The sequence below is a fragment of the Paenibacillus sp. Dod16 genome (assembly GCF_049893405.1).
Taxonomy (GTDB): Bacteria; Bacillota; Bacilli; order Paenibacillales; family Paenibacillaceae; genus Paenibacillus_AQ.
The window spans coordinates 1-57,671 of sequence record NZ_JBNDYG010000016.1 but is presented as its reverse complement, the minus strand read 5'-3'; the positions used below and the strand labels follow the sequence as shown (position 1 = coordinate 57,671).

Annotated in this window: 67 protein-coding genes (1 of these 67 running past the window's edge); 62 read left to right on the top strand and 5 right to left on the bottom strand. The window is 40.8% G+C overall.

Going from position 1 to position 57,671, the window contains the following annotated elements:
* The 16 genes from ACPV3A_RS14660 to ACPV3A_RS14585 all read left to right on the top strand — a co-directional run.
* Positions 1-144, top strand: partial view of a hypothetical protein gene (locus tag ACPV3A_RS14660; protein WP_426200077.1) — the end only. 153 nt of this gene lie to the left of the window's left edge; only the last 144 of its 297 coding nucleotides appear in the window; the start codon falls outside the window, past its left edge; its stop codon occupies positions 142-144.
* A gap of 981 nt (positions 145-1,125) precedes the next feature.
* A complete protein-coding gene (locus tag ACPV3A_RS14655) occupies positions 1,126-1,260 on the top strand; it encodes a hypothetical protein (RefSeq protein ID WP_426200076.1) in 135 nt (44 codons plus the stop codon).
* A complete protein-coding gene (locus tag ACPV3A_RS14650) occupies positions 1,257-1,655 on the top strand; it encodes a type II toxin-antitoxin system death-on-curing family toxin (protein WP_426200075.1) in 399 nt (132 codons plus the stop codon). Before ACPV3A_RS14655 ends, ACPV3A_RS14650 begins: the two co-directional genes overlap by 4 nt.
* Before the next feature lie 263 nt (positions 1,656-1,918).
* The gene (locus ACPV3A_RS14645; RefSeq protein ID WP_426200074.1) at positions 1,919-4,018 is read left to right on the top strand and encodes a DNA cytosine methyltransferase; all 2,100 of its coding nucleotides are present in this window, start codon (positions 1,919-1,921) and stop codon (positions 4,016-4,018) included.
* Positions 4,019-4,117: 99 nt separating this feature from the next.
* On the top strand, positions 4,118-4,876 hold the full coding sequence (locus tag ACPV3A_RS14640) for an N-6 DNA methylase (protein ID WP_426200073.1): 759 nt from the start codon (positions 4,118-4,120) through the stop codon (positions 4,874-4,876).
* A 195-nt stretch (positions 4,877-5,071) separates the two neighbouring features.
* A complete protein-coding gene (locus ACPV3A_RS14635) occupies positions 5,072-5,419 on the top strand; it encodes a hypothetical protein (RefSeq protein ID WP_426200072.1) in 348 nt (115 codons plus the stop codon).
* Between the two features lie 171 nt (positions 5,420-5,590).
* Entirely contained in the window at positions 5,591-5,845 is a 255-nt protein-coding gene (locus ACPV3A_RS14630; protein ID WP_426200071.1) for a hypothetical protein, read from the top strand.
* 345 nt (positions 5,846-6,190) lie between these two features.
* The gene (locus tag ACPV3A_RS14625; RefSeq protein ID WP_426200070.1) at positions 6,191-6,457 is read left to right on the top strand and encodes an LPD11 domain-containing protein; all 267 of its coding nucleotides are present in this window, start codon (positions 6,191-6,193) and stop codon (positions 6,455-6,457) included.
* 63 nt (positions 6,458-6,520) lie between these two features.
* Entirely contained in the window at positions 6,521-6,724 is a 204-nt protein-coding gene (locus tag ACPV3A_RS14620) for an XRE family transcriptional regulator (RefSeq protein ID WP_426200069.1), read from the top strand.
* A 443-nt stretch (positions 6,725-7,167) separates the two neighbouring features.
* Positions 7,168-7,539: a hypothetical protein gene (locus ACPV3A_RS14615; RefSeq protein WP_426200068.1), complete on the top strand. Its 372-nt coding sequence runs from the start codon at positions 7,168-7,170 to the stop codon at positions 7,537-7,539.
* 88 nt (positions 7,540-7,627) lie between these two features.
* Positions 7,628-8,107, top strand: coding sequence for a hypothetical protein (locus tag ACPV3A_RS14610; RefSeq protein ID WP_426200067.1), 480 nt, complete (start codon positions 7,628-7,630; stop codon positions 8,105-8,107).
* A complete protein-coding gene (locus ACPV3A_RS14605; RefSeq protein WP_426200066.1) occupies positions 8,104-8,661 on the top strand; it encodes a hypothetical protein in 558 nt (185 codons plus the stop codon). The genes ACPV3A_RS14610 and ACPV3A_RS14605 overlap by 4 nt, the downstream gene beginning before the upstream one ends.
* 86 nt (positions 8,662-8,747) lie before the next feature.
* Positions 8,748-8,993: a hypothetical protein gene (locus tag ACPV3A_RS14600; protein WP_426200065.1), complete on the top strand. Its 246-nt coding sequence runs from the start codon at positions 8,748-8,750 to the stop codon at positions 8,991-8,993.
* Between the two features lie 110 nt (positions 8,994-9,103).
* Entirely contained in the window at positions 9,104-9,715 is a 612-nt protein-coding gene (locus tag ACPV3A_RS14595) for a hypothetical protein (protein ID WP_426200064.1), read from the top strand.
* The gene (locus tag ACPV3A_RS14590; protein ID WP_426200063.1) at positions 9,712-9,975 is read left to right on the top strand and encodes a hypothetical protein; all 264 of its coding nucleotides are present in this window, start codon (positions 9,712-9,714) and stop codon (positions 9,973-9,975) included. The genes ACPV3A_RS14595 and ACPV3A_RS14590 overlap by 4 nt, the downstream gene beginning before the upstream one ends.
* A gap of 133 nt (positions 9,976-10,108) precedes the next feature.
* The gene (locus ACPV3A_RS14585) at positions 10,109-10,372 is read left to right on the top strand and encodes a hypothetical protein (RefSeq protein ID WP_426200062.1); all 264 of its coding nucleotides are present in this window, start codon (positions 10,109-10,111) and stop codon (positions 10,370-10,372) included.
* 1,105 nt (positions 10,373-11,477) lie between these two features.
* Here the strand turns inward: ACPV3A_RS14585 and ACPV3A_RS14580 are convergent.
* The 4 genes from ACPV3A_RS14580 to ACPV3A_RS14565 all read right to left on the bottom strand — a co-directional run bounded on the left by ACPV3A_RS14580 (position 11,478) and on the right by ACPV3A_RS14565 (position 16,383).
* The gene (locus ACPV3A_RS14580; protein ID WP_426200061.1) at positions 11,478-11,900 is read right to left on the bottom strand and encodes a hypothetical protein; all 423 of its coding nucleotides are present in this window, start codon (positions 11,898-11,900) and stop codon (positions 11,478-11,480) included.
* Entirely contained in the window at positions 11,887-12,657 is a 771-nt protein-coding gene (locus tag ACPV3A_RS14575; protein ID WP_426200060.1) for a ParA family protein, read from the bottom strand. Before ACPV3A_RS14575 ends, ACPV3A_RS14580 begins: the two co-directional genes overlap by 14 nt.
* A 443-nt stretch (positions 12,658-13,100) precedes the next feature.
* Positions 13,101-13,955, bottom strand: coding sequence for a helix-turn-helix domain-containing protein (locus ACPV3A_RS14570; protein ID WP_426200059.1), 855 nt, complete (start codon positions 13,953-13,955; stop codon positions 13,101-13,103).
* 994 nt (positions 13,956-14,949) lie between these two features.
* The gene (locus ACPV3A_RS14565) at positions 14,950-16,383 is read right to left on the bottom strand and encodes a hypothetical protein (RefSeq protein WP_426200058.1); all 1,434 of its coding nucleotides are present in this window, start codon (positions 16,381-16,383) and stop codon (positions 14,950-14,952) included.
* Positions 16,384-17,575: 1,192 nt separating this feature from the next.
* On the opposite strand from ACPV3A_RS14565, the gene ACPV3A_RS14560 reads away from it, so the two are divergent.
* From ACPV3A_RS14560 to ACPV3A_RS14410, 31 genes are all read left to right on the top strand, one after another.
* The gene (locus ACPV3A_RS14560) at positions 17,576-18,628 is read left to right on the top strand and encodes a hypothetical protein (RefSeq protein WP_426200057.1); all 1,053 of its coding nucleotides are present in this window, start codon (positions 17,576-17,578) and stop codon (positions 18,626-18,628) included.
* A 251-nt stretch (positions 18,629-18,879) separates the two neighbouring features.
* On the top strand, positions 18,880-19,503 hold the full coding sequence (locus ACPV3A_RS14555; protein WP_426200056.1) for a hypothetical protein: 624 nt from the start codon (positions 18,880-18,882) through the stop codon (positions 19,501-19,503).
* Positions 19,504-19,697: 194 nt separating this feature from the next.
* A complete protein-coding gene (locus ACPV3A_RS14550; protein ID WP_426200055.1) occupies positions 19,698-19,883 on the top strand; it encodes a hypothetical protein in 186 nt (61 codons plus the stop codon).
* 41 nt (positions 19,884-19,924) lie between these two features.
* Positions 19,925-20,170: a Spo0E family sporulation regulatory protein-aspartic acid phosphatase gene (locus ACPV3A_RS14545; RefSeq protein ID WP_426200054.1), complete on the top strand. Its 246-nt coding sequence runs from the start codon at positions 19,925-19,927 to the stop codon at positions 20,168-20,170.
* A gap of 76 nt (positions 20,171-20,246) precedes the next feature.
* Complete coding sequence (locus ACPV3A_RS14540; RefSeq protein WP_426200053.1) at positions 20,247-20,495, top strand: hypothetical protein; 249 nt, start codon at positions 20,247-20,249, stop codon at positions 20,493-20,495.
* Positions 20,496-20,498: 3 nt separating this feature from the next.
* Positions 20,499-20,810 (top strand): hypothetical protein, encoded by a 312-nt coding sequence (locus ACPV3A_RS14535; protein WP_426200052.1) that lies wholly within the window; start codon positions 20,499-20,501, stop codon positions 20,808-20,810.
* Between the two features lie 294 nt (positions 20,811-21,104).
* Positions 21,105-21,653: a hypothetical protein gene (locus ACPV3A_RS14530; protein ID WP_426200051.1), complete on the top strand. Its 549-nt coding sequence runs from the start codon at positions 21,105-21,107 to the stop codon at positions 21,651-21,653.
* A 220-nt stretch (positions 21,654-21,873) separates the two neighbouring features.
* A complete protein-coding gene (locus tag ACPV3A_RS14525) occupies positions 21,874-22,158 on the top strand; it encodes a hypothetical protein (RefSeq protein ID WP_426200050.1) in 285 nt (94 codons plus the stop codon).
* A gap of 81 nt (positions 22,159-22,239) precedes the next feature.
* A complete protein-coding gene (locus ACPV3A_RS14520) occupies positions 22,240-22,515 on the top strand; it encodes a hypothetical protein (RefSeq protein WP_426200049.1) in 276 nt (91 codons plus the stop codon).
* A gap of 88 nt (positions 22,516-22,603) precedes the next feature.
* Positions 22,604-22,768 (top strand): hypothetical protein, encoded by a 165-nt coding sequence (locus ACPV3A_RS14515; protein ID WP_426200048.1) that lies wholly within the window; start codon positions 22,604-22,606, stop codon positions 22,766-22,768.
* Between the two features lie 196 nt (positions 22,769-22,964).
* The gene (locus ACPV3A_RS14510) at positions 22,965-23,453 is read left to right on the top strand and encodes a hypothetical protein (protein ID WP_426200047.1); all 489 of its coding nucleotides are present in this window, start codon (positions 22,965-22,967) and stop codon (positions 23,451-23,453) included.
* Between the two features lie 201 nt (positions 23,454-23,654).
* Complete coding sequence (locus ACPV3A_RS14505) at positions 23,655-23,882, top strand: hypothetical protein (RefSeq protein WP_426200046.1); 228 nt, start codon at positions 23,655-23,657, stop codon at positions 23,880-23,882.
* A gap of 133 nt (positions 23,883-24,015) precedes the next feature.
* The gene (locus tag ACPV3A_RS14500; RefSeq protein ID WP_426200045.1) at positions 24,016-24,249 is read left to right on the top strand and encodes a hypothetical protein; all 234 of its coding nucleotides are present in this window, start codon (positions 24,016-24,018) and stop codon (positions 24,247-24,249) included.
* A gap of 669 nt (positions 24,250-24,918) precedes the next feature.
* On the top strand, positions 24,919-25,467 hold the full coding sequence (locus tag ACPV3A_RS14495; protein ID WP_426200044.1) for a hypothetical protein: 549 nt from the start codon (positions 24,919-24,921) through the stop codon (positions 25,465-25,467).
* Positions 25,468-25,758: 291 nt separating this feature from the next.
* Positions 25,759-26,106 carry a type II toxin-antitoxin system RelE/ParE family toxin gene (locus ACPV3A_RS14490; protein ID WP_426200043.1) on the top strand — a complete coding sequence of 116 codons (348 nt, stop codon included), beginning with the start codon at positions 25,759-25,761 and terminating at the stop codon, positions 26,104-26,106.
* A 68-nt stretch (positions 26,107-26,174) separates the two neighbouring features.
* The gene (locus tag ACPV3A_RS14485) at positions 26,175-26,495 is read left to right on the top strand and encodes a helix-turn-helix domain-containing protein (protein ID WP_426200042.1); all 321 of its coding nucleotides are present in this window, start codon (positions 26,175-26,177) and stop codon (positions 26,493-26,495) included.
* Between the two features lie 228 nt (positions 26,496-26,723).
* Positions 26,724-27,029 (top strand): hypothetical protein, encoded by a 306-nt coding sequence (locus ACPV3A_RS14480; protein ID WP_426200041.1) that lies wholly within the window; start codon positions 26,724-26,726, stop codon positions 27,027-27,029.
* A gap of 166 nt (positions 27,030-27,195) precedes the next feature.
* Complete coding sequence (locus ACPV3A_RS14475; protein ID WP_426200040.1) at positions 27,196-27,579, top strand: hypothetical protein; 384 nt, start codon at positions 27,196-27,198, stop codon at positions 27,577-27,579.
* 141 nt (positions 27,580-27,720) lie between these two features.
* A complete protein-coding gene (locus tag ACPV3A_RS14470) occupies positions 27,721-28,140 on the top strand; it encodes a DUF7659 family protein (protein ID WP_426200039.1) in 420 nt (139 codons plus the stop codon).
* A 3,496-nt stretch (positions 28,141-31,636) separates the two neighbouring features.
* On the top strand, positions 31,637-32,455 hold the full coding sequence (locus tag ACPV3A_RS14465) for a hypothetical protein (RefSeq protein WP_426200038.1): 819 nt from the start codon (positions 31,637-31,639) through the stop codon (positions 32,453-32,455).
* A 231-nt stretch (positions 32,456-32,686) separates the two neighbouring features.
* A complete protein-coding gene (locus ACPV3A_RS14460; RefSeq protein WP_426200037.1) occupies positions 32,687-33,298 on the top strand; it encodes a hypothetical protein in 612 nt (203 codons plus the stop codon).
* A gap of 62 nt (positions 33,299-33,360) precedes the next feature.
* Positions 33,361-34,344, top strand: a complete 984-nt coding sequence (locus ACPV3A_RS14455; protein WP_426200036.1) for a DNA adenine methylase — start codon at positions 33,361-33,363, stop codon at positions 34,342-34,344.
* Between the two features lie 801 nt (positions 34,345-35,145).
* Complete coding sequence (locus ACPV3A_RS14450) at positions 35,146-38,286, top strand: hypothetical protein (protein ID WP_426200035.1); 3,141 nt, start codon at positions 35,146-35,148, stop codon at positions 38,284-38,286.
* Between the two features lie 180 nt (positions 38,287-38,466).
* Positions 38,467-39,051: a hypothetical protein gene (locus ACPV3A_RS14445; protein ID WP_426200034.1), complete on the top strand. Its 585-nt coding sequence runs from the start codon at positions 38,467-38,469 to the stop codon at positions 39,049-39,051.
* A 203-nt stretch (positions 39,052-39,254) separates the two neighbouring features.
* Complete coding sequence (locus ACPV3A_RS14440; protein ID WP_426200033.1) at positions 39,255-39,512, top strand: hypothetical protein; 258 nt, start codon at positions 39,255-39,257, stop codon at positions 39,510-39,512.
* An 11-nt stretch (positions 39,513-39,523) separates the two neighbouring features.
* Positions 39,524-39,703, top strand: coding sequence for a hypothetical protein (locus ACPV3A_RS14435; RefSeq protein WP_426200032.1), 180 nt, complete (start codon positions 39,524-39,526; stop codon positions 39,701-39,703).
* A gap of 49 nt (positions 39,704-39,752) precedes the next feature.
* Positions 39,753-40,613, top strand: coding sequence for a DNA cytosine methyltransferase (locus tag ACPV3A_RS14430; protein WP_426200031.1), 861 nt, complete (start codon positions 39,753-39,755; stop codon positions 40,611-40,613).
* 189 nt (positions 40,614-40,802) lie between these two features.
* Positions 40,803-41,099 (top strand): hypothetical protein, encoded by a 297-nt coding sequence (locus ACPV3A_RS14425; protein WP_426200030.1) that lies wholly within the window; start codon positions 40,803-40,805, stop codon positions 41,097-41,099.
* Between the two features lie 67 nt (positions 41,100-41,166).
* The gene (locus tag ACPV3A_RS14420; RefSeq protein WP_426200029.1) at positions 41,167-41,853 is read left to right on the top strand and encodes a hypothetical protein; all 687 of its coding nucleotides are present in this window, start codon (positions 41,167-41,169) and stop codon (positions 41,851-41,853) included.
* 177 nt (positions 41,854-42,030) lie between these two features.
* On the top strand, positions 42,031-42,549 hold the full coding sequence (locus tag ACPV3A_RS14415; RefSeq protein ID WP_426200028.1) for a DUF3916 domain-containing protein: 519 nt from the start codon (positions 42,031-42,033) through the stop codon (positions 42,547-42,549).
* 407 nt (positions 42,550-42,956) lie between these two features.
* Complete coding sequence (locus tag ACPV3A_RS14410) at positions 42,957-43,244, top strand: hypothetical protein (RefSeq protein WP_426200027.1); 288 nt, start codon at positions 42,957-42,959, stop codon at positions 43,242-43,244.
* 127 nt (positions 43,245-43,371) lie between these two features.
* On the opposite strand, the gene ACPV3A_RS14405 is transcribed toward ACPV3A_RS14410, so the two are convergent.
* On the bottom strand, positions 43,372-44,196 hold the full coding sequence (locus ACPV3A_RS14405; protein ID WP_426200026.1) for a LysM peptidoglycan-binding domain-containing protein: 825 nt from the start codon (positions 44,194-44,196) through the stop codon (positions 43,372-43,374).
* 407 nt (positions 44,197-44,603) lie between these two features.
* Between ACPV3A_RS14405 and ACPV3A_RS14400 the strand changes: the two genes are divergently transcribed.
* The 15 genes from ACPV3A_RS14400 (at position 44,604) to ACPV3A_RS14330 (ending at position 57,408) form a co-directional block, all read left to right on the top strand.
* The gene (locus ACPV3A_RS14400; RefSeq protein ID WP_426200025.1) at positions 44,604-45,461 is read left to right on the top strand and encodes a hypothetical protein; all 858 of its coding nucleotides are present in this window, start codon (positions 44,604-44,606) and stop codon (positions 45,459-45,461) included.
* A 138-nt stretch (positions 45,462-45,599) separates the two neighbouring features.
* Positions 45,600-46,700, top strand: a complete 1,101-nt coding sequence (locus tag ACPV3A_RS14395; protein WP_426200024.1) for a hypothetical protein — start codon at positions 45,600-45,602, stop codon at positions 46,698-46,700.
* A 90-nt stretch (positions 46,701-46,790) separates the two neighbouring features.
* Complete coding sequence (locus tag ACPV3A_RS14390; protein ID WP_426200023.1) at positions 46,791-47,195, top strand: hypothetical protein; 405 nt, start codon at positions 46,791-46,793, stop codon at positions 47,193-47,195.
* Between the two features lie 123 nt (positions 47,196-47,318).
* Positions 47,319-47,702: a hypothetical protein gene (locus tag ACPV3A_RS14385; protein ID WP_426200022.1), complete on the top strand. Its 384-nt coding sequence runs from the start codon at positions 47,319-47,321 to the stop codon at positions 47,700-47,702.
* A 175-nt stretch (positions 47,703-47,877) separates the two neighbouring features.
* On the top strand, positions 47,878-48,432 hold the full coding sequence (locus ACPV3A_RS14380) for a hypothetical protein (RefSeq protein ID WP_426200021.1): 555 nt from the start codon (positions 47,878-47,880) through the stop codon (positions 48,430-48,432).
* A gap of 13 nt (positions 48,433-48,445) precedes the next feature.
* Positions 48,446-49,117 carry a CPBP family intramembrane glutamic endopeptidase gene (locus ACPV3A_RS14375; protein WP_426200020.1) on the top strand — a complete coding sequence of 224 codons (672 nt, stop codon included), beginning with the start codon at positions 48,446-48,448 and terminating at the stop codon, positions 49,115-49,117.
* Between the two features lie 206 nt (positions 49,118-49,323).
* Positions 49,324-49,992 (top strand): hypothetical protein, encoded by a 669-nt coding sequence (locus ACPV3A_RS14370; RefSeq protein ID WP_426200019.1) that lies wholly within the window; start codon positions 49,324-49,326, stop codon positions 49,990-49,992.
* A gap of 42 nt (positions 49,993-50,034) precedes the next feature.
* Positions 50,035-50,307 (top strand): hypothetical protein, encoded by a 273-nt coding sequence (locus ACPV3A_RS14365; RefSeq protein WP_426200018.1) that lies wholly within the window; start codon positions 50,035-50,037, stop codon positions 50,305-50,307.
* A gap of 32 nt (positions 50,308-50,339) precedes the next feature.
* The gene (locus ACPV3A_RS14360; RefSeq protein WP_426200017.1) at positions 50,340-50,474 is read left to right on the top strand and encodes a hypothetical protein; all 135 of its coding nucleotides are present in this window, start codon (positions 50,340-50,342) and stop codon (positions 50,472-50,474) included.
* 349 nt (positions 50,475-50,823) lie between these two features.
* On the top strand, positions 50,824-51,015 hold the full coding sequence (locus tag ACPV3A_RS14355; RefSeq protein ID WP_426200016.1) for a hypothetical protein: 192 nt from the start codon (positions 50,824-50,826) through the stop codon (positions 51,013-51,015).
* A gap of 32 nt (positions 51,016-51,047) precedes the next feature.
* Positions 51,048-52,163: a hypothetical protein gene (locus ACPV3A_RS14350; protein ID WP_426200015.1), complete on the top strand. Its 1,116-nt coding sequence runs from the start codon at positions 51,048-51,050 to the stop codon at positions 52,161-52,163.
* Between the two features lie 38 nt (positions 52,164-52,201).
* Positions 52,202-53,314 (top strand): phosphoadenosine phosphosulfate reductase family protein, encoded by a 1,113-nt coding sequence (locus ACPV3A_RS14345; protein WP_426200014.1) that lies wholly within the window; start codon positions 52,202-52,204, stop codon positions 53,312-53,314.
* Between the two features lie 234 nt (positions 53,315-53,548).
* Positions 53,549-53,848, top strand: a complete 300-nt coding sequence (locus tag ACPV3A_RS14340; RefSeq protein ID WP_426200013.1) for a hypothetical protein — start codon at positions 53,549-53,551, stop codon at positions 53,846-53,848.
* A 169-nt stretch (positions 53,849-54,017) separates the two neighbouring features.
* A complete protein-coding gene (locus ACPV3A_RS14335; RefSeq protein ID WP_426200012.1) occupies positions 54,018-54,671 on the top strand; it encodes a hypothetical protein in 654 nt (217 codons plus the stop codon).
* Positions 54,672-54,885: 214 nt separating this feature from the next.
* Positions 54,886-57,408 (top strand): ATP-dependent DNA helicase, encoded by a 2,523-nt coding sequence (locus tag ACPV3A_RS14330; RefSeq protein WP_426200011.1) that lies wholly within the window; start codon positions 54,886-54,888, stop codon positions 57,406-57,408.
* Positions 57,409-57,671: the final 263 nt, after the last annotated feature.

Genomic DNA, 57,671 nt, shown 5'->3' with positions numbered 1-57,671 from the left:
CAGTCATCGCTCAAAAATGTTCCGGACGATGAAATCATCGTCTCCATACCAGGTGAAGATAGAAATGCTTTTCTAGTGATGAATCACATCGATATCCACGAAGTAAACTCATTCACACTTACCCTGAATTCAAACCCGTCATAAAGCAAAACCACTGGTTTGATCAATCGGATAAAGCTTCGACCCTTCCGTTTTCGAGAACCGATCACGACTCTTCGTGATCGGTTCTTTTTTTGGTTTGCAAAGAGCAGTTTCAAAAAATAGGTCTTAGGGCATTAAAGTCTTAGTGAACTAAAGCTAATTATTATTCAAAACATTTTTGCGAAATTATATAAATGTCTTGGATACTTTCAAAAAACGTATTATAATGTGTTGTGTACACAATGAATTTAATTTCGAATTGTATTCAAGGTTTAATTTTGTTTATAATTTTCAGTGATTCTATCGAACCATTATCGTTGTAGGGCTAAAGTAGTTTATTCAAGGGAGATAGTGATAATGCGGAAAGTTTTTAAGGAGAATGTCAGTAGTTTTGTCACAAGCTTGTTGTTTAGAGGTACACCCTTCTGGGAAGATAATAAAGTCAGCGCTGATGATGAATCATTGTAACCTGAAGCCATTTCCATTTCTGTATGGATCTCTCTAGAACGTTCAAACATATACTGAATTAAGATAAATTACGAATCGCAGCTTATTCCCCTCCGAATGTATTTTGCAATCTTATCCCTAAATTTTAATAAATTAATGACACACAAAATGATTCATAGTTAAACTACCGTATACCATACGATCAATATTCATATTCTGTAATGCATAAATTACACATTTTTTTAGTATTTAATATTTCTTATGACGAAGTAATCGATATTTGTTGAATCATATCGCTAATCATACTGCACTTCATTTCTTCATTCAGTCAAAACAGATCCTTGAGAGATCATCTGAGTAAGCAGAAAAAACTCAAGCGAGTCGCTATACGCGACCAATAAATAACACGATAGGATTGATACCCTGTTGTGGTCTATCTTTATACGGGGTTTAACTTGATAAAAAGCGGGCACACTGATACGATTCTTTTATGAATCGGAGGTGTTTGTCACGGAGAAGGATAAGGAGGAACAGAACATGAACGCTGTACGAAAAGAAGAAATGAGCAGCGACAAAAGAAAGAAGTTCGATCGCAGCCAAATGATCCGTTCGATGACTAAGAAAGCCTGTCTGGAAAACGATGAGGCTCTTAGGAGGCTTTCCAAAAATTGATTGAACGACTGACTTACGAGGATATCATTGATATCCATGATACTGCTCTAGAACTTTATAACGGGCTTCCAGGAATGAATGAGCCGGGATTAATAGCCTTTGTTGCGGAAAAACCCTTTCAGGGTTTCGGTGACAAAGAATATTATCCCGGCTTTTTTTTGAAGGCAGCTGTGTATATGGAAGCATTCGCGACTCACCAATTATTTTGTGATGGTAACAAGCGTACCGGTTATTTGAGCGCTAAAATCTTCCTCGAAATCAACGGCTACCACCTCCAAGTCACAGACGACGATTTATACGAAACCACGATCGCCGTAGCAACGAAAAAAATTGGGCTCCACCAGTTAGCCGATTGGTTGAAACGTCATTCCGTAAAAGAACCCCTCTCCTATTAATCTTGAGTCATTATTCTCATAAACCGGCATGCAAACCTGCATCCCGGTTTATTTTTTTGCGTTTCCTGGAAAACCGTGATCAGAACACGTCGCCCAACGCGACCAATACATAACACGAAATGAATGCCTGATATAACCAACAACGTACGAACCATTATGCCGAACAAAAGCGTCGTTATGCGGCCGCTCGGTATATTGACCAAATAAAAAATTGATACGTAGCTGACGGAAATCACCCGGTGCTCGTGAAATGGAGGATACCTATGAAGGAAATTATCGTAGACAACTTTGCTGGCGGAGGTGGTGCCGGCACTGGTATTGAACTTGCCACTGGGGAAAGTCCAGAAGTAGCCATTAATCATGATCCGGATGCGATCTCGATGTACCGGGTAAATCACCCAAGAGCAAAAACTTACTGCGAATCGGTATGGGACGTCGACCCACGTGAGGCGGCGGCTGGCCGACCAGTAGGCTTAGTTTGGCTCTCACCGGATTGCAAACACTTTTCAAAAGCTAAAGGTGCAACACCTGTCAAAAAACATATCCGAGGGCTCGCCTGGGTCGCGGTTCGATGGGCAGCCACCGTCCGTCCCCGCGTAATCATGTTGGAGAATGTCGAAGAATTCAAAACCTGGGGGCCTGTAATTCCAGAGCGGGATGAAAAAACTGGCAGATTAATGAAGAAAGTTCCCAATTCGACAAATCCAAAGAAATACGAATTAGTCGTTTCGGAACCAGGTGAAATAGTTCCTCACGAACTAAGAGTCTACTACCCTGACCCTAAACGAAAAGGGTTCACTTTCAATTCCTTTGTAAACGCTTTAAAACGACAAGGGTACGATGTCGAGTGGCGTGAATTACGCGCATGCGACTACGGCGCTCCGACAAGCCGCAAGCGACTGTTTATGGTTGCTCGCCGCGACGGTCGTCCAATTGTATGGCCAAAACCAACCCATGGAGCGCCTGACAGCCCAGAGGTACAACGCGGAGAGCTCGCGCCGTGGCGTACCGCAGCAGAAATCATTGACTGGTCCATCCCCTGCAAATCTATTTTTGGCCGCAAAAAAGAGCTGGCTGAAAATACAAAGCGCCGGATTGCTCGCGGGATAGATCGCTACGTCAAGAACAACCCCCACCCTTTTGTTATGAAAGTTAATCATACAGGCGAACAATTCCGTGGACAGGAAATGAATCAGCCTATGCAGACGGTAACAGCAAAAAATGGATGGAGCGTCGTCACCCCGTACATCGCACGGATCGGACAGTCCGGGTTCGGAGGGGACCGGCTGCAATACGAGCTAGAAGACCCGCTCACGACAGTCACAACCAAGGCTGAACACCTTCTCGTTACTCCGGTATTGGGTGTATCCACCACGGGGCACCCCGCCAGATCGTCTAATAGCCATTTTCGGACCTCTACGAGAGGTGAGAATCATATGTTAGTCAGCCCGACGCTCATTCAGATGGGTTACACGGAACGGGACGGACAAGCCCCACGCGTGCTGGACCTAAATAAACCGGTCGGCACGATTACGGCAGCGGGCAACAAATTTGCCGTCGCCGAAGCTGTGCTCGCAATGCCACACATCACTAAGTTCCGTGGGGGCGCCGTTGGCCACGCGATCGACAAACCCCTTCACACCATTACCAGCGGGGCAGGAGCAGCTCGTCCAGCCGGCGCCGCTCATGCACTGGGGATGGTAACGGCTTTCCTCGCTAAGCATAGCGGCAGCAGACCAAATACTGATGGCGAAGATCTACGGTCGGCAGTACCCGCTACCGACAATGAAAAGGTCGTTACGGCACATATTGCTCGCCACTTCGGTGAATCTATCGGGAGCTCGGCAAACGCTCCGATTGGCACGATAACCGCCGGTGGTGGCGGTAAGAGCGCTTTGGTCACAAGTCATCTGATCAAGTTCAGAGGCACCTGTATGGACGGCCAGCCGGTTACAGAACCGATACCTACAATTACTGCAGGCGGGACCCACATCGGCGAAGTCCGCTCCTTCCTACAGCAATATTATGAAGATGACAAAAACAATCCGAAAGATACACTCGGAACGGTCACAATTGATGGTGTCGACTATCAAATCGTTGATATCGGAATGCGTATGCTTGAGCCACACGAACTGTTTGCAGCTCAGGGCTTCCCCGAGAATTATACGATCGATGTGGATTCCGAAGGTAGGAAGTATTCCAAGAGCGCACAAGTGGCCCGATGCGGCAATGCGGTACCACCACCTTTTTCCAAAGCACTCGTTCAATCAAATCTGCCTGAACTGTGCATCGGAGCCGGAAAGGTACTTACGCTGGAGCGGTACAAGCCGGTCGAAGAAGGTCAAATGGCATTCAGTATGTAAAAAAAAGCGAACGTGGTCGTAGTCCTACATTCCATAACGGATAAACATGGTCTTTCTACGTTCACTAACCTACTGATAAACATCAAGGAGGATGACATAGTGGGAAACAACATGACCGGTCTCACCCCGGCACAAAAACGCTTTATAGACCTATTTAATACGCTCACGCACCGACACAGAGCTTGGCAGGTATGGAGCGATTTTATCGAGTTAGCAGCGTGTTCGATCTCAAACGTCTTTGATCGCCGGCATAAAAATGCCCGCGAAGCGAGCTATTTAAGCATAATCGCTAAGTATAATGCGAGCGAGCAAGGAATCTTTCCAATGCTCTACGCCGAGATCGTAAATGCTTTTGAACAGAAACCTGAGCAAGATTTTCTCGGAGATCTGTTCATGAGGCTAGAGCTAAGCAATCATTGGCGCGGACAATTTTTCACCCCATATAACATATGTCTGCTGATGGCGCAAATGCAGTTTGCTAACGATTTCGCACAGATGATTACCGAAAAAGGCGTTGTAAATGTAAACGATCCCGCCTGCGGCGCCGGCGCAACACTCATCGCCTTCGCCAACGAAGCCCGCTCTCGCGGCATCAACTTCCAACAAAGCATTCTCTTTACCGCGCAAGACATCGACCGTACAGCGGCGCTTATGTGCTATGTACAGCTCTCCCTTCTCGGCTGTGGCGGATACGTAATCATAGGCGATTCGCTACGTAATCCTGCGACCGAATCGGATTTAGACGGCCCAGACGTCTGGTATACGCCGCTTTACTTTATGGCGAGTTGGCCAATCCGCAAAAAGCTGCAGAAGATCAGCATGATGGCCATGAAAACTCCTGAAACCACCCTTAATTAAAATAAGCGAGCCCTAAGACGGGCCCACCAGCTAACAACCTGAAGGGAAGTCATGCCATTTGGGTGCTTAGGGATCGTCATTTCGGCGGCAGTTTATAGGCAACTAATAACCCGCTCCATGATGGCAGATTGGTAAAGTGCCGAAACGGCGCAAGGCCTCGCGGGAAACCAACTAATACTAAAAGGAGAAATGAAAATGAGAACATCACATGATTGGAAAAACTGCGAAGAAAAGTACAAGAACTTGGTCTGGCAAGTGGCTGAAAGAGCCTTCGAGGCGCCAGACGGCCTGCAGCAAGCCATCATGGAAAAACAGTCCTATAAGGAACGTAACCATGACGAAAATTTGGCTATCGATTGGCACGTATGGACGAAAAAAGAGCTGCTTGATTTTGTAGGAGCCACAAATGAAGAATTTGAACATGATTGCATGATTGCTTACATCCGGCACTTGGAGCAAGTCGCAAAAAGTCAAAAATACCAGCTCGATAAGTTTGGCGAAAAACTTCAAAACGGATCACTTGTATGGGCCTTACCCGCCTGATGATAGTCTGCTGGTATCAGGTTGAAACGACGCAAGCCGTCGCGCGAAACCGACATAAACAAGTGTGCCCTATGCTGGGCCCCCCAGCCAACACCCTGAAGGGAGGTCATGCTTATGTAGGTGTTTGTCAATGTTTCAGGCAACTAATAAAACCATGAGGAGTGTATTTTTGTGAGCAATATTGACTGGAATCGATATAAGTTAACAGCAGCTGTAGATGCTATTCAAAACATGAAGATTGATGAAGACGGATTCATCGAGTGGGGAAGCATCGAGAGGATTGATGCAGTTGTTGAGATTTATGTGGAAGACACTGAAACAGGAGAAAAGATACATGTCAGCTGCGACAAACTTGTAGAAGAGGAAATCTCCAAAGCAGTTGCTGAGGCGATTGAGCAAAAGGAATCCAGTCTGCCCTCTTCCTAATGTCTTAGACACCGAACACTCGGCCCGCTACGGCGGGTCCTGGATTCGGTGCCTAATGCCCACAATAGCCCCTAGAGCGTAGCAAAACATCACAGCTTATAGTGAACATACTCTGGAGCAGCTGCTCCTTAAATCAAATCTAATAAAACAGGAGGAATTGATATGACTCACGCTGCACCGGTATCCGAAAAAATGTTCGAGGTGACCTACACATACACGTATCGTAATGGCAATCTCGAAGAATGTAAGGAAGAGTTGTTTTCCTAGCCAGAAAAAGAAAGTATAACCTGGCTCCGCTTAAATACGTTACATCTTTATGAAAATATATTAACGGAGGACTTCTCAGTGAAGGATATATTGAAATCAGATGCGAAATTTCGCTATATGATGCTAGGCAGATTCCAACGTGATTGTGAATACTATTTGAATTTCGGTAACAGAAATAGCAATGTACTTTGGTCACTAGATGAAGGAAAACATATTGAAAATATGAAGGCACTACACAATAGTTTCGAGGAAAATGATAAACCTGAATGGCTTACCTGGGAACAAATTTTAGAGTACGAAAAGCTAATGTTAATTGTAGAGCCAAGATCGACAGCGATTGAATGAATTTGCTGCTCGACAGCTTCCGGAGAGCAAGTCAATTTGGAAGAACAGGAGTTGGTCCCTTTCGTGAAAAAAAGTCAAATCACCCCTTTTGGCTGGGCAATCAAACGACGCCTGGCTGAGCTCGAAGTCGATCAAAAAACGTTCTGCGAACAAAATGACATACCGCAGGCTCGCTTGTCCGATATGATCCGAGGTAGACGAAAAGCAAAGCACTATCGAATGCAGGTCATTGAACTTTTAAACTTACACGAGTATGACGAATCTTAACCTCTCGGACGCTTTCCTTACGAATTGCGATTAAAGGGTTGCTGAATGGCTATTGGAAATCACACAAAAACGGACTGGCGGGATAAACCCGCCGGTATTTTTTTTATTTAGGTAAGACAATTTATCCATTTCTGAGCTCTAAAATTAATACAGATCATTTGAAGATCCATCTGTCTGCGTACGAAAACGAGAAGATCGTCGCTATTATAGACGTTGCCCCGAGCCGACAATCCCCCCTCCCCGCCGAACATGTTGTAATCGCTTCAATAAGGCATGGTACTGGAGCTCAAAGACGAGCTAACCGAACAGATACGTGAGCTGCGCAGTAGGTCAGAAAAAAGCGACTGAAGCGGTTCCCGCCGATTAACGAGTTGAAGAAAAACAATCATCGATGTAGGGGTCACAAACATTATTATCCAAATTTCTATGAGGAGGTCCTCATTATGGTTAAAACAGAACTTCAACGTGTACAAAGTGCTACAGAAAAACAAGTGGTAGACTTTGAATCTCGTTTAAAGAACATTGACAAATACGCTCTACCCACTGAAGTTGATCCAGAAAATGCGGCTGTTCCTTGTTTCTGCTGTGATAAAGAGGTCATTCACACAAACGGTGGTGGAAATGGATGGTGGGCTGAGGCACATACAGGAAAGGGTGTATTTAAAACAGTTATGCTTCATACAGAGTGTGAAGATCACCCCTTAATTTGGCGCGAAAGTAATGGAGGACATTCCTACACAATCGTGATCGGAGATCGAGGTCCTGACGGTCTTACACCTGAAACCACCAGGTACATTGAATCTAATGACGATTAAGCCCTGCTCAGGCTGCTCACTACGGTGTACGGCCTTATGAAGCGGCTTATGGCGAAACAATAGCATAGTGAAGAGAGGAGGTTTATACATGGGTTTTACAAAAGGTACATGGTCCGTATTCAAACCTTTAATTGAAGCACTCCATGAAAACAGCAAATTTCATTTGGTGGATCAAGGGGAATTTATCATCATATCCGAACTATGCGGGAATGAGGCATACGTTCACCGCATTTATGCGGAGACGGGAGACGTCGAGACGTTAAATAAACGTTGTGGCTGGAATTGGGAAGATAACCTATGGCTTGAAGCACCTATCAAGATTATACCTGTATGGTCACTACACACCAATGACAAAGGCTATTACTGCGTGTATGACGACTATAAGGTTGCCATAGAGCAAAGCCGGGGTACAGGCCATATGGTAGTACAGGGATTCTCTACAGACCACCCGCTTCCAAACGTAGGTAAATTCTATCTTCAAAAAGATGATCTAATCGAAGATATCCTCAACGAGGAAAGTATGACAAACGATCTTATCATAGATACAACAACGGAGGTAATTATATGACTATTTTGACTCATGGTAAAGAGAGACTTACGCAAGAACAACGTGACGCACTGGTACAAGAAAACATCGCTGAAATGGGTATGTTTATTGGTGCCCTTATTCGTGAAGGACAATTTCTAAAATCGGATCTGGATGTCCCCAGTCTCGAAGTAAGTAAACATATCATGTCATGGGCTAAGGAATTCGAAGACAAGTATCAAGGTCCTGACTTTGATTACGGTAAAGGCATCCCTGAACTCGGCGACCCAGCAGGCTATCTCGATGCTATAGATAACTTTACGGATCTAAAAATGCGTGAAGCTGGCTGGCTTACAGAGGAGTATATTAACGACGAAGAACGCTTCTGGCATGACATGGAGTATTACGTGGACATAGAGTTTAGAGTTACCCGGACAATTAAGGTCAAAGCATTCAGCAAAGCAGAAGCTAATGCACAAGCAGAAGCTTGGTGGGAACAAGTTTCACTAGCTGAAGCAGCTGAAAAGGCTGACGGTGTCGAAGATTTCTTCATTAAAGATTCTTTTAGAGTAGATGATGCGAGTCGTATGTACTGATAAATTCTTATCTTTAGTAGAGAAAATCCAATTAATCCCCCTGGGAGTGCTCTACAGCGCTTCTAAGGGACCTACAGGAGGAACCTATGATACAGTTGAATGCACAAGAAAAGAGTGCCCTATGGGTGCTGCAAACCGCAATAGAAGTTCTTAACCATGTGTTAATGTCAAATGATGAGTTATGCCAGGTTCTTGATGATCTTGGCTTTCTCCCTGAGAGAGACCTCACAGAAATGAGTGCTGAACTTGAGTTTTGTGTTAAACGTGGCCAAATTGGTACAAGAGAAGATCTGCTGAACCTGAGCAACTCCGAAGATCCTAACAAGACGTAGGAATTACAAATCCAATCGGTTTTGATCAAGACCTGCAGAAATCTGGTATTACGAGATTATCGAAAAGGAATATGCTTAACCCCCATACCCCATATAAGGAGAAAAAACGGATGGAAGCTTTGAACTTATATGAAATTTCATACCCTGATTATTTTGAGGATTACCCAGATTATTCGGTCCTAAAGACTGCCAAGTCCGCAGGCGCTGCCAAATATGATGCATTCCTATCATTCAGCGAATGTGATCCGGATATGAAATTTGGTGACTATGTGAAGATCGTGAAGGTTCGCAAACTCGGACAATCAACCCCGGGTAAAAACGAGAAGCCATTCCCAGGCCAGGACAGAATCGATATCGTAAATTCCCTTATTCGGGAGATCGGCAGTAGAGGACGACGGTTCCTATATTCCAGTAAGCACGACCGATATGCTGCGTTCCATTGGGCAGGGGGTAGGCTGTGGTTGACAGATGACTATACGGGGACGCACCTTCTAATGGACGTGTCTATGCCGGATAGACATTATCATTTCTCGCATGGAGGAACACTGTGGGGCCTCGTGTGCGACTTTCGGGATTTTATTAATGGTGATGACGACGCGAACCACAAGAACGGATATGGCGGCCTCTATTGCTCTCATTGGAGGTATTCCGAACAGGATATGCAGGCAATTCAGCAGCGCGCCATCAATCTTGGCTATTTGAAAAGGAGAGATAACGAATGAACACTGAAAAAGTCTTTGTATACCGAATTTGTGAATGCGATGCAGTGGCTGCTTATTCTCTTGATGAAGCATTTGAATGGTACAAAGAAACGACTGGCATAGAGGACGGAGACTTATACGCATATGACGATGTTGAGATTGTTGATAAATCTGATTCTGTGTGGTCCGACGAAGACATGAAACAGAAGATCACCGTTGGAGAAATCGTAGATAGGAAATGGAAAGGTGAACCTTTTATTGTCATTTCGTACGAATATTAATGCCCTAGGGACCCCTCTCAAGTAGGGATAATCCTCCAAACCTAAACATGATACGGCAGCCGCTATCGCTGAGCATATTCGTTCGACTCGATGGAGCCTATGCCGCAAAACAAAAACAAAGGAGCTAATTAAAATGAGATATTTCGAAATTCACGATCCATATTACGCATTGATCAAGGCAGATATTAAAGAAGAGGCCATTCAAGTTTATGACACATATGTAGCCGATTCCGATTCTGAAATAGTCGTTGAAGAAATAAGTCGCGATTCTGCGTTGGTAAAGTTTGCTCGTGGAAAGAACAACGGTGTAATTGAGATGGTAAGTGAAAGAGAAATAATTGAAGAATTCAACCGAGATCAAGCTGACATACTCTTGATTACGAGTGAATTAACTTAATTTGCTGTAGGCCTCCGACAGCGACCGAATAATCCCAGCAGAGCCGTTGCCGAAGCCTTCCGTAAACCTCCAAACCTAAACATGATACGGCAGCCGCTATCGCTGAGCAATTTCGTTCAACTCGATGGCGGCAAATGCTCTAGAATATCCGATTAAATAAACCCCATAGAAGCGCCCTACAGCGATTCTAAAGAACCTGCAGGAGGTAAATTATGCCCCAATTAAATACACATCAAACAAAAGCTTCGTGGATCTGCCCAAACGAGTGCGAAATTAGTCATGTCCTGGTATGTGGTGGTGACCTTGGAGACCCAAATGCTCCTAACGTGTACTTTCAAATGCAATTGGACGGAACATATATGGACCGTTTTAGTGATGGATCAACCGGTGTTCCTAATGAGTGCTATGAACACGCCGATGGCGGTTGTGGAACTGAACCGATCTGTCCGGAATGTCGAACCGTATGTGTTGATACGGAGATGAACCACTGCATCGGATAGATTCAACGCCCTTGTTGAGATGGAGCGGGAACTGCTACAAGATAGACCCTTTCCTGGATCTCACGTCTAAAGCTAATAGGAGCTACCTACAGGAACTTCTAAAGAATCTCCAGTTGGAAGCTTACGAACTCAACAATATCCTATGCGTTAGCCTTAATGCTAACATTAATGTTATCCTTTTCATTAGCAATATTGTAAGTATTATCTTTATGTTCATGTGATAGTTTTTACTGATTAGAGTTACCCCATTAGGGAGAGAAATTATCTCGAAACATGACTTCTTTTTGGGTGTCAAACACGTTTCAGACACCTTAGCGTCTCCTCCCCGTTTACGTACGCTTAATCACCCACCGTTCGATAGGCTTCCGCATATTTCATCGTAAAACAATACCGCCTACACTACAGTTGACGACGCGGAATCTGATTCGGTTCCCCTCACTTTCCCCTCACCTTATACGCCTTCATCCGATCGCATGTCATACACATCTCTGCGCTTAATATTTTCGTGGTGATGCCGTATTCTCTACGGTGACTCCGTACGAGCGTACACATTTTGCGCAAAAAAAGAACGCCCGCCTCCGAAGAGACAAGCGTTTTCGTAACCTTTATTTAATTCTGCCTTGGCTGCGGTAATACTGTTCAAACAATGCGTTAACTATCTCAGTCATCGCTCCTCGGCGTTTCTTGATGTCGTCTTCAATTAACGCTGCGAGATCTTTCCGGATATAGAAGTTTTTCTGTTTGTGTGTTTCCAGTATTCCTTGTTTCGGCTCAGCGACAGGAATAGCTGCAAGATTAACACTAACACTAGCGACTGAGCTAGGATTATTCTTGTCATTCGCAATATCCTTTATGCTAGCATTAAGACTAACATTAACATTATTATTTGTATCTTGATTTTTGTTATCCTTAACATCTGACTCATCGTTATTTTTTTGCCTAGGACTTGTCGTAAACAAACTAGCTGCGCTGATATCCTTCTTATTCTTGGCCTTCAGACTACTTCTAAAATCATCAGTCTTTGACACGTTCCATCAGCTCCTCCACGAAAGGCTTGTATTGAGAGACCGCCACGTTGATCTCGTTGTTATCGAACAGTCCCTTTATCGCCACCCTGCCAGCCGCAGCATTACGTGTTAACACGGTTTCAAAACAGATGTCTCCGTAATCCTCTTCAACTAGTTCGATAAGCACCTTGTTATCAGATCGTCTTGCATCAATTAGTCCACGTAAGATGCCGGCAACGCGCAGATCCGGATTGACTAATTTTCGGACCTCATCGCATGTTTTGAGAAAGCGGCCCAACGCGGAATAACAGAATTTACTCGCTTCAAACATCGCCACTACGTAGTCAGACGCTGCCAGCGCGTTTATTGTTTGATCGCCAAGTGCTGGCGCCGTATCAATGATGATATAATCATAGTTATCTCGGACGGTGGCAAGTGTTTGCGCAAGGACTAACGCAGGTTCTTGTCCGGAGTAGTCATTATACAACCAACGCGAGAACGTCGCCAATAGATCCTCCGCAGGCAGTAGGTGCAGCGTATCCGATATCTTGCATATGTATCCGGAAGCATCCTGTTCTTCCATCGCCTCAAGCACGGTCATGCCACGGAATTCCTCGACGTCACGCAACGTCAAAAGCTCGGTCAAATTTCCCTGCGGATCAAGGTCAACAGAGAGCACCCGATAATCCTTCGAGAGCAAGTACGAAACGATTCCGCTAGTCGTGGTTTTTGAGCTGCCGCCTTTTTGTATAGAAAACGTTATTATTTTCGCTGGCATAAACGCTACCACATCCTTTAGCAATTATATTAAAACTAGCGTATCGTAAACATAACATAGTGTCAATGCTAGCATTAAGGCTAGTGTTAACATTAAGAATACGTAAATAATAGCAAGGAGGTAATCGTATATATTGCAAACATAACCTTAGTGTAAATGCTAACATTTAGGCTAGTGTTAACATTAAGTCCAGGCATTACGTAAATAATAGTAAGGAGGTAATCGCATAGCACACGGTAGAAATAACCGCCTAGTCAGTCATCGCTTGTGTTGCGGAATCTATTACGCTTATACAGTTTAACAACGTTTGTCCGCGCCTCGCCGATCGTTTCCCGGGAAGTGTACGAGTATTAATGCAGCTCTTTTTAGACTCCAGACAATATTTTTTATACTTTAAACCAATGCTGCATAAGTCATTTCGCCCAGCCATCAAAGTATAAACATCAGGAGACTTGTCCAATTTGAAGTAATGCTCTTTCTGATCGTACCTTTAGATCTTCGTTTCTAAAAGTAGATACAAACCACGAAATTGGATTATCGATTTTATTTTTAATTAAACGTTCTGCGAACTTCTCAATAGATCTATAAATCGCATCAAAATGGTACTTTTGTATTCCGCTCTCAACATATGGGTACAGCTCAGAAACCAGACGTGGTGGGAGATTAAATAATGTGCAGCATGATAAAAACTCCTCTTGATGGAAACAGATCGTGCCTGTTCCTTGAAACTTAATCATTTTCTCAACCACATCTGCATATCGTGCATATTTTACCAGCTCAGACGTGTGCTCGCGCGTAGGAGGTGTATCCTCTTCTTCTTTTAGATCTGTTGAAGGAAAAAGATCTAAAGAATCTTGATTAATAAAACCTGAATTATAGGGTGCATGCTGTGCATGTAAAAAGACGGTAGCAGGTGCATCTTGTGCATTTAATGCATCTTGTGCATATGTATTTGTCTGTGTTCCTGGTGTTGAGTTATGTCCTGCTGGAGAAGATTCGATCTCCATGTATTGATTAGAAGTCTGCTTTGCCGGGCGTCCTGCCACCTCTTTAAAGCGAGCTTTCTTTTCAATGAGATTACGACTAACCAAATCTTTAACAACATACTGGGCTTTTCTTTTCGACATCCCTCCAGCTGCCGCAATGGTGTCGTAATCCGGAAAAACATGCTCATGTTCAGCTTGATAGACTTTTATCACAATCATGATCATTTTTTCATATGTCTTAAGTTCAGGATTATCGAGTATACCTCTTAATCCCTTGAGCAAATGTTGTTCAGATGAAATGAAATTAGTCATGAATAGTCCTCCTTAGAGTTCAATCATGCCAATTCCCTTGAATTTTAAGCAACTTTTGCATATAATAAAGGGAACCGGCAGGTTATTTTGCTTTTTAGGCGAATTTAACACGCCCCCAGGATATCTGTTTTTTCCAGAAACAGTGACTGCGGTTATGTGTTGAATTGCTATCCAGAGTGGCAGCTCAAGATAGCGAATGAATTTAACACTAGAAGTAAAGGTTTTTTCAATTGGCCATAAGGCCCGCTCAAGATCCCGACTATCTGAGAGTCCTATAAGTGTTGGTCGCCAAACCTCTACACTTATAGACTAAGATGGTTGGGTTCTTTTTTTCGCTACAAAAAGGTATTTTTCATCATGTAATAGGGAATTATTAGTAAATTTAATTATCTCAAAGTTATTATATCATTGGGGATTTTGTCGGTAAATAGATGCGAAAATAGCGGAAAATTGGCTGAGAAAACCGAGAGGCCTTAAAGTATATAGAGAAAATCACCTCTTAATAAATAGCGGAGAATTGGCTGAATTTATTAAAACCCCTTGTATAACAAGGGCCTTTTCTATTTTAAAATATATTTAATGAAAAAATAGCGGAAAATTGGCTGAGAAAAATAGAAGTAGACCCAAAATAACTAATTCGATTAAAAAATAGCGGAGAATTGGCTGAGTTTTTTATATTTTCCAGATAATCGCCTTAGTTATTTATCAAAGATTTTTTAGTATAAAATGCAATTTGTTTAGATTTACAAAAAAAAGAGCGGAAAAATGGGCGAGTTTTTAAAATTAGCGGAGATTTGGCTGAATTATAAAAAAAGAGCGGAGATTTGGCTGAAATTATACAAAAAGAGCGGAGATTTGGCTGTGATTTTATAAAAAGAACGGAGATTTGGCTGAGATTTCATAAGATGAATGGAATTCGGTCTAACTTTTATAATTAAGCGGAAAAATGGGAGAGAAAAAAGAGAGCTGGGTAGCCGGCTCTCTTTAATAGATTTTATATACCAAGTTGTAAACTAATCTGTTCGGGGGCTTCTTCAATAAAATGATTTAATTGCTGGTTCCCCAGTAAATCTTCAACTTCATAGGTTTCAACAGGAAAGAAATTAATAAGAAAAGTATCTCTTTTACGTTCATAAGACTCTACTGTTACCTGCTGGTTAACAAAATCTTGTAAGCATTCCTCTATGAGGGCTAAGTTTACATCTTTGCGCTTACTTCGGAATTGAACTTTATGAATGAAGTACGTGTAATCAAAAGTAGCTGAGTATCCAGTTTGCCTGAAATAACAAAGGAACCTTTCCTTTTGTAAAGGGAAAATTAATGTCTGAGACGCTTTATTTTCAAAAGAAGCGAGTCTATCGCTATAAGCTCTTATAACCTGCCCTTTTACATAATTCTGATGGATTTCTTCATTTATCGTAATCTCTGCAATCTCACCATTGCCGTGTGGCTGAATATCCAAACGATCGAAAATCCCGAATATCAATGTTCTATTTGGTTCAATGACATTGAAAGTGACGTTAGCCATCTTCATAAGACGTCCCTTAACCGCATCATAGTTTTTTTTGTTATCTGACCCATAGGTTGTTCTTACTAAGTCGCCAATTGTAACATATACTTTCCGGTTTTCAAAAAACTGCTTATTATCCCGCATGGATATTACGGAACGAAAAATCTCTAAATCGGTATTATCAATAGCCCTTAATATTTTTTCTTCGCTAAGCAGATCCTGGCTTACTAAGGTATGAAGGGAGTAATTCTCGCCTGGACGATATTCACTGATGTAATGAAGTTTATTGTCGATGAGTACACTTTTGTCAGTTAAATTCATCTTTGTTAAACTTGTATTTCCTACTGGATGATCAGCGTATTTTAAAGGATGATCTATGATAATTTTATTCAAATTTCCATCAAAGTTGTTTATAAGAACATCTGCTACCGCAATGATAGCGTCATACCGAAGTGCCTTTTTTATTTGTGAGGGAGTTTTATCTCTTATATACTTATATTCAAAGAGTCTAGATTCTTTATCACTACACCATTCGGCAACTTCTTGTACTCTTTTTTGAATTAATTCATCAATGGTTTCTACATTATGCAACTTTTTGAAATCTGAGATACCATACATATCAATTAAAGATTCTAGTAATGAAATTTCTTTTATTAGTTCAGTCTTTTTAGAATTTTTAGTTTTTTTAATACTATCTGCTAAAGAATCGGACCATCTCTTTTTAGTGGCTTGCGCTAATTTAGTTGTAACCCGTCTTATTTCTCTTGTGTTTGTATGCGTAAATTCGGTCGAGATAATGTCTTTAAGAAAATCTCGTATATTTCCTTCTTCTATTTCGTTATATATAGCTTCGCACTTTTCTCCTAACTCAGATACAACTTGGTTAAGAAAATAATGAGGCACATGTTGTTGATTCATATTTTACACCTCCACATTACAACCTACATCTTATATAAATATAACAAAAGAAAGATTGGGAAACCATCCATAACCCTAAATTACCAAGGTAGTTTCTTTATTGATCACGCAACATCAACGAATATCGTATTGGTGTTCTTTTTTTCGAATATCCCCATATGCTGTGCCGCTACGCGGCCGATAAACGTACTGCTTTCATTTTGTTATAATATTGATTGATCGCTTACCGGACATAAAAGTTAGCCGTATTTTACATGTTTTTCGCATGCTGATCCAATTCATCCAGGCACGCGAACAACCGATGCCCCGGCTTGCTCCATACCTGATAGGTTCTATACCCGAGTGCTGTAACGGACATGATTTCACCTCTTTACACTTCCGGGATACGAAAATACGTTTCGGTTTATTAGAGTACTCTCGGCGATCGTTAATAGAAGTATAAAATTCAAGGGGTGTATGATTAATGATGAGTTATATGAGAATTCCAGAGCCACTGCAAAACGGGACAGTTGCGTTTGTATTGACTGCATTGCTGGCGTTCTTTTTAGAATCGATAGGCCTGGATAAATTTCAAATCTTAGTTACACTTTTCTTAGCAATATTAGTCATTATATTGATTAGTATTTGCGGCTTGATTCAAAACTATTACAATGTACGAATCCTTCCTTTCATGATTGTAGATCTATCTATTAAATACTTAGTGGGTTTATTTGTTGGAAGTATTATAATAGGTTCAGTAATTTTTTCCGTGTGGTTTGTTTTCAAACTCATAAAATTTATTGAATTCATACTATGATACACGAGATAAGCGGGAAAAATGGAAAACGGGGACAACCATTCGATCAAAGAAAATAAAAAATATGATCTATATAAATCTCAAGTTCATGTGTTAGCAGTATTATTAGTATTTAAGATCGTTCGCACCTTTTTTACAACGAACGAAATGATTACAAGTGATTATACATATGCTAGCCTTGTTGGGTTATTTATTGAAATTTTATCTTTTCCAGTGGCTTTCATACTCCTAAGTCTATCAATTATCATAGGTATAGGCTGTGTCCTTACTTCAAAACAAATCTCAATGAGAAAGAAATACTTCACCTTATTGAAACTAACAGTTACCATTTCCTTAATTTATGCTGTCATGCCAGTACTTATTAATTTTATTCAAGGTTAGAGGGACATTCACGACTTGCTGAACAATCTGGATGTCAAAGCGCAACCAAGAATCATATTTAGGGAGGTTTACGTTATTAACCTGGAGAGTTTAATTAATACCATAGTGTCTTCGACAGCAGGTATTGTTGCTATTGTCAGTGGTCTACTAATCAGTAAGCTATTACAGCTTTCTAGCGAAAAAAATGGTATCCAACGTAGAGTTCACGAAATTAGAGGTGAGATCAAAGCAAAGTCAGCAGAAGCTGATAGTATAAGTGACTATCTTTTAGAGAGGGACGCTTTGTACTTTATTAGAGAAAATCTTGAGGTTCTTCTGGGATCAAATCGTATAGATGTAGAAGATGCAGATAGTTTAGATAACATCATTGATAAAGATACGAGCCCCTACAGATCTACATCCGAATTAAAGCACTATATTGAAAAATTATATTTGATATACGATGATCTGTACGATCAAATTAAACTAGATGAAAATACTCATTGGGATGACTTCGATACCTTTTGGAAAGATAGAAACTTCCGGTTCTCAGCATTTAGAGACTATTACGAACTTATTTACTCTCACTTTGAGAAGAAATCGGAGGAAAGCAACCGCTATAGTTTTAAAACGTTTGACCCATATAGCCCCTTTAACAGGACTATATTCAATGATAGATACAAAAACCAAGAAAATGAACTAGAACGCCTCCTAGCGGAAATCAGCTTGTTAGAAAGCCAGGTAATCGTTCAAGAGCGGTCTTTATCAGGATTCGGTCGACCGGAGGGTGTAGCTTCTGGACTTAGTGTAATCCTCTATGCTTGTTTAGTTTCAATCATATGGCCGATAACCTTGTTACCCTACGACCCACAAACACATGATAACGAATCTATACGCATCCTACTTATCAGTCTATTCATTAGTGCAATTGCCATGTTGATTCTGTACATGTTCTGGTCCGCGCTTAGCTTGATTGGAATCATACAAACACGAAGTACCGAAACCCTATTCCATAAACTTAGAACCCTCCTCGTCTTCAATACGAAAGAAAAAGACAATAGAGCACAACAGAACGATAACCATATATAACAAAATAAGGCCAGTAGCACCGACATGATTTATCGTGTCGGTGTTTTTTTGAAATTTGATGGGTCTTCAGATGCCCAAGTATATGGATTACCGCATATTCTGAGCCACTACGCGGCCGATAAACGAATCGGAATTGACCAAGAAATCACATCCAGATGTTCTTAAGCATCGACATCGAGAGTCTTCTGGAGAATTCTTTCTGGCCTGTGAAAAAGCTACATACCAACGAATATTCAAGAGGGGGATATAACATGAGAGCTATGGAAGAAGAGGTACAAATGGTAGAACAACCTGAACAAAAGGTGCTCTATTTCGAAGGGGCAGGTATGGATTTCAACGACGAAGCCTGGAAAGAAAGCGATGTAGGAAATGTCCGTATTCGTACAGCCTTTACAAATGACCAGGGAGATCAATATTATCTTGAACTGGCAAGGGGAAGAGATTATCGTTTGCATGTCAGTTTCCTCAAACCCCTCGGTCATGACAATTCAAACCAACCGCAAAAAATTCATGAAGCTAATTATGAAAACAGTCGGTACACCAAACAATATATTACTAACTGGATCAATAATACCCTTGGTTGCAGTTATGATACCATTGATGTTCTATGTCAATTTCATGGATATCGGGTTCATCGGGATTGGCGAAGCTATAATCTAATCGATAATCATATTATTGATCACGAACAAGCTGCTAAAAGAGCTGCTGCATACGAAAACATCGATAGGGAATATCGGCTCGCTTTACATGAAAAACATTCAAAAATCTATCTTCAGGGAATGGATGATACCAGCATTACTATCTGCTGCCATGCAAGTGAAAATTCTCTCCAGAGAGCGAAGTTACCTCGTATTCAGCGTATTGAAATTAGATAACAGTTTAAAGGCACCGACATGATTTAACATGTCGGTGCTTTTTTTTTTTATAAATTCGATGAGGAGGCGCTTCCTGATACCAATGGGATAATCCGTCCTGGTTCATAGGTTTAGTGCTTGAAAAATGAAAAGCGCCGGCAAGCCGGCCAGTAAACAGGACGAAGACAAAACGAAAACAGAGGGGGGATTTGATCATGATGAACCTGAATAATTATAACGCTTTAAGTCAGCAGCCTACCGATCAGATCACAAGAGACGTAATTACTTTCGGCGAGCATATCGGATTTGACCAAATCATCTTTGCTGCGAGTAACGGACAACTCCAGTGGGAAGCCCAAACAGATGATATTTTCGGTGAAGTATATATCGCTGCTGTTTAAACCAAACAACCATCAAAAATCATTAGGAAGGGTCATGAGTTATGGAAAATCTAAATGCACCTGAAGATATACATAATTTAAATGCACCCGAAGACATACATAATCAGATTCAAGCCCTACTGGTAGATCTCGAAGAACTTCGTTCGCAAATGGAAAAGCTCGGTTCCGAGCTGGGGATGCTCAGTGAAGAAGTGCTTGAGGTATCTCAGAGACTGGATGTGAAAATCAACGAATATATTTTGCTTACCAAACAACTGAAAGACATAAAAAACCGACTACCTAAGTAATCGGCTTTAACTGTTGGCGTAAAAACTTCGCGGGTCTTACGCCTCTCCATACTAACAAAATAGGAGTGAATGAACAATGAATATTATTGACACGATTTGGTGGAATGCAATTGGAATAATTCTCTTTTTCGGTGTTATCGTGGTTTGTCTGTATTGTCTCTGGGATCTGAAACGGGAACAAAGCGCAGACGAAGCTATGGTTGAGAATACCGCTACATCGAGGGCGAAAACGGAGACTAGAATATATATAAAACCACCGATGTATATATATCCCAACAACCAGGAAATAGCTGCAGAAACAGGTTCTCCTAAAGGAGGACTTTGATAAATGAAACGGATTGATAAGATGTCGATGGAAATCGCCAAATTAGTATTTAGAGCTCTTGTTAATGAATGTTCCAAAAGCATATATAAGAGTACTAGCCAATTCAAGTGGCAAATGTCTGTCGCAATTTTAGCGTCGGAAGACGGATTATGGATTAGTCAGGAGAAATTCGATGATGCATATCGTTACCTGATGGATGCTGGCTTCGTGGAACGCCGTAATGTTAAACACAAAACAAAGTACGGTCGTGGCTTCTTCACTTTCAAGCCAACAAGAAGGGGGATAGATCAAATGATGGGCCAACAAGCCATTTAAGACAATTGGATACCGAAATTACTAACGAATTTTTATAAAAACCGAACCTTCATTAGGTTCGGTTTTTTTTTGAAAATCACGATGAATACCCTTCGATTAACCGAAAAAAGAATGAATCCTTAAGTCCTAGATGAAATCTTCAAAACAGGGGCATACACGTGTATATTCCCTTTGTTATCAAGGGTTTTCTACCTCCCTCAGTAAAATCTAAATGATTATATTTGATACTTATAATCGATATCGTTTATAATAATATCCGATATCGATTAAATCAATGTTTGGAGGCATTTCTTAATGTCCATTATTGAAAATACACAAGAGAAAATTATAGAGTTAGAGCGGGCCGCAGAGCAATTTGCACTGATTAAAGACACGTTACCCTTTGAGGTAAGATTCACTACACAAGGACTGATAGATAATCAGTTAAAGGAACTAAAATATCGGCTTGAAAAACTAACATTTTTACGATCGGATAAAAAATGTACTATCTGTGATCATTGGATACGCAATGAAGAAGAACCGGTACATTTATTTTATCAATATAATACTTTTGAGGACCCCAGTAATATAACGGTTTGTCCTTCCTGTATTGGTGCCATGAAAAAAGTAATGACAACAAACGAAGCAGAAACATTATGGGGGTTGCTACCAGGAACAATCAAACAAGATCGCCGGCTAGGTAATCTCCAAGAATTTGAAGAAGTCGGTTTGGTGTATCATACAGGTCGATACATTAAGATACACGAAATCGTTATGAAAAGTTACTATGAGCCTAAATTACAAGAACGTCAAAATAAAGAACAAAATCGTAAAATTAAAAGAAAGCGAAATTCTGCTAAATAGATAAAGTTACAAATCTCAAATCTACAGATCCTTCGTCCAGATACGGAAGGCGTCCGTTTGATTTATCTCACACCGTGTCTCTTTCCATTGGATTTCGAAACACTCCTGCTTGGTCGAAAGCGGGAGTGTTTTTTTAATAAACCAAAACGCCGGCTAACCGGCCAACAAATAGATTGAAATTAAACGAAATGATTAGAACGCATACATAGGAGGAATTAACATGGAACAAGTGTTGGATGGAGCTGACGATCAAACGTCGGGACCCAATGATCATATTACTATTGAAATAATTCGAGATTTTATGGAAAAACTGGCCAATGCCCGCTTCATTGTTGAGCAGGATGAAAATAACGTCTGGAACGTAGTGGAGACGGACGTCGAACACCCAGATGATATACGTGATGAGGTCTACAACTACGTAATTGAGGAATTTGTAACCAAAGAAGAAGCTGAAAAGTATGCCATCACAATCCGGAAAAGCTGGATTGTAGAGTTGCTATCGTGATTTTCAGTGACGATTTTGCTTTTTATAATTTTTTGAATTAAGAGATTTGTAGAAATGGTAACCCTTTAGGAGGTCATTCAAATGACAAACATGCAACGAATTAAAATAAACGGACACAAAGGAACATGGAGCGCAATCAGTAATCGCCCCACATCTGATGGCCATACGCTCTTCTTACTGGAACATGATGTTTACGGAGAAGATGTACCTTGTTTGATCGTGGATGAAAACGCTGAGCTGCTTCTCGAAGATGTTTGGAACGGATTTGGCGATTACGCGTATGCGCTGGCATGTGAAAGCGATACGGAAATCCCTGACAGCCAAAGTCTGACCCGCCGAGTAATGCTCACCCGATAATTCGAACAACCCAACTCGCAGTAACATAAATCTAAACCAAAATGAGCGGTATAATATACCGCGTAGATAAAATAAGGGGGATCTTGCAATGTTAGTAGGAGCAATTGGTGTTGTATTAATAGGGATAATCGTGCTTGCGATTAAATCACTTAGAAAATCACTTCGAGAAGAGGACAAAAGAATTCAAGAGGTGAAAGATGAATTGAAGAAGTGCAACAACTGTAGCCATCTGGTGGAAAAACTGAATGACTAGTATAAGACTCAAGACACTTCATAAGGAGTGTCTTTTTAATTCCTTTGTAGTGTCGCTAAAATACCGAACCTTTTTAGGGTTCGGTTTTTTTTTTTTTAAAATATCAATATACATATCCAATAAAATAGACAAAACGCTGATGCGATAGGATAATGGAAGGTAAATGTCGAATTATTTGAGGGGGATTTGTGAAGAGATGAAAAAATACAATTTAGCTTACGATTATTATTTTTTAACAAATAATTTTGATAAAGGCATATCTTATAAAGGAGAGAATATTGAAAGCATCTCGATCTATATGATATTTAAACTGATAGATAAAAGAACCGGAGAAGAATTCCATTTCCTCGATGAAGATTTAAGTGAACAACAAATAGAGTATGCAGACAGAAAATTTTGTTATGTTAGAGATTACTATAGCTGTTCCATTGATGAAAAAGAAGGATACAAAATGAGAGCCCATGAAATGTTGCTAGCTGAAAGTAATTATAGTGTGTCATATGAAGTAGGAGATTGTATTAAATGGCTCGACAATCAAACAGCCGTAATCATAGAATGTGATGAGCTTGTTGATATTATAAAAAACAATTTTTCAGAGTTTAACATTTCAGATAATAAACCAGCACAAGGTACCTCATACTACGCAGTTGAAGTGAAAAAAGAAACGGAACTCAAAATCGGATAAAACCTCCAAAAGAACCTCTGAAGAGGTTCTTTTTTTATAAAAGCGCGGCTACCGCCGCCAATAAACCGAATGAGGTACGAAATGACCTATAGGCAATGTTAACTCCATAAAACAGGGCAGCACTTGAACGATTTAATGAAGTGCTTGCACCAAAGAGAACTGATTTATATTTACCTAATTAAATTGACGAGGTGCATAAGAATGCTGAAATTAAATGATTGGATACTTTTAAAGGCTATTTTTAACCAAAGATTGCACAATGCAGTTTTGGAAAAGAATGAAGATCGTATATTCCAGTTGATTAATGATGAATACAAATACGAAAAGGACAATGGGTTTATTGGAGAAGAACCAATCGATATGGATCGGGTTTTTAAGGAGCACAATGAAAACATTAACAATAAGGAACTGATAAATAGATTGGTGTAAAAATCCAGTAAAAACCGCCTTATGATGGCCCTCCAGCGCAGGGCCAAAACGCCGAGAGGCGTCGCGGGCTGCCGGTAAAAGTATATGGAGGCTATGGTCCGTCATTTCGATTAAAAAACGAAAGGAGGGGGCCATGATGGAATTGACACAAACCTTGGTTTATCAAGGAATTCGCTTCTACTTCGTCGGCGTTGAAGACGATAGTCGGATCTATAAATCACTGGATGAGCTGCACCATCATAAGATCATGACTGCACTCGCCGATTATGACGGTGCTTTGATAGGGAGTATAGACGAGGTTTTCCGAGAAGAAGAACACGATGATATGATCCGCTATTTTGATTCGGTAACAGGAAAGGAGGAATGAGCGAATAAACCCTCAGAGTTGCCTGAACTAATAAACTAAAATTAACCCTCACAAAATTCCATGGAAATAAACCCTCGCCCTGAAGGCGAGGGTTTATTTTTTTAGTACCCCCAGCATGGGCGTCATCTCTAGGGTGAAAGTCCCGAACGGAGGCTGGCGAGCGCCTACCGTTAGCCAAGGGCAAGGGTGTCCACCCCGAGGTGGAATCTGAAGGAAGCCGGAGGCAAAAGCACGGTCCAAGGTACACGAACTGGATTTTAGGCAGAGATAGCCGGATGAGTTGCCTAAACACAACGAAATCCTAGGCCGCCAAGGGCTATCTCTGTAAACTCTAGTGGCCGCGGGCAGAAAGATCGGTTCGGCCTTCCGGTTTCCGGCGTCCCGCACTTCTGTACTATGGCCTCTGCTGACTCCTGCGGGTTCAGCGTAACCTCTCGGTTACGGTGGGCGGAGGTGCTCGTAATAGGTATGAATCGAAAGGTTCACGTACGGTTCTGTGAGCGCCTAAAGGTGAAACCCCTTTGGGCTACTCGACTGAGAGGACGGGGGTTTGTCGCCCCCTCCTACTCAATTAAAAGCGCGTCTAACGCCGCCAATAAACCGAATGAGATACGAAATAGTAATTCGCGGCAGAAATAGCCGAATACATAAAAGGGGAGTTCGATTCTTATGACAGATATACATGTAACTAAACGGTACCGAGTTAAGGAAGAGTGTGTCTGCGATTGTTGCGAGGGACAAAACCAAGCTGTCTGGTTTGAACTCCCCATCGAAGGTGATTATGGATTCAGATATTATATGTGCTTAATCTGTATGGATAGTGTGTGGTGCACAGAAGGAAGGGGATATATTGAATATCATGAAGAATACAACTTCCCTCAAGAAGATATTCTTCCAGAGGAAGATGACTTCGAAATGATGGATGAAATTGATGATGATTCAGACGACATCTCAGATGTAAACCATACGGAAAAGGACCCCGAAGATGAGGAAATAATAACTGATCATTTTACGATTGGTAATTTCACGATTTTCGAGGTTAATGGTTCAAAATGGGAATTTGCAAAAGGAATCTGTTGTCTTGGTGGATGCGACACCAATATTGTCAGCTTTTCAGATCGTAGTGAAGCTATTTCTGAAGCCGAGCGATTAAGCAATGATGGGATCGAACCAGAGGTCGGGAATCCATGTTCTGTTTGTACCCGAGATTACTACTAGTAAGTGAATTTCGAAAAGCGCAGCATACGCTGCAGATGATCAAAATGAAATTAAAGGGAATTTTAATACGAATAAAACCTGTAGCAACTCGAAGATGATGTCCCTGACAGGGAAAGTCTAAAAATCCGATTAATGATCGAGAGAATAAACTTGCCTGGTCATATCATTCGAAAAACTCGAATTGGGCTCTCCATTATGGAGAGCCTTTTTTGAAATTTTATATCTTTCATGGTATATTTATATCGAGAATGATATATTTTATTCTTGTTACTACAGAGAAAGAGGTTATTCATGGCGGAAGTTATATTTTACTACACAGAGAGGGGTAATTCAGAAGTTGAAAAGGCCCTAACGCAACTCAACGAAAGTTCTAAGAAGGGTAATCGACAAGCGACGGCAGCTCTTGAAGCAATCGAATATTCGATTGACAAAGTCGAACACGGAATGCCCCATACAAGGCAGCTCGAAGGACCACTATACGAAATACGAGCCAAACGCTACCGGATTACGTATTTTCGATGGAAAGGTTACATAGTGCTTTTAACGATATTCGTAAAAAGCACCCAACAAACTCCTCGATCTGAAATTGACAGGGCCCGTAAACGTATGAAGGATTGGATAGTTAGAAACGGTTCGTAATGTAGTGAAGCGGGTAGAAGATCAGTGAAGAAGCTTCTAACCGATCCATAGTGGAGGTGATAACATATATGAATAACAATGAAAATTTCAGAACGTGGAGTAACTTCAAAGAAGAAAAATTGGATTACAAATCTGAGAACGAAAAAAAAGTCATCAGTGAGATGGCAAAATTAGTTGTACAGATCGTTCATAGACGTAAGTCTCTCGGACTTACCCAAGCACAGGTTGCTGAAAAAGCAGGAATGACTCAAGCTCAAGTAGCCAGGTTGGAGAATTCTTCTTCGATTCCAACCATTGAGACCGTGATGAAAGTCGCTCTTGCGCTGGGTATGTCAGTCGGTCTGACATCTCTCGACGAACAATCAGCAGCATTAATGGCTCACGCCTGATTAACTCTCGGAGCATTTCAGGTAGTATTGAATCGCCATGAATATTAGGGCCCCAATGGGGCTCTTTTTCTTTGCCAAATATAAGTCAAATGTAATGGCATAAATACATAGGAGAATTTCCTTCTATTCGGGAGCCTACATGCATGCTGGATCAATTGTCCAAAATCAGAACCGCAATACCGTGCTAGGTAATTATGACGGTTGAATCGTTCACAAGGAGGCGAAATAATGGGTCTTGCAATCTATTATCGGGAGACAAGACGCACAAGGAAGCTATACATCTGCAGCTTGGTGGATAACGGTGCAAAGAACGTGAAAATCACTGTTATACGAGATGTCTTTGGCAAGCATCCAAAAGATGCGAAGATAAAAGCTCCGCTGGATTGGCATGCGGTGTACGTTCCGATCGATCGCAAATTCAAAAACAAGATGCTGCAGGCGCCAGCCGAGGAGATCGAAATATTGATGCGTAGGGTCCAAAGCCGGCGGATGCAAAACATTGTCAAGCGACTCATGAGTAGCCTGGAGTCTTAACATAGGACTATAAAATAAAATTACATTCTCATTGTCTTTGAATGTAAGCTCAGCAATTCAAGATTCATCTATAACATAATTCCATACCATTGATACCCTAACCTTAAAAACGCGACTTACGCCGCCAATAAAACGAATGACGAACGTATATAAGGAGCGTGAAGATATGCATACAACAAACATAACCCTGACACAGGATTTTATAATTGTTGATTTGTCAGACGGTGATTATGATAAACTAGTTATTCTTAGAAATTGGGAAGCTGATTTCAATCAAATTGAGCATCATATGCTAGATGGATTCAACGGTCGCATTCTAATTGACATGATGACCAAAATGGGTGCTAAAAATAATGAAAGGTTCCTAGCAGGTTGTGTGGTTAAGGGCAAATTCAAAACGGGAGCAATGGCTTACGTTATTTTAAATCGTCAAGAAGAGCTTCGTGTTTTGAGTAACCGTATTTTAACACAGCAAAGCCCTGATTCGCTTGAAGTGAGTGTCCTCACTTTAACACAAAAAAAAATGTTGCTTAAAGGGCTCTCTATTTGAAACATAGCCAACGAGCAATTACGCAAAGGTATGATAACCGAACCTATAGGTTCGGTATTTTTTTTAAGGATGCTGCACAAGGCCTCAAAGGGGCGATCAAAACTGTTGCAAGAAAAAAATCAAACATGGAGAGTGAACGTAATGAACTTATATAAAGAGCTGAAAAGTAAACACCAAAAAGAGGTTAGTGAATTTCCGATGGCATTCGCCTTCAGTAACCAGCAATTCAAAGAGGGCATGGAAAAGTTAGGTCTGACTGAATCCGACATGGATAAGGTTTGCTCTATCGGAGCGGGTGGGTTTATTCGAAAACAAGACTCAGAAGCATTAAAAGATATGAGAATAAGACATAGCAGAGAATTGCAAGAAGCCATCGACAATGATCAAACAGGTGAAGGCTTCATTTTTGATATGTTCAAATATGAATTGGCTAACCATGAATATTCTTACACCAGGGATGTAGAATCTACACTTGATGCTTTGGGATTTACAGCAGAAGAGATAAACGCCAATGAAAAGCTCCGACATGGACTGGCTAAGGCAATCCAAAAATTATCATGATGAATAGAAGATGAAATATAATGGTTAACGCAAAGGTGGAAAGTAATAATTAAACACACAAAATTCCATAATCATTTATCCCTCGCCCCCTGGGCGAGGGATTTTTTTTCAAAACAGAGGTGAAACAATTCTATTGAAGCAACAGAACCCAAAATATACAGGGTCAGTAAAGCATATAAAATCATATTGACTGCAAAGAATTATCCGCAAATAATTTGTTAAATTATATGTTATATCTATATCATATAATACGTATCTCGCAAAACCATAATTTATCTTTAAATATAATGTCGTTTTTTGTACGTTTTTATGCGTATTCCATGTCGCATTTTATACGGTTTTATTAAAAAAAGTAATTATAGCATATAGTGTATGCATTTATTGTCATACGGCATACAATGATTATGAGATTCGTTATAATTTTTGTTATTATATGTCGTATTTTATCATACTATATAGTCTTCGTATTTTATATGAAACATAATGCTTATAAAATTGTTATCATGTTATCAATCATATAAGTATTATTAGCAGTATAGTATGAAGGACAAGAATTCCTTGATTTTGAGAACATATATTTCTACTTTATACATTATGTGTCTATTGTATCTTTAAATACATTTATAAAACAGCATATATTCGAGTAAAGTGGCTTAGTAAAAGCAGCCAGATCTAAGCGATTCGTATGAAGCCGTCTTTCAAATTCAGAAACTACCAAGTAAATACAATAGCGAAAAAGTACAAATGAAATGAAGCTGTAAATTTATAGAATCAGTTAGTAAAAGAGAGCTGATTCTTGGCCTGACCAGCAAGCCGGTCTGAATTGCACGGGCCCCTCGTCACTCCCAAACCCATGTCGTTCCTACCCACACAATCCAGCCCGAAGAAAGATATGCCTGTGACCGTCAATCGGCAGATTGACGGCAAATTTTTGATAACAGAAAGGACCCATTTATGAGCTGCAGAAGTTGGATTCAACACCGAACAACAAGCCGGCATGAATTGCGCGGGCCCCTCGTCACTCCCCAAAGCATGTCGTTCCTACCCCCACAATCCAAACCGAAGAGAAATAGTCTGGACCGTCAATCGTCAGATTGACGGCGAATTTTTGACAACAGATTGACTCTTTCTTTTGAGCAACAGAAAGGTCTTTAAAACTGTCCTGTCAGCTAACCGGCCTGAATTGCATGGGCCCCTCGTCACTTCCAAAGGCATGTCGTTCCTACCCACACAATCCAGGCCGAAGAAGATATCATGCAACCGTCAATCGCTAGATTGACGGCAAATTTTTGACAACAGAAAGGACCCGTTCTTTGAACAACAGAAGAACCGGTCTGAATTGCGCGGGTCCCTCGTCACTCCCCAAAGCATGTCGTTCCTACCCCCACAATCCAGACCGAAAAAACCTTCTCCAAGATCGTACGGAACCAACCTTTATCACCTCGTACTTTGTACGTACAAAACCGATTTTCCTGCCCACATAAGATCAAATTTTTGCGAACGATCTTCTCGAAGAATTCAATGCCTGGTAAACCTAAAGAGGTCTGTTCAACACTCCGCTCCCGCTCCGCAAAACCGGTTCGAATAACGTACCCTACCACATATTTTCTGACAACTCCGATCAGCAGCGTGCAAAAAAACGGCGTTAAGGCTGCCCCGAAAACACCGCCCCGGAAAAAGCGCCAGTCGCAAGCGACCGGGTCGGAATACCGGGCTGAAAGACCGCCCGGAATTGTCTGAACGACTCAGCAATGTTGTCATACGCCTTGTTACATCGTGCAATTCGCGACAATGTTCACGAATCGCATAATAACGCCGGTTTCCCTCAACGGAATACGCGGCGTATTTGCTTCGACTCTCGCGGCGATGACTACGAACGCTTGCCACGCCTAACTTTATCGGTAGCGCACACCAAATGAACATTGTATCGGTATGTGATAGGGTAAAGAGCATAAGGAACACGTATGACATTCCGCTTTGCTGCATGTCAGTCGGCATAGCCGACCGTGTTCCTTACTGCGTCGTTTCGATGCAATGCATCTAGCTCCTAGCCCCTGCGGGTGCTCATACGAAGCTTCCTATTCGGGCGCTTCTAACGCTTGTAAATCATCTCTACACTCTCGTTCAAAACACGTGGTTTTTCTCTTTCGTTCCGTATTAACCAGGGGCAGATCAACCGCGCAGTTGCCTTCGGCAAAGCTGGCCAAACGAGTACGTTTGATCAGCAGGGCGCGAGAGAAACATTGTACGTACACCGATCTGAAAATACCAGTTGTCAACGACATGCGTCGCCAACGAAAAGTACAGAATCGGCGTACAAAAAAAGCATCCATTTCGGATGCTAGAACACGATCGCCAACGACGTGCGTTGGCAAGTAGGTCTGGAATACAGTCGCCAACGACGTGCGTTGCCAACTTAAATGGATGCTATTAATCAAAACGAAGATCATAAATTCCGCAATAAAATTATATTACATCTCCGAATTCCATCTCCAAAAACCAGTCGTCAACGACATGCGTCGCCAACTAAAAATGGCTGCTATAAATTCGTGACACTTATCTAAATTATGAGTCGTCAACGACATGCGTTGCCGATAACAGCAGAGGCTACGGAGACATCATTCGAGCTAAAAATGACGGTCGTCAACGACATGCGTCGCCGACCAAAAAACATACTTAGCTGGCTGCGTGAGACATGCTCCCGTGACAAAAAAATAATGATTACATCCTTATGAGATCCACATTGAATAAAGTAATTAATACATCAATAGGGGGCTTTTCATACATTTTAACGATCCAGAAAATATGTAATGTAGAAGACATTCTTAATTACACTTGTGCCATTATCACATGTTAAAAAGTACAAAGGGTTTATTATTGCTGTGGCTTGCTTTCATTTTTAAAGTTCACAAGGAGCAGCTTTAAAATATACTGATCGTAATCGATCCATAAGGCAAAACAGATTCTCACTTTATAGAATAATAATACCTGCTATGATGAAATTTCAGATGGAGCTTTCACGAGATTAAAAATTTTGTACTGATTATCTTTATAATCAAAAATATCGACTCACTTAGCCCTAATCTTTTCTAAGTTCCTCTAATTACAATTACGAAATCTGATTATTGTTCATAAAAATCACATATGTCCATGTTTTGTTTATTTTAATGCTTCACAATGATTAAGTTAGGACTATAAATTTAAGCACTTTCATTTTATCCTTTAATTGAATCACTACGTACTTATAATAATCAAATATGATACACTGGTGGCAGCAAACTACCTAAGACTATTTTCTGTTTCATGCTCTAATCTTCACTGCGACATGTTCAGACACAAGAGAACTAACAAGATTATTCTGCAACCTTGTGTCGTCATGTCCGGTATAAAGTGTGAATCCAGGCAAGAAAAAAAGATTTTAAAAAAATTCAATTTCAAGTGATCTCGATAAAACAATTAAACGGACATAATTAAACGTAATAGAGAGGTGAGAAACATGAACACAAGAACCATTAAGAAATTAAAAAATGAAAGCACTAGACAAAGTAGACATTTAAATTATCGCAAGGTATCTCTACCAGGTCTTAAAAACTTCGATCGACATGTTCAGCATCCATTCACTGATCAATTCAAAAAGGGGATCTTCAAAAACGACATTTATTTTACAATAAAACCGAGTTTTATCGCATGGGTTTACATAAAAAATATTATATTATTCAATATTCCAGCATTCGCAATTCATTCGATTCTCCTCTTTCTGAGCTTCATGAATCATATCGTACTGAATGAAAGTAGTTCACTGACTACAACTGCAGGTGGCCTTCAGCTGCTTACTCTAGCGTATGGAATTTGTACCATCCTGGCATTTCGAAGAATTAACGATCATATGGCATATTATAATAACACCATGTTGCTCAGTAAGTACGATATTAACCAATCTCTCGTTACGATGATTTGGAGAACCATCGAGCCGAGTGAAAATAAAGAAATCGCAGTGATGGATCACTACCGTTTAAAATTTATCAAGCAAAATTTGTTCCCAACGATTAAAGAACTTGCTCTTGAAGAACAGTTATACAACAGAAACATCAAGAGTAAACATGAAGCTGTTCGTCAAGGTGCTGAAATGCGATACAACCGGTTCAGTCTTGATAATCGAAGGGAAGAACATATTGCTGCCAAGCATCTGGCTGACTGGAAACAAGACGAATATGGAGGAGCGAACGAATACGACATGCTGATTAAAAAGTATAGTCACCGTGCAGCTCCTATTATCCGAGACATGATCAAAGATTTGCAGAATGACATGGTTTAATAAATTTTAAGCATTCAACGGAATAGTCGTTGAATGCTCTTTTTTTATCGCTCTAAGACCGATGACTATACTATATGGATCGTAAAAGAGTCTCAGTGGTTCTAGCCATATGATTCACCGATCGATCCGTTTATTTAAAAGTTTTATTTTTCCGAATCTTATTAGTATGGACAACTGAAAAAATAAACGATAAACAATGTGGTATAAAATCATATAAAAAGGGTGGATATCATGAACAAGAGCACGGCCGTTGTAAATCAACATAGTGGAGACACAACAGTCGTCCATATCGGATTCACTGGTCATCGACCGAAGAAATTGGGTGGATATGACTTATCTGCGCCAGGCTATCTGCAAATGCAAAAAGACCTAGAATGCTATATCCGTCGTAATCTGGAGGTCTACGATCAAGTAGTCTGCCATTCCGGTTTAGCATTAGGCGGCGATACAATTTGGTCAAAAGCGATTCTCGCAATGAAAGGTGCTTATCCGGGCCGTGTTTTATTCCATGCAGAGATCCCTATGATGGAACAGGCGGAAACATGGTTTAAGTCATCCGATATCGAATTTTGGCATAAACAGATCCGCCAGGCTGATTTCAAGACCGTATACGGATCGTTAGCTGAATATAATAAAATTACAGATAAAAAGAAACGTGACGCGATCCGGAAAAAGCGCGCATCGGAATTATTGGATCTTCGCAATAGGGGCATGCTGGATCACTCGGATATGCTGCTTGCATTACATGACGGTTCCAATGGCGGTACCGGTAACGCAGTAGCATACGCAAAGGAAATTAACATTGAAATGTATGTTGTTCATCCGAACGTTTATTTTGCATAAATTCAAATACGGGCGCCATACCGGCGTCCGTTATCTTTTATACATAGAAAGAAGGTCATACCATGATATTAACCTGTCAAAATTGTGAAACCACTTATGATCCAGTAAGCAACTTCCAGCCGGATAAAAATGAGAATGGATTCTGGTGTGATGCTTGTGAGTACTTTAACTATTTCGACGCTTCCAAAGAGCGTCCGCCGTTCATTCTTTTTTTGGAAAGCTCAGCATCCGTCGAGTCACCTATCATTCAAAAACCAAAAGTCAAATTAAAAAAGCAACTATCCCCGCTCCGCTATCCCGGAGGGAAAAGTAAAATCGCAGACCAGTTACTTTTAGCGATGCGGCCAGAACAACTCGACACCCTTATCAGCGTGTATGCCGGTGGAGCCAGTGTGGAGCTGGCCCTCTTAGATGCCAAGCAAATTAATAATCTAGTGCTGAATGATCTGGACTTCGGTATCTACTCACTTTATTACTTAATTAAGCACCATCCCGACGATCTGATCCACCGAATCAAACACTCTGATCCGACTCATGACGAATTCTTTAAACAACGAGAAATCATTAAAAACGATTACGATAATGTCGATATGCTGGATGCAGCTTGGGCCATGCTGCTAGTCAACAGGCTTGCATACTCGGGTATTTACAAGGCAAACCCTTTAGGTGGGAAAAAGGGATCTAAGCAAAAACTTCTTAGTCGTTTCAATCCAGACGTGTTGTGTCGGCGCATCTCTCATATTCATGGTATGAGTGATCGTATCGTAGTTCAATGGCGAAATGCTGTAGAATTCATAGAAGAGTACGCTTGGTACCCTAACGCAACGCTATACCTTGACCCCCCCTATTTCGAGAAAGGTCACTCATTATATCGACACTTCTACAGCGAAGAACAACACATAGAGGTTTGCGAACTACTGAACAGTTTTTACGAAGAATTTCCGAATGCAGACTTTGTGGTAACTTACGATAATCATCCGTTCATCCGGGAACTGTACGACAAATATGCTACTCGAATTGAAGTCAACCGACGGTTCAGCGCATAATAGAAAAAGACATACTCCAGTCCTCTTACGTAAAATGGATTATAAAGGTGATCTGAAACTGCAAATTTGAAACGAAAAAAAGGGAACCTCATGAAGTTCCCTTTTTTTATCAAAGATTGCATTCGAGAATACCATACGCTACCGTCCGGAAATAACTGACAGTCGACTGCCAGTAAAAGAATCGATTTATGAAACCATCCATCCATTGCGGCCGTAGTGAGATCAAGGCACGACGAACAGACTGAATGTTATACAAAGCAAAGGCTGTACGAGGCTTATCTAAAAATTGTTTGGACCCAAAAAGTATTATACCTGCCATCTGAGAAGGCATATCAATGTCTTAGGTACATAAGGGGAGTTAATCTCCCCCTAGTAATATAATTTTTCAATTAATGGGGGAGGGGAACTGAATGGCTGGACTTATAGCATTTAGCGCACTAGGGTTAGTATTCTTGGTCACACTTATAATAATGCTTGTCAAGAAGGGGTGGCCAAAGAACTATTTTGATAAATTGAGTGCTCTTGTGATGTTACTTTGTTTATTGCTGTGTATCTACGTAATATACGGAAACCTTATAGACTGGAAATGGTCTTAAGTAGCTATAAACAAAAGATGCCAATTTTATGAATTAGTTAAACCGCGCTTATAGTGCGGTTTTTTAATTACCCTTTTTCGCTGAACGCGGCTTCAATCAGAACAATTACTATTCATAAAAACAATATTAACTGATCGTACGGTTACACTCCTAAGCGAGTTTTCCCGATTAAATAAGTAAAAAGAAAATATAAAAGGAGAAACCCGTGACCTATACCTATAAACCAGATGATATGTTTTACGACGTTCTGTCTTTAAATAACGTATTTATCGTTACATGGTGGCTGCCAGCTGCTAACGCTGTGATTCTTTCATATTTAGATGACAGTCAGATCATACAGAGTAACGAGAGTGAAGACTACATCCGTAAGTTTATATATCAGAAGAATCCATACCTTCGTTCAAATAGAACCGAGATTGTATTCGAAAATATTAGCGATACCGGTTTTATTCGAGAGTTTAACCCAAACTTGAACGAATTCGGTGGCTTACTTGGTATGCAGAGTTTTGCAAAACGTTTGGGCTTAACCAACGCATCCACCTACTTGAACGCGCACATTGATAAACGGGATAAAGAAGCAAATGGCGTGAAGTTTGATCCCGCTTTTTATCCCGTCAAACAAACAGACCCGGACTATGATGAAAATCGTCACGGCTACCGGTTCGGTTATAACTCGAAAAACTATCACATGACCCTTTTGGCCGAATTGCTCGACCGCGTACATCAAAATTACTTCACACGCCGGTTTATAAATTCTCCAGTACTCCTTGATCAGCAAACTCCACTATCGGCGGCCAGTCTACATGATTACCACAAGGAGCTAATGGAAGAACCATGGCGCAATGATATGCCGAAGCGACTTGTTTACGCTAAACATCAGAATGAGAACGACGATTACAGCAAACTCGGCTGGATAATACGAAAAGGCTGGCTGTTGACCGGTCGATATATCGACATCGCTCGCTTGAATGAAAAGTCTCAAGCCATCGAACTTAAACGCTTACTTGGTGCACTTGGACTTCAAATCAAGGAAACTCACAAGGTCGATAGTAAAGAGCAAATCGATACGCTTGAGGAATTCGCAGATCGTTTGAGCTGCAGCATCAGTGATGTCTTAAATCTTCAAACCCTTTTCGAGCAGAGCATTTATCAAAAATCGTTCAATATACGTGGCCGGCTTCTCGTCGACTTTCCGCAAACCATCTATGGACCGCGAAAGGGACGGCCTCCGGAAATTCAGGAGGAACAAGTTGATACGGGGAACTACTTGAACGTACGCAAAAACCGGCTTACTCGTGATTCAACAAGCGCCTCGTTTGCTGAGTATGCGATCGCTCCGTATAAGCCGATCAGAGACTTCGAAAAGGTATCCTTTATGTATCCCTCGGAAATCGAGGCCAAGAAACTAGGCATTGAACCAACAGACATCCTAGAAGATACGAAGGCCTATTTCGAAGATAACGTTACTAGTGACCCAAATGATCCTGCATACCATGATTTCATGGAGATCTATCGTTTCTATGCTGCCATTCGAGGCCGAAACTTTAACAGTTCAAAAGCATACCGAGAGTATTTTCCAAACGGAGCGGAATGCCAAGGCAAATCCTATATCAACGAGCTGATGTCCAGGTATAATACCAATTTGTTCTATTACCGGAGAGATGAAAATGGACGTGTTTATCGTTCTTCCTGTTTTGTAAACTTCTCTATCGGGGGAATTCATGGTGCTGAAATCAACTTGAAGCGGCTTCAAGAAGACCAGGAAGAATGCAAAAAGGACCGTACCGTCCAGGAGTACGTAGAAAGTCTGTATCCATCAATAACTGAAGCTCTTAAAGCTGGATCTACCATTCAGATTCCGGATCATCTACCGGTACCGAACCGACTCAAAGGAAAAATCAGCGAAGATCGTAAAATAAAACTCCAAGAGTTCACAAAGTTTGGCTCACTGAAACCAGATGCGGTATGGCGGGACAAACCGAACGTTGATTTATTCAAGAAAAGCTCTTCCGGCAGCTGGACCATTCAATCTAAGTATACGTGCGTCAGTGTTGGGGCTAGTCATCATCAAGACTTTGAGTCCTTTTATCCATTGCTCCTGTCTCGCTTATCCGTATTTGTTAACCCGAGCTATCATGGATATAAGGAGAATGGAGAGCCGACCGATCCGTATTACGACATGTATTTGAAGCGTGCAGCGAAAAAGGAAGAATCGAGAGATCAAACCCTACCGGAAGAAGTTCGTTACGATGCTTATATCGAGCAAGATTCCAGGAAGCTGCTGATTAACTCAGCTACCGGCATGGGTGATGCTAAATTCGATAATCATATCCGTGCGAATAATGCAATTATTTCAATGCGTATCATCGGGCAACTCTTCGCGTGGCGAATTGGCCAAGCCCAGACACTGGCCGGCGCTCGCGTACCTTCGACAAATACGGATGGCTTATACACGATGGACATCTCAGCAGAAGAGAACCAACGCATCCTTAAAGAAGTATCCAAAAATATGTATATCAAAATTGATTCTGAACCACTCGATCGATTCGTATCCAAGGATTCGAATAACCGCTTGGAAACCCATCATGGGAAAATCACATCTGCCAAAGGTAGTACACTCAGCTCCTGGGAAGGCCCACAACTGACACAAAACTTAGACCATCCGGCGATCATCGATTATAGTCTGGCTAAATACCTGGCGAATGAGAAAACCGCAAATCCAATCAATATCCCATTCAATCGATCACTCGTCAATAAATTGCTTCGTGACTTCATTTATGAGCATTTACGTACCGGTACCCCACAAACAGCGCTGAAATATTTCCAGTGGATCATTTCAAGTTCAAACGATTCTCACCGCTATGTATACGCAAAATTGCTTGATAAAGAGACAGGTGAAATGAGCTTACAGAATTTGCCGCGTCATAACCGGGTGTTCATGATTAAAGATCACATAGGGAAAATACGGCAAGAAGTAAAATTGGCGACACGGAGCCCAGTTGATAAAGGATCGTGGGATAAACGGTACAACGAATATCAAAAAGGCGATCGATCGTACTCTACAATATGGGAGCATGATGAGGATGCGCTACAAATTCTACTGAAGAACGGATTCGATCTTAAAGCACATAATCGTAACCGTGGATCTCTGTATTACAGAGACAAAGCCATAACGCAAAAAATAAAAGCGATGCCGGATGATCAACAAGTCGCTATATTCAACAATGCCATCATTGATCTTCCTAATGAAAGGGCAGCTGCTATGATTCAAGTGCTTGACTTGAATGCCTACGCAGACATGGTAGAAAAGACATTCTTATTGTGGTCAAACCTGAATAACATTTAATCTATATAGTATCCATGTGTCGATACCGCTGAGAGAAGCAGTCTCCTACCTTTCAGCGATTCGACCAATAATAAGTTTGAAAAGTAGCAGTGTAGCATTATGTCTAGAAAGTTCGAAGCCGATATATTGGATATACGCTGCTATAATAACACTCTTTTAAACTCAAAGGGGAATATAATAATGGATAAACAACAGTTAATTGAATCATATAACCTAATGAAGCAATCACTTGAACCAGTCGAAGTATTAAACAAAACAATCCCTACGCTTACATGGGTTTGTATAGTTATAGGTGTACTCATTCTAATATGGGTTATTAGAGGTTTAAGAAAAAGTCGCCCTTTACCGCTTAATTCTATAAACTGGGATAACGTTTTATTCCTTATCGTACTTCCAGTAATAGTGTTTTTTTTGTTGGCATACCATTTCTATGACAATGAAAATAAACCAGTAGTACTTACTATTTCTGAAAAAATTTCCATAGAAACTAATTGGAATTCTGATGTTCTTCAGAACCAGTATTTGAACAATCTTCGTAGGGAAAAGTACGAAGTAATGGATTACAAATTTTCTGTTGATAAAGGGGTATCAGTAATAATTGATACGAATAAACCTATATCAGTCATTGAGGATATCAGAGATATAAAATGGATGGATATTGAAAAACCCTACATACAATCAGTGTGGGTAGAAGGTCTATCCGATATTGGTTTTAATAATCAATTCTATAACACAACTCTGTTCATGCCTAAAAAGGAGAATTAAAAGAATACTGTTCTCCGGATATCCGTTCTACACCATAAAAACAGCAGATAACTTAAAAGTAAATCCACAATCTCAGCGGAATTCACATCGGCCGACTTTTTAAATCACAAAAGGCACTTGATTTTCTCAAGTGCTTTTTTTGTGCGTAGATAGATGGAAGGATGATAAGTTAAAAAAATAAAATAACAGGAGGCTGAATAACAATGATCAGTGAAAAAGGTTATAGAGCCGTACAAATCACAAAAAGGACTGTTAATGCTATTGAAGCAAAACTAAAAGAAAATGAAATACTACATGAACCGATTGACTATACTCCTTTCTTATTCAATTCAATTGGGCATACCATTCTTACCGATAATTGCACCATTGAAGTATATAAGAATGAAATAACGGTTAACGAAAATCCAGTCAACGATTTGAATGACATGATCAATATGGTAATACAAGTTGAAGGGAAATAGGGGATATCACAATGAAGAAAAGAAAAATCCTCTTCGAAGCCCGTTATGTGGGCCAAAACAAATACCATTTCACATACGGTAATGTATATCCAGTATACGGCCTTGATCCAGATGAGGATTATATAGTGCTTAACGACTTCAATGATATTATGGTCGATTATAAATCTAACTTTAAAAAGGTCAAAGAATAAATAAACACATATTCAATACCTTAATACTAAACAAAAGGAGCGGGAACAGATGATAACAGCTAAGAGTTACTTCAGTGGAGCAGGCGGAATGGATCTTGGCATGATTGAGGCCGGCATCGACGTTCTCGAATCATTTGAAATAGATAAGATTGCCTGCGAAACCCTTCGCAAGAACTTTGATCACAAAGTGAATGAAACCGATATCACAAAAGTAACTGTACTCGATCAACAAGATGCAGATGTATATATCGGGACGTTTCCTTGTACCAGGTATAGTGCCATTGCAGACATCCACGGGACTAGAACGGGAGATGATCTATTCCTACACTTCTTCCGGCATATCGCTCTTGCGCAGCCTGAAATGTACATCGTCGAGAATGTACCGGGCATGAAAAAGTTCCAGGTGGTGATGGAGTGCTTAACACGGCTCCCAAACTATTATATCCGAGTGGAGTGTCCAGTGAATGCGAATATGTGGCTTCCACAGGAAAGAAAACGATTGATTGTTATCGGCAGCAAGAAACCAATACATAACCTGCCTTACCCGGAATCAAAACCCGTAAGCATGCGGGACATTATCGAAGTAGGAGCTGAAGTGTCAGTAACTCAGGCGGTACATAATCGCTTGAATGGCATTTATAGAGACAAGCCAATCATCACGGATTTGGATGGCAGAGCTCCTACATGTATGGCTCACTATGCAAAGGATCGGTCCACGCGGTTGATTAATGATGGAAAATCTATTCGACCATATTCTGTTCGAGAGTATGCTCGGCTGCAGGGATTTCCTGATTGGTTCCAATTCGCTGGAAAAGATAACGATGCATATCGACAGATCGGGAACGCAGTGGCTGTTCCAATGGGCAGATGGGTTGGAGAAGCAGTGAAAAGATATTTCAAAGCAGCCTAAATCATCCTGGCTAACATGAGCTGGTTAGCATAAAAAAGGCACTTGAATATTTCAGGTGCCTTTTTAGTGCATGGATCAATAGTGTGCGATTTCAAAACATCCCATATGGCTTTTGAGAAATACAAAAGCGATCATTCCAAATACAAAATCAAATATTCTAGGACACAAAATCAAAAAGGAGCAGTCAGAATGAAATTCAAGGCTAAAAAGTTCGAAAGCATCTGCAAGGAGTTCGCAAAAAAGATCTACAACATGATGGACGCAGAGGATCGGAAGTATGTGCAAGAAGAATCATTTTTGATGCTGGGGACCTATGAGAAATTGTTTGATGAGTATGCGTACCCTGCTTTAGAAGTAGCAGCTGCAACTTACCCGAATGACTATCAAAAGTCGTTGAAAAAATATCCATTGTTAGGAAAAGAGCATAGCATTCTGTACAATGGTTCCGGAATGGTAGAACAATGCTTAGAAGAGCTGCACAAATAAGATCAAACCTGGGAGCAAAGCTCCCCAATCAAATACATGTTGATTACTTAAAAAGGAGCGAACAACAATGACAACAATGCAAGCTATGCTGACACCATCCATTGACGATCGAATCATGGGCTTGGTGAAGGTTTACTCTAACGGCCGGAATGAAGTAAGAGAGCTTCAGGAAAAATTGAAAATCGCTGAAGCAAATGTAAGGGAATCAGGTCGTGATGTTGTATTTATGCAGCGTATGGCTCAAATCGCTGGATACGATCAGAATATTACTGAATGGCAAGAAAGATATTACGACGACTATAGCCCAATTCACGAAAATGAATGGGCCAAGTATTTTGATCTCAAAGTGGCGACATTGGAATTTGAAATTGCCATATACCGAAAACGAAATCTGAAAAAATTGAAACATGTCGTTCAAGTCCGTGGTACAAAGTTGACGTTATCTGAAAATATTAACTCAGTAGGTGATTCGTACCGGGAAGATAAATACGTCAAATATAAATATAAAGATGAAGTACTTGAAAAGAAGTTCGTTACTCTTGAAGATGCGCACGCTTTCGTAGAGCAATGGAAAGCTCGTCTCGAAGCAGATCATGCTGATACACTTCATGAGCAGCGTGAATTATTTCGCTTATTGAAAGATGAAGGTCTCGTTTACGACCATCAGACAGCTCGTGAGAGGAGTTACAAACGTAGTCATAACGACCCCCTGACGTGTGGAGATGATATCGGAATTATAACGCGCCAATCTTAGGGCGCGTTTTTTACTATAATATACAAAATGATATTTATTATATTAAAATATTTATTTAAAAACATTGATCATTCAGTTAAATATAAATAATATTAAGTTCAAATCCATTTGATATACCCGTAGATATTTTCTATAATACAAATGCTGAAATTAAAAAAGAAGGGACGACTCCTCGTCATGATATCTAAAAAGAGTAAAATCCGGGGCGCCCGAAGAAATGCTGATCGTATCATCCGGCGCATCGAAGCCTGTACCGAAAATTTCCCGGAATCAAGTTCGTTTCAGTACGATTGTTGTCATTTCGAAATGCCGGCTTCCCAAGCATTCCTTCGTTCTGAACGAACTCCTTTAAAAGAAAAACGCCGTTGTCTTCAAGCCATGATTGACCAAGCTGAACAACTAATGCAGATACGTCCAAAAATTAACGAGTTATTTCAGGTCATGGTAGTCCTAGACATTGGTGACCTTTGGAGTTCACAGATCATCATTGGAACAGAAGCTGCTGATTTTGACCGCTTCATTCATCCGATCAGTCCAAATCTTCGTCGTCTTGAACAACCAGATTCAAATAAACTGAAACGAGATTGGGGCCTCAAAATTCCGCATCAGTGGCATATCAAGGGATTCCGGGAATTTATTCATGAACAAGATCGTCAAGTAGAAGGTGAAATCTGGTTTGTTGGGGAGTGGAACTAAACCCAACCAAACGTTAAACCCGTAGTTTGCATCCCATTAATTATTGGGACGTGAAGCTACGGCTTTTTTATATACCTTCAAGAATTTTTATAATCGATATGCTTTTTATGTTTATATTTTTCGCGAATTATTTGATATCATATATGTTGTTTAATTCATTATGTCATTACTCATCATTATATGTCTCACTTTATGCATTGCGTTAATTATACATACAATATACATATTATTTATGTTATCAATATAACAGTAAATATGCTACTTCATATCTATAAGATATTGCCAATGTAGAAAACGGAGATACAGAAAGGTATCCCGCCGGCTAGCCATAAATGAGTGTATGAATCTACACCAACCATTTTAAGGAGTAAATGTTACATATTAAAAATCAGAATGGGGAATGACAAATGAAATTCACACAAGTGATTGGCCAAGATACAGGCAAACTATTTGATACAAAAGAACAGGCTGTTATCTTCTTCTCTGACGATAAGAATGTGTATCCTGTCTTCTATCCAACTGAATGGTTGCACTTGAAAGCAGGTGAAAGATTAATAAACGAGGATGGAACATACTTTAAAGCGGAGACCGGCGGTTTTGAAAAGTGCTTCATCATGGGTATAAGTGTATCGTATCCACCAAAAGGAATTGAAGAACCAAAATTAGGGCAAGGTGATTATGATAATGCTGGATAAGCAGCAGACAGTGGTAATAACGGAGAGTTGTAGAGTATCTTGCAAAGCATATAAAAATGGTCAATTAAATGGAAAGCAAAGTAATAAAAATAGAACCCATCCTAGTTAAATTGGATGGGTTCTATTTTTATTTATCGCTAAGATCTGGTTGTTTTGTATCTCCTGGGAATAATAAAATCTCCCCAGCTCGGATCACATCTGCATCATGTAACTCATTCAGTTCAAGGAGTTGTCCGAGTGAAACGCCGAAAGCTTTGCTCAAAAGAAGTAAAGTGTCACCGTCTTCCGCGACATAATACTTGTACTCCTTCGAGTCCAAATCTTGGACCAATCGAAGCCGCTTAGAGCCCTTAAGTTGGCCGGAGAACGTACTCTTCTCCTCGACAGCAGCGTCTAACGCAGAACCTGGTTTCGCATTGCTCGATGATAGCGAATCAGCTGCAGTACCCGATGTAGGCGCCTCAGACTGATGTTGTTTTGTACCAGGCTGCTGGGTTTGAATGTTTTCAAGAATCAACTCCACGTCATCGTTTGACAGTTCTCCCAGATGGTTCAGGAGATCTTCCTTCGTCATATTTGCACCTTGTAGTACAAAGACATTGGGCGAACTCATTGAGTTCTCTACATCGGACCGCTCATTATTCGGTGCAAATGAGGCAGAATCTACCGGCCGTGGAGAACTCGCTTTGATAATTTTACCCGGTACATCCATAGAGAAAAATAAAACAAAGAACAAAGCCACACTCGCGATCGTGGCGAATGCTGCAATGTTGGAATTTCGCTCTCCATGTCTGTGAACATCGTTACCGGCAGAAATTTTAACCATATCAAGCTGAACATTTTCCTTATCGAAAATCTTTAGTTCCTGATCAGACGCAAGCTCTCCCAAAATGTCCGATTCCTCTTGTAATTGTTGCGATTCTTTTTTTCGATTGAACACAATAAACGACATTATTTGTTCACCCCTTTTCATTATTTGATTATAACGAATGTAATTACTAGTCACAAGATAAAAATCCCGTATTTCTATTGTATACCGCTGAACATATAGTGTTTTTAAAACAATATTTGTGATGATTAGATTGCGATCAGTTAAACTAACAAGTTTTCAAATACCGTGAGATCCTCAATTTTAATATGTATTTTATATGAAAATATAATCTTGATGCGAAAGCGGGTCACTCCCCCCATTTCGCCCATCTACAATTTGATTATGAATCTAGAAATAAACACTTAAAGTTCGTTGAAAACAATTTTAAAAATATTGTTGGTGTAGCGTATTTCACGTATAATTTATGATGTTATACAAAATTATTTTCTATAATCGGAAACCAAAAAACTGAAAAGGATACATTGAATATGTCGAAATTAACGAGAGAACAATTCGGAGTGGCATTAGGTGACAGCATCCTCATTCGAGGTACCGTTAAGTCCGCAAAACTCGATAAACCTATTGATGGAGCGGCTCTCGATAAGGTGAATCAACGACGCTTGAATAAGGGGATGAAAGAAACAAAGCCATTCCGGCGAATCACGATCAATAATCCCAGCATCGTAGAAGGGAAGGATAGCCCGCTCGCAAAGTTCTATGAACAAAATATATATCGAAACAAAATAACTCTTGAAACGAAGTCCTTATTCCCGCCGGCATATAAACACATGCAAAATGGTGAAGCGGTCATAATCAACGACCCCAAAAAAAATCCCGCTACCGGTCAAGAAATTTTGATTCGGATTTCGACTTTTCAATCCAAAGGATTTCCTTACCTTGGATCTGGAATAGACGCCATTATCTTTCCTGAAGGGCCGATCAAATTTTACGAAGTAAGGCGAGCTGAGGAGCATTTACCAGGGTTCGGTAAATCAATTGATCTTCCCAACGACACGCCTATCGTAAATAGCATCGGTTTTGCAGTTGCACCGATCATCGCTCCGGAAAAACTCGGTATAGATATCAGCAGCTCTCCTTTTACGGGTGTAATAAACAGCTATTTAAATAAGAGCATGTCCGGACAAACGGCAGATATGACGACAGCTGACACTCCTGACGTATCTGCAACAACGAAGCTTCCCGAGACAAAAATTATTGACATTAAAGAGGCTAAGACGGAAACGAATGCCATCCACATTGACTCTCCCTTCGGCCCAAGCAATATTACAGAGGTCGCTGAAAAAACTGATCTCGGCACCACAAAACAGCTTAGCCGGTTCACATAATAAGTGACAAGAAACAAAGGAGCTGTCACCGAGGGCGTTCGTTCTTCGGTTTTTTGTTATGAATGACAATAGAAGCATGGGACAGTCGGTCTCTCTATTGGCTTAAATCTTTAAACAATAAGGTGGTGCATACAAAGAATGAATATTTTAACTAATCAGGTGAAACAGACACCCATCAACACATATCCAATGGTTCATCCGCGCCTCTTTTGCCAAAATCCATTGATTATGAAGTTGTCAGACGATCCTAATTGGACTGTTTCTGACGATAAAAAGCGCCCAATAAACGCCAAAGTTTTGCTGGAAACGTACGAACTTTATAATGCCAAACTTGACGACAATAGAGAGTGGCCACTTGTAACGCTGCCAGAACTTGATGCAGATGAGAAATTGGATAGCGTCAATCGGACGTACCGGCTCCGTGCCAGGGAGAACAGGGTCATTGCCATCGATGTTGAGCCTATCGCACCCAAATGGATGAAGCACCAAGCACTTAATTTCCCCGCACAATATACCGAATTGTCTAAAAATGGAGGTGTCCATGCACTGATTCTTGTCCCTGAGTCTTTGATAAACGATGACAACAGATACCTATTCGAAGATCTATCCGTAGTCAAAGAATCAGTACCCAAAGACAAAAACGGCAATGACCTGCGTTCGGCTTATTTTGAAGTGATCTTTAACGACCATTACCTCACATTCACAAAGCGTATGCTTACGGAAAAACCGTGTGCAGATTATGAGAATGATGCCGCAGCTCGTCAATTTCTCGAATCCTTTCTAACCAACATTCTGAATATGGATCGAAAAAAGAAAGCCGATCGCGAACTCGTCAGACAATACCAAATTGACATGATCGATCGAGAATTGGATGAACAAAAACAGGCGGATATAAGATCATTCTTGGCTTTGGAGATATTTGAGAAGGCTCGGGCGAAAAGTATCGAGCGAAAAGAACACCACTTTGCAGGCGATTCGTCTCGATATGAAATGAGTGTGGCCAATACCATTGCGTATTACGTGATACAAAACCATAAACTTGCTTTGGATACGGAATCATGGCAAAACCTCGCAGAATCGCTCAGTGAAAAAGATCTCGTTTATGCCATTTACCTCATGTTACAAGATGCCGTTCCGCACCGTGAGAAACACGATGAATATCGATTCGACATGCCCTGGTTACTGTTCACATCCAAAAGGGCCTATGAGTTCATGAAAGCACATCTCTCTAAATCTTAAATACATGAACGGCTTGATCGCTACAGCGATCAGCCGTTCTTTGTGATAACCCTTTCCATCAACATGAAAGAATAGGAGGCAAAGACCGATATGATTATAAGAAACGGAACCCCAGTGATTGGCCAACGCGTAGAAGTATTCGTTAATTTGCATAAAAACGGGATCTTCTCCATTGTGGATCGAGAACCCAAGAGCAAAAGCCCAACCAGCGGAAAAGTTCTCGCCTATGCTGAGCGCGTACAACTATCTGACGCCGTCTTCAAAATCGCTGACGGCAAATATAAATGGATTCTTGAAAACCAGTGCAGGACCGTATGTGCTGTTTGCGTCGGATACCTGGTCGCCGTAGACACGGAGTGTCCTCCAGATTTAAATCAGGTTGTGACGTATAACCCGTACCGGGACCGAAACTTTCATACCCCTACCGGAAAAATCGTGGAAATCGCCAAGCTCATACACTTCGAACGACAAGTCGGTTTCATTGCAGCAAGCTAAGCACTACGAAAGAAGAGGCAGTGTAAATTGCCTATAAGACAGTTGGAATAAAGAAACTTAAGCTCAGATTGGTGCTGCGTCCGATAAAACCAATAAATTTTAAAGTGAAGGGAATTGGTCGCAATGAGTTCGGATAATAACCCGAAACAAGAATTAGGAGAAATAAATAGACTAACGGATGAATACATGAGGCTATCTTTGGAAGAACGTAAACCGATTGCCTTCTTAAACAAAACGGAAGACTTATTATTAACACTTCCAACATGGCTCATATTTACCTGGGCTGTCCTTCAATTTTACGTATATTATCAAAAAACGGGTGATGTATTCTTTTGGGTCATTGATATTACTATAATTATAGGATTCTTGTTGATTTGTCTTGTAATATTAGTCACAGGTAGATACCGAAGGAAATTACAGCGCGTAAAAGACCGTCAATTACAAATAATGTGGAATGAAATAGAGAGTCGGTACAAAACGTACAATCTCAAAAACCAGAAAAAATAGAACATAGACGAAAATAATAGCAGCTGTCTCAATTTTAAACTATCGCTACAGCAGCTAGATCGCCCCCTAGCCCCTCCCTTATGCAGAAAGTACAATTGACCAAGCCCAACACTTCGAAGGTTAAGTTGGTTTCATTAGAGCAGGCTAATCACAATGAAATAAGGAGCAACGTAACGTGCCTAAAAACATTAATACAGACCATATTGAACGCATGTTTCCATTTGAATTTTACGAAGAACTGATCCCTCAACTTGCCGGATATACTATCATGAATCCGGCTTTTTTTTCACCTGATCACATTCAGATCGATGAAAACAAAAAACGCGGATTATTCGATAAGCATAGAAAAGAAATGGAAAAATTGAATCAATTGAACATATTGAGCGTCGAGCCTATTGGAGAATTGTTGATTCTTGACATCTGCTACACCAATGATCAATCAGAAGCGATTTTAAAAGGCGGTCTACTACGCAGCCAAGTCCCAATCTCCATTCTTTCGGTCCAGCTTTATGATTCATCTGGCCAGCCGGTCTTTGCGTCTGATGTAAGTGAGGAGAGCATCGCTAATATCCCGGAAGTTTTATGGGATGATCCCAATCTTCTCATCGCCATTGTTTCTCTAAGTGAAGAGGGACCAAAGATCGGCATACTCAAAGCTCCTCCACAAATCGAACAACTAATTGAGCACCAGATTTTCGAAAATGAAGATGCTGCAGATGACCAAAATTAGGAGGAGTAGCACTATGAAGACAGCGAACTCCTATCCATTATTCCGATGGCCTTCTCTTAAAAAGATGTTCGGTTCTCGTGAACTATACCAAGCCATCTTTTTCTTTTTGAGTCCACAATTGTTTCCCATCGCGGTCATGATAGGGACCTGGTATCCGGGTTATGCTTCACTCATCAACGCAGCGGCGATCCTAATTGGACTTATCATACTCACGTTAGCCATCCGGATCATCAGAAAACGACAGAACGAACACAGCTACGCCAGAGGGATTCGAATTCGTCCTGTTCTAGGCGTCTTCATTTGCTGTATAATCGCGCTAACGATAATGACCTATCTGTTTGCCTTGATCGGAATCACATTGCCGTCACAGACCAACCAGACGTCCCTGGATGCCATGTTCGACCGTTTCCCGCTCCTCATGATCTTCATGATCGTGATTTTAGCACCTGTGACCGAGGAGCTTGTATTTCGTGAGCTCTTACCCCATACGCTTGGCCCGAGTCTAATCAGTTTCATAGCATCGAGCTTACTCTTTGTGGCCATCCACAGCCCGTCAGGGATCATGGGATGGTCGTCATACGGGATTATGGCTGCCGGCTTCTTATTCGCCAGGCTAAATCAAAGAAGCATTTACGCCGGCATTGCAGTACATGTCGTATGGAACCTATTCAGCGTCCTCGCTTAAATGCAAAATCTAGACCTGTCGGAGCCTATTTATATACAGATATACAATCAATAATCTTCGATTTAAGTGGAGGCTCGACCTATAAAATAAACAGAGAGCATTGCGCTGGAGTATATACTCCGGCGCCTTTTTTCAGTGGAACAAATAACAATTATCAATTCTCAATGACTCAGAAACACTCATCAAACCAAAAGGAGAAATTTATTATGCAAACGGCTTTTTTGAATGGAAGAACAATCGAGGTCTATAGAAAAAATTCCCCGGATTTTGAAAATGAAATGGACCCCATCGAGATCATGGAAAGGCTTGATCGCATGTATCATGAGCTGAATCAAAATCCGACAGATACAACCGCACAATTCATCCGCGAAGAGCTTCAATCCTTTCAAGTCATTACGATCAGTAATGAACAAAATGGGATCAGATGGATTACGAGTCCTATGACTTATGTTAGGAGAAAAATGCAACGATCAACGGTACGCCGTATTTTCCATCTAATCAAAACAGGAACGCAGTGGGCTAGTAAGTACGTGCACTATTCCAAGATTGAAGGTCTTGATAGTCTCCCGATTCCAATCACCCTTTCTGTCCAATCGTCTCTACATAACCTTTCGGAGAGTAATAACATCGACAAACTAAAATGCTCAATCACGGCTCTAAAAGAAACGATCTATGAACGCTTACAGTCCGGACACACAACGATCGGTATATTCGAAACCCCTGATGGCGTGGTCAATATGAATCTTTTGTACGCCTGGTTTGATGAAAATAAACCATTAGACGGTACGCGGTGGACCAATAACAATACCTTGACCGTAGTAGGCTTGGATCAAATCGTGGACAGTATCTTATTCCAACCTAAAATTACTGTCTAATCCGGACATAGATTTAAAAAATTGAGTGGAGGACTCATAAAAATGGAATACGATTTTGAAAACAAAATTAAGAATGGTGGTTACAAAAGAATAATTGCTGTTGCTGAAAAGATACTCATGAGGCCAAATGACACCAAACTCTTATTAGGAGAAGGTAAATTCAATGAATTGAAGAAGGCAGAAGAGAAGATACTGGAAGAGCATTTCAAACATGATGAAGTCTATGAATACTATCACCAGTGTAACAAAGAGGTGTATGGGTTCTGCAGTTTCGAACGTTGGAAAAGTAGAGATACTTGGCAGAAAACTGTTTAAATAAAACTTATTTTTTAAAAGGAGGTACATAAATGAACAATGTAATTATCCCTGCTGGTTATGAAGTCGTCTCAGTGGGGAAATCGCTTTGGCTTGTTGATAGCGAAGCACTATCAAGCGGTAAATTTATCGGAAAAGAAATTGCCTCTGATATAACAGAAGACTAAAGAAATGATAATCAATATTTATGATGCTGTAATTTACACAACCAATACGAGTTACTAAAAAAGATAATGACACACATTTACTCTGTATGAAACTAGTCAGGGGTTCATTAATAGCATCATTTTTGCAGTAAGAAATATGTTAGAAAGTGATTTCATTTAGATAGAAGGTGAAAAGAAAATGAAAATAACAGACAAATGTTTTATATTCCACATAGCTGGAACCAAAATGGAAACAATCGCGTTCCACGACAATGTTATATATGTCTACTGTCACAGGAAAGAGAAAATATATCCACTTAGATATGGAACCCAATAAAATTCTTGTTGCATAAATAAGAGGTGGAAAACGGTGAAACGTGAACGATACTCAAACATGATCGGCTATGATTTTGGAGGATATGTTTATCAAGGAGCAGCTTACACTAAAGAAGGAAGACAATACGTATTCCTGAATAATCAGGATGGTTCAACTTGGGTTACTCATTATAAAGGCTTCAGAGAACATATTGATAAATACGACTTCCCAGGACGGAAGATTTAATGAAATCTATTTCAATAAAAGGGGGTTCAATCATGAATACCAAAGACCTGATTCATCTAAATGCCAGCAATAAATCGATTAAAATCACAGAGAAAATCGAGCAAATGACCATGTTCGATGTGGCACCAGATTTTCGATTACATTCAAAATATCTAAGCGGCGTATTCCGGACCCGTGCAGAGCTGGCGGAAGGATTACGAGAAGAGGGTCGAGACCAGATATACCACGTGCTGAGCTTCGGCGGCGGTACTCAGTCTTCACACCTCATGGAGCAACATTTACGTGGCCAGATCCACTACGATTACATCGTGTTTTCCGATACTGGTGCAGAACCTGAGTTTATTCATGAACAGGTCGAGTGGTGGCAGCGCCGGCAACAGGAGTGCGGTAATACAACGCCGTTTATAATTACCCAGCACAGCAGCATGAGCGGCGGACTAGAAGAAATGCTTATGCGATGGATACACACTGACTATCAGCGGTTCCAAATGCCGGTATACTGCAGCAGCCTAGACCGAACAACCGGAGAGATCAAGCCGGCAGGTATGATGCCACGACAATGTACAGTCGACTTTAAAATCATTCCGGTTAAACAAGCAGTCCGACGAGCTGTCCTTCAGAAGCACGGCCTGAAACCCAATCAGAAAATGCCTGCGAACGTCGGATTTATCATCGATATCGGATTCTCTTACGATGAAATTCGTCGAATCAACACCGATCAATCTCCGCAATACCAATATATCCGCTTAGCTTATCCCCTGGTCGAAGAAAATCTCACCACTACAGATAGTATTCAATTCCTCGAAGCGAATCAATTTCCTACGCGACGTTCTCGCTGCTACCTCTGTCCCTTCAACTGTGACGGCGATCGAGACATCGGAATGGACTGGGACGAGATCATCGAAGCTGAACCTTTGTCCTTTCTAAAAGCTTGCTGGTTCGATGCGGAGCTGCGGCGAGTACAATTAGGCGGTACAAAGATCATGAACAGCATTCCGTATCTACACCACAGTCGTAGACCTCTTGCAGAAGTATATGCAACGGAGTATGAGCAGCTAAAAGGCACATATGCTTCCAGGTTAAATCAGTGGGTCAATACATGGCGTCAAGTCATTGAAGAGAAGTGGATGAAGGAGATCGCTGCGTAAAAAAGATAGATCAAAAAAATCAACGATGGAGGTAAGGCATGCAAGAAGCAATTACAGAAAAATACACAGATCATCATACGCCGAACGTAGAACCGATAAACCGGATCATTTTTTTCAGCGGGGGAAAAGCAAGTTTCGCCGCTGCTGACTGGGTAAAAGAAACATACCCTAACGACAACATCGTTTTATATTTCACGGATACCCATTGGGAACACCCCGATCTTTATCGATTCAATGAGGAAGCCTCAGATAAGCTTCAGCTCCCGCTGCTGACTCACTCCTGCGGTTTGAACCCCATTCAACTAATGTTTGAGAAAAAGATGGTCTATAATAGCATGATCGGGGACTGTTCAAAAATATTGAAAATGAAGGTATCCCGAGATTTCCTAAAAAAAGGTGTCAAACCCGCTAATGAGACGTGGCGTAACCGGGAGTACTTGAAGAAAGAGGATTTTACAACGGATGCGGTATTGTACTTCGGAATTGGCTTTGATGAAATGCATCGTGAAAGCGCAATCAAAAAGAACTGGCAGCCATTTCTAGTTGAAATGCCGCTCATTCAAAACAACATATGGAAAGACGAAGCGCTTAAAAAGTACAACATCCGGCAGCCGAAACTATACGATTACGGATTTTCTCATAATAACTGCTTTGGCCGATGTGTTAAGGCTGGGCAAGGGCACTACAAGTTGTTAAAAGAGCAAATGCCCGACGTTTTCCGGAAATTGATGGAACAAGAGCACCACTTAAAGATCTGCGTCTCAGCTTATAGGTACATCATGGACGATAAAGTGCCGGAACACGATAGAATACCCGAGCACGTTCGGGAACAGATGCTGCAGGAACTTGACGATGCTTACCGCGATTATTTTTATGACCGGGCGCCGCGGCCAAAGATTTATATTCATCCGTCTGCCAGTGCCAACCGCCATTACGCCAAAATTAAACAGTACAGCTTTATGAAGAAGACTGGCAGCGTACCTGAGCATGTCACTTTTACAACGGATGATGGTGAAATAGAAACACATATAAGGTATCCAAAACAGCCATATCCTTTACGTGATCTGAATTACGAGATTGAAAATGACATGCAGATCGATTTGTTTGATATCGGCGGCTGTGGATGTTTCGTTGAAGGAATAGCCGAATGAACAACGAAGAAGGGGATATATAAGATGAGTTTAGCCGTAAATCACATCACTTATACCTCCATCCTGCTGGGTCAGCAGTACCCGAGTACTTGGAGATCAATCAATATGCCTTCATGAAAAAGGATGGCAAACCTTATCCAATCACAAAGCCACATCGAGGATAGGCAAATGCCTTGCAAATTGACCTGTTTGGTATCGCGGCGGCTGTGGTTGTTTCGTCGAAGGAATAGCTGAATGAACAAAGAAGAAGGGGTGTCTAAGATGAGTTTATCCGTAAATCGCATCACACATGTTGAAATCGATGGAGAAATGTACCTAATAGACTACACACAAAGTAAAACTCCGGTGATTGGTGACCTGGTAGTAGGCAAAAGTGATTTTAAATACGACTGGGAAACCATGTCCATCCATATTCAGTACGGTAAAGTAACTGAAATCTGGGGGAATGGACGAGGAATTACAAGAGATGGGGGTTATGATCAGAGTCTTTTTATGGAAGAATCATTCGTTCTAAGAAAAATATTAAAGGAATAGGCCCCTTCCTTAAAATGAGCTTTTTATACTTGAAGGAGGTGATTTTCGTTTTACTGGCTAAAACTGCGCCTATGAAAGTCAAACGGTATAATTTGACAATCTCATGGGTATAATTTATGCTTTAATGGTCAATGTTAGTCAAAGTCAAATGATTAAAGGAGGAGTCACAATGGCAAGTGTTCCGTTAAATCAGCAGCAAGAAGAGCTGAGAAGAGTAGTGGAAGAGCAGTTCAATCGAATCCGAGGTTGGTCAATCAATGATGATATCTCACCTGACGAACGCCAACAAGCTTTTCAAGTGATGGGAGATGCAGCTCACCAACTCCACATATCAATTACCCCTGAACCACGACATTTCCGGCACATAATTGAAAATAGGGGTATGGATGCGAATCATCCGCAATTCTATTATCAAATTCATTGCGTAGAGGACCTGCTCGATTATATTCGAGACACAGACTCGAACAGAGATCCAGAAGACCAGACAATTGGGGATCGGTTCGAATTTAATGTCTACAGCCGGCGCTGGGGACATGAGGATCACTATGGTCTAACTCGTACAAGCTCCGGATGGAATCTTTCACATACAACTTATGGTGGAGAAATGAATAAGTCATGTGAGCCTAATCTATTTGAAGCTTTGAGACATGAAAGCGTTATTTATCCGAGAAATCTTTCTGGATTCTTTGAATGGCTATGGGATCGGGCCGAGAGAGATGGCTTATCTCATGATGAAGTTCAAGAAGCTCTAAACCAATTAGCAAATTGGGTAAGTAACTGTGAAAGAGATGCTCCCCGTGGTGTATTTCAAGGTTATATTTAATCTCTCATGGTTCTAATCAAAAGGGTAGCCTAACCGGCTACCCTTTTTCATTGTCTCAAGCTCGTCAGGGCTGCTCTAAAAATGAATCCCGCTCCTAATTGGAGCACCTTTAGCTTGTTAGATAGACTGATCCCTAAACCCTTTATTTACCTGTATTCATTACCAAAGAAAGGTATAATAAGAACATACGCACCTATTTAGAAAGGATGTTGAAATGGCTATTACCAGAAAAGATAAAATAATGGATTTGTTTGAAAAAACAATTCCTAAACACTATAAAACTAAAGAAGTAAGAACTAGACAAGTACAGATGGCCATGGAGGTCGCAGCTTTCCTTCACCCGAAGGAGAAAAAAAGGCTGCTGCTAATCGAGGCGCCTGTAGGTACGGGTAAATCACTAGGAGCTCTGGTCCCCGCATTAATTGAAAGTACAATTGATTCCTTTTCACCGAAAAGAATCAGTTATGTGACAGCCACAATAAATCTCCAAGGTCAGTTAATGAACGGAGAGGTACCCTTACTGCAAAAGTATCGCCTTCTTAAACAAGCAATATTAGCAAAAGGGAAATCTCATTATTATTGTCACGAACAACTACAAAGCCCAGCTACCGTCGATAATCACGATGAAATCTATAACAATCTCAATCGGTTCTTTCTTGAGGGTTCGTCGGGTCAAAGAGATGAATATGAGAGTACGTATGGAGAGATACCAAGTAAGATCTGGGATCGAGTGGCTTTAAGAGCAACAAAGTCAGAGTGTGAAAAATGCGCTCTATCTCATACGTGCCCAACAAATCATCACCGTAGACAATTTAATATGGATAACCATCTGGTTATAACCAACCATGAGCAAATGATTCGATCGCTCCTAAATCGTTTATCAGATCCACCAGTCTCACCGATTGTTCCCATTGACCCTGGTATTGTAATCATAGACGAAGCTCATCATTTTCTAGATAATTTCCTTTCTCAGATTGAAAGCTCCGTTAGTATTCGTGAGCTAAAAACCTTGATCACTAGCAAACATTTCCCTTATAAGCACAAAAAAAGCTGCATAGGAATCCTAAGCAAGCTGGAAGTTGAGCTTAAAAGATGTGCAAACGAGGTGGAGTCGCTTCAGGGAAGATATCCTCTTTCATCAACAACAAGAAGTATTCTTACTCTTCTATTGAATAAGTTGGACGACGTGCTGGAGGATATCGTTCTCCAAAGTATAAACGAACGTAGACAAACATATTCGTTAAGCCAATTTTCGGACAGACTAGAAGCCATTATTGAATCAGTGAGAACACTAAACGATACTAAAATGTTTGTTCAATGGGTTTCTTATGATGATTTTAGTTTCTCGTTTATTCCAGTTAACTTCCCTACCAGTTTCAGGCGCATGATGAATTTTCTATTAAGTCACAATAAGGTCATTGTCATGTCTGGCACGCTCACGAATGATGGTTCGTTCTCCAGCCTGATCGCCCAGTGGAGGTTAAACAAGGAGAACCTTATTGAAAAGATAATACCTGAATCTTTTGATTATGGTAAACAGGCTCTAATATATGTCCCGCAAAATGTTGCTGACCCTCGGGATCAAAATTCAGATTGGATAGAAGACCAAGTTAATCACTTAAATAATATACTCCACATTACACAAGGAAGAGCTCTCATTTTATCGACTTCGAAACAGCACATGCAGGACCTCTCTGAGCCACTTGAATCCATATGTGATAGTTTGGATGTTACCTTGCTCCGACAAGATCAGGGAGGCGTTGAGAAGCTCACAGAGCTATTCAAACAGGACGAGACTAGTGTCCTACTCGGGAGCGGGAGTTTCTTCTCTGGATTTTCTGTTCCTGGTACATCTTTGGTATCGGTTACCTTCTCTCGTTTACCATTTCCAGTACCGGATGATCCTTATTTGAAACTTATCGGCCAAGGGCTTGAAGACACCTTTATGGAGGATGTACTGTTTCCCAAAATGATGGTCCAGCTGAATCAAGGTTCTGGTCGATTGATTAGAGATATCCGGGATTATGGGATCATAACCATTTTGGACCCGCGAGTGTTTACTTCTGGATATGGTGCTTTAATACGTTCTGATTTTGAGAGAAAAGGATACCTCTTTACAAGATCCCTGGAAGAAGTGCAGGAATTCTATAAAAGGAAAATTAAAAGTGGATCAGAAGCCAAATACGTATCCTATTCACAAGAACTTATAAGTATCCCGGCTATTCTAGAAGAAGGGGGGTTCACCTCAAATCGAGGAGAAGCTATCCTTCCAAAGGAGACAAAATATAAAAGAAGCAAGATAACTCCTGAGCAGCATGAATTTGCACTTACCATCTGTAAAGAGCGTGGAGTGAATCTCTCGACGAAACCAAAATTCGGAGAAGATCTATATAAGTATCTTGTGGATCTTTATTATGTTAAATATCATAATATTTCACCGGTTCGTGACCATTTTCCTTACAAAAATGAACTCCAAAAGAACGAGCTCTTAGATTATTACGGTCAAGGTATTCAAACTTACCAGGCTAAAAAATGTACTGATCCAGTGTTTGGTTGCTCAGGCCAATGCTCTCTTACTACGCAAGAGGAAATAAGAAAAGCCATTGAATCTTCCGGAGGTGATTTATCAAACGTATTTCAAGGCACAGGCCATTGCTGGTTAGAAATTAAACCCTATAACAAAAATGATGAAATCCTCATGAAGTGTGCTTCTCTAAGAAGCGTTCAGAGCAAATAATAGAAAGGACTCCCCAAAGGGAGCAGCAGGGGGGGAGCAACTGTGAAAGAAATACGCCGCGTGGTGTATTTCAAGGTTATATTTAATGTGCATTTAACAACGGAATCACATGGTTCGAATCAAAAGGGTAGCTACTCTGTAACATTAAAGATGGAGGAAGCCCACTAAAACCAATAACAATAAGCAATTGAATACAATGTTAGACATTTTAAGAAAGGATGAGTCATGCAATGGGATTATCCCCTTATGCGTGGTGCTCATCC

Coding starts and splice junctions, on each gene's coding strand:
- ACPV3A_RS14565 (WP_426200058.1), bottom strand. CDS start 16,383: ATGAATCAACAACATGTGCCTCATTATTTTCTTAACCAAGTTGTATCT.
- ACPV3A_RS14550 (WP_426200055.1), top strand. CDS start 19,698: ATGATGAACCTGAATAATTATAACGCTTTAAGTCAGCAGCCTACCGAT.
- ACPV3A_RS14470 (WP_426200039.1), top strand. CDS start 27,721: ATGAACTTATATAAAGAGCTGAAAAGTAAACACCAAAAAGAGGTTAGT.
- ACPV3A_RS14590 (WP_426200063.1), top strand. CDS start 9,712: ATGAACACTGAAAAAGTCTTTGTATACCGAATTTGTGAATGCGATGCA.
- ACPV3A_RS14365 (WP_426200018.1), top strand. CDS start 50,035: ATGGAATACGATTTTGAAAACAAAATTAAGAATGGTGGTTACAAAAGA.
- ACPV3A_RS14645 (WP_426200074.1), top strand. CDS start 1,919: ATGAAGGAAATTATCGTAGACAACTTTGCTGGCGGAGGTGGTGCCGGC.
- ACPV3A_RS14395 (WP_426200024.1), top strand. CDS start 45,600: ATGAATATTTTAACTAATCAGGTGAAACAGACACCCATCAACACATAT.
- ACPV3A_RS14600 (WP_426200065.1), top strand. CDS start 8,748: ATGATACAGTTGAATGCACAAGAAAAGAGTGCCCTATGGGTGCTGCAA.
- ACPV3A_RS14345 (WP_426200014.1), top strand. CDS start 52,202: ATGCAAGAAGCAATTACAGAAAAATACACAGATCATCATACGCCGAAC.
- ACPV3A_RS14455 (WP_426200036.1), top strand. CDS start 33,361: ATGATATTAACCTGTCAAAATTGTGAAACCACTTATGATCCAGTAAGC.
- ACPV3A_RS14595 (WP_426200064.1), top strand. CDS start 9,104: ATGGAAGCTTTGAACTTATATGAAATTTCATACCCTGATTATTTTGAG.
- ACPV3A_RS14615 (WP_426200068.1), top strand. CDS start 7,168: ATGGTTAAAACAGAACTTCAACGTGTACAAAGTGCTACAGAAAAACAA.
- ACPV3A_RS14500 (WP_426200045.1), top strand. CDS start 24,016: ATGATGGAATTGACACAAACCTTGGTTTATCAAGGAATTCGCTTCTAC.
- ACPV3A_RS14575 (WP_426200060.1), bottom strand. CDS start 12,657: ATGCCAGCGAAAATAATAACGTTTTCTATACAAAAAGGCGGCAGCTCA.
- ACPV3A_RS14475 (WP_426200040.1), top strand. CDS start 27,196: ATGCATACAACAAACATAACCCTGACACAGGATTTTATAATTGTTGAT.
- ACPV3A_RS14445 (WP_426200034.1), top strand. CDS start 38,467: ATGGATAAACAACAGTTAATTGAATCATATAACCTAATGAAGCAATCA.
- ACPV3A_RS14405 (WP_426200026.1), bottom strand. CDS start 44,196: ATGTCGTTTATTGTGTTCAATCGAAAAAAAGAATCGCAACAATTACAA.
- ACPV3A_RS14385 (WP_426200022.1), top strand. CDS start 47,319: ATGAGTTCGGATAATAACCCGAAACAAGAATTAGGAGAAATAAATAGA.
- ACPV3A_RS14540 (WP_426200053.1), top strand. CDS start 20,247: ATGAATATTATTGACACGATTTGGTGGAATGCAATTGGAATAATTCTC.
- ACPV3A_RS14480 (WP_426200041.1), top strand. CDS start 26,724: ATGGGTCTTGCAATCTATTATCGGGAGACAAGACGCACAAGGAAGCTA.
- ACPV3A_RS14555 (WP_426200056.1), top strand. CDS start 18,880: ATGAGAGCTATGGAAGAAGAGGTACAAATGGTAGAACAACCTGAACAA.
- ACPV3A_RS14610 (WP_426200067.1), top strand. CDS start 7,628: ATGGGTTTTACAAAAGGTACATGGTCCGTATTCAAACCTTTAATTGAA.
- ACPV3A_RS14525 (WP_426200050.1), top strand. CDS start 21,874: ATGGAACAAGTGTTGGATGGAGCTGACGATCAAACGTCGGGACCCAAT.
- ACPV3A_RS14505 (WP_426200046.1), top strand. CDS start 23,655: ATGCTGAAATTAAATGATTGGATACTTTTAAAGGCTATTTTTAACCAA.
- ACPV3A_RS14515 (WP_426200048.1), top strand. CDS start 22,604: ATGTTAGTAGGAGCAATTGGTGTTGTATTAATAGGGATAATCGTGCTT.
- ACPV3A_RS14465 (WP_426200038.1), top strand. CDS start 31,637: ATGAACACAAGAACCATTAAGAAATTAAAAAATGAAAGCACTAGACAA.
- ACPV3A_RS14545 (WP_426200054.1), top strand. CDS start 19,925: ATGGAAAATCTAAATGCACCTGAAGATATACATAATTTAAATGCACCC.
- ACPV3A_RS14415 (WP_426200028.1), top strand. CDS start 42,031: ATGATATCTAAAAAGAGTAAAATCCGGGGCGCCCGAAGAAATGCTGAT.
- ACPV3A_RS14425 (WP_426200030.1), top strand. CDS start 40,803: ATGAAATTCAAGGCTAAAAAGTTCGAAAGCATCTGCAAGGAGTTCGCA.
- ACPV3A_RS14390 (WP_426200023.1), top strand. CDS start 46,791: ATGATTATAAGAAACGGAACCCCAGTGATTGGCCAACGCGTAGAAGTA.
- ACPV3A_RS14410 (WP_426200027.1), top strand. CDS start 42,957: ATGAAATTCACACAAGTGATTGGCCAAGATACAGGCAAACTATTTGAT.
- ACPV3A_RS14520 (WP_426200049.1), top strand. CDS start 22,240: ATGACAAACATGCAACGAATTAAAATAAACGGACACAAAGGAACATGG.
- ACPV3A_RS14350 (WP_426200015.1), top strand. CDS start 51,048: ATGAATACCAAAGACCTGATTCATCTAAATGCCAGCAATAAATCGATT.
- ACPV3A_RS14375 (WP_426200020.1), top strand. CDS start 48,446: ATGAAGACAGCGAACTCCTATCCATTATTCCGATGGCCTTCTCTTAAA.
- ACPV3A_RS14340 (WP_426200013.1), top strand. CDS start 53,549: ATGAACAAAGAAGAAGGGGTGTCTAAGATGAGTTTATCCGTAAATCGC.
- ACPV3A_RS14335 (WP_426200012.1), top strand. CDS start 54,018: ATGGCAAGTGTTCCGTTAAATCAGCAGCAAGAAGAGCTGAGAAGAGTA.
- ACPV3A_RS14430 (WP_426200031.1), top strand. CDS start 39,753: ATGATAACAGCTAAGAGTTACTTCAGTGGAGCAGGCGGAATGGATCTT.
- ACPV3A_RS14635 (WP_426200072.1), top strand. CDS start 5,072: ATGAGAACATCACATGATTGGAAAAACTGCGAAGAAAAGTACAAGAAC.
- ACPV3A_RS14535 (WP_426200052.1), top strand. CDS start 20,499: ATGAAACGGATTGATAAGATGTCGATGGAAATCGCCAAATTAGTATTT.
- ACPV3A_RS14655 (WP_426200076.1), top strand. CDS start 1,126: ATGAACGCTGTACGAAAAGAAGAAATGAGCAGCGACAAAAGAAAGAAG.
- ACPV3A_RS14420 (WP_426200029.1), top strand. CDS start 41,167: ATGACAACAATGCAAGCTATGCTGACACCATCCATTGACGATCGAATC.
- ACPV3A_RS14370 (WP_426200019.1), top strand. CDS start 49,324: ATGCAAACGGCTTTTTTGAATGGAAGAACAATCGAGGTCTATAGAAAA.
- ACPV3A_RS14490 (WP_426200043.1), top strand. CDS start 25,759: ATGGCGGAAGTTATATTTTACTACACAGAGAGGGGTAATTCAGAAGTT.
- ACPV3A_RS14485 (WP_426200042.1), top strand. CDS start 26,175: ATGAATAACAATGAAAATTTCAGAACGTGGAGTAACTTCAAAGAAGAA.
- ACPV3A_RS14570 (WP_426200059.1), bottom strand. CDS start 13,955: ATGACTAATTTCATTTCATCTGAACAACATTTGCTCAAGGGATTAAGA.
- ACPV3A_RS14605 (WP_426200066.1), top strand. CDS start 8,104: ATGACTATTTTGACTCATGGTAAAGAGAGACTTACGCAAGAACAACGT.
- ACPV3A_RS14530 (WP_426200051.1), top strand. CDS start 21,105: ATGTCCATTATTGAAAATACACAAGAGAAAATTATAGAGTTAGAGCGG.
- ACPV3A_RS14585 (WP_426200062.1), top strand. CDS start 10,109: ATGAGATATTTCGAAATTCACGATCCATATTACGCATTGATCAAGGCA.
- ACPV3A_RS14510 (WP_426200047.1), top strand. CDS start 22,965: ATGAAAAAATACAATTTAGCTTACGATTATTATTTTTTAACAAATAAT.
- ACPV3A_RS14460 (WP_426200037.1), top strand. CDS start 32,687: ATGAACAAGAGCACGGCCGTTGTAAATCAACATAGTGGAGACACAACA.
- ACPV3A_RS14495 (WP_426200044.1), top strand. CDS start 24,919: ATGACAGATATACATGTAACTAAACGGTACCGAGTTAAGGAAGAGTGT.
- ACPV3A_RS14330 (WP_426200011.1), top strand. CDS start 54,886: ATGGCTATTACCAGAAAAGATAAAATAATGGATTTGTTTGAAAAAACA.
- ACPV3A_RS14435 (WP_426200032.1), top strand. CDS start 39,524: ATGAAGAAAAGAAAAATCCTCTTCGAAGCCCGTTATGTGGGCCAAAAC.
- ACPV3A_RS14440 (WP_426200033.1), top strand. CDS start 39,255: ATGATCAGTGAAAAAGGTTATAGAGCCGTACAAATCACAAAAAGGACT.
- ACPV3A_RS14360 (WP_426200017.1), top strand. CDS start 50,340: ATGAACAATGTAATTATCCCTGCTGGTTATGAAGTCGTCTCAGTGGGG.
- ACPV3A_RS14400 (WP_426200025.1), top strand. CDS start 44,604: ATGTCGAAATTAACGAGAGAACAATTCGGAGTGGCATTAGGTGACAGC.